The following is a 57,671-nucleotide window of genomic DNA, read 5'->3' as shown; positions in this document are numbered from 1 at the left end:
CAGCCGACCCGACGCCATGCGCATCCTGACCGCACTGACCGCACTCGGTGACGACCCGTACCGCCAGGACGCCGACGTCAGGAAACTCACCGGACCGTCCGGGCTCTACCGGCTCCGGGTCGGAAGCTACCGCATCGCCTACCAGATCAACGATGGTGAACTCGTCATTCTCGTCGTCAAGGTGGGCGACCGGCGGGACGTCTACCGCAACCTGTGACGCCCCACCAGACATCGAGACCGCTGGGCACCGCCCCTCAACGCACCTCGCTCGCCGTGAAGTGAGCGATCCCGTCGAGGATGTCGTGCTCGCTCACGACGACCTCCTCCGCACCCGTCCGCTCCATGATCGAGAGCAGGACGAGCGCTCCCGCTCCGATCACGTCGACGCGGCCCGGATGCATGGAGGGAACGGCCGCGCGCTCGGCGTGGGTGGAGCGCAGCAGCCAGTCGGTGATCTCCCGGACCCGGTCGCGCGAGACCCGGGAGTGGTGGATGGCGGCCGAGTCGTACTCCGGCAGCTCCTGCGCGATCGCCGACACCGTCGTCACCGAGCCGGCCAGCCCGACCAGCGTGCGCGCCTCGCGCAGCGGCACCGTCTCCTCGGCGAGGTCCAGCGCCGCCTCGATGTCGGCCCGCATCGCCGCGACCTGCTCGGCGGTGGGCGGGTCGGTCACCGCGCCGTCGTGCACCAGGTGCCGCTCGGTCAGCCGCACACAGCCGACGTCCACCGAGCGGGCCGCGCGCACGTGGTCGTCCCCGACGACGAACTCGGTCGAGCCGCCGCCGATGTCGACGACCAGGTAGGGCTTGTCGAGGTGGTCGCGGCCCGCAAGCTCCTTGGTGGCGCCGGTGAAGGAGAACTCCGCCTCCTGGTCGCCCGAGATGACCTCCGGCTCCACGCCGAGGATGTCCCGCACCCCGCGCACGAAGACGTCCCGGTTCTCCGCGTCCCGGGAGGCGGAGGTCGCCACGAAGCGCAGCCGCTCGGCGCCGTGCTCCTTGATCACCTCGGCGTACTCGCGGCAGGCGGCGAAGGTCCGCTCCAGCGCCTCGGGCGCCAGCCGCCCGGTGCGGTCGACGCCCTGGCCGAGCCGCACGATGGTCATGCGGCGGTCGAGGTCGGTCAGCTCACTGGTCGAGCCCGCGCCGGAGGCGCTGTCGGACACAGTGGCGTCGGCGACGAGCAGCCGGATGGAGTTGGTACCGCAGTCGACGGCGGCGACACGGGTCACTTGGCGTCCTCCCCACAGGTCCCGCCGAGCGTCACGCACGGCCCCTTGCGCCACCACTCGGGCAGCATCGCGATCGCCTCGTCGCCCAGCGGGTTGACGCCGGGGCCGGCCGCCAGCGAGTGGGCGACCAGGACGTGCAGGCACTTCACGCGGTCCGGCATGCCGCCCGCGCTCGGGAAGCCGGTCAGCTCCTCGATCTCGTCACGCCGCCGGACGTAGTCCTCGTGCGCGGCACGGTAGGCGTCGGCCAGCTCCGGATCGGTGGCCAGGCGCTCGGTCATCTCCTTCATGACGCCGTTCGCCTCCAGCGTGCCGATCGCGGAGGCCGCCTTCGGGCACGTCAGGTAGTACAGCGTGGGGAAGGGCGTGCCGTCGGGCAGCCGGGGGGCCGTCTCCACGACGTCCGGGTGTCCGCACGGACAGCGGTGCGCGATGGCGCGCAGGCCGCGCGGGGGGCGCCCGAGCTGCTGCTTGAAAGCCTCGACGTCCGCATCGGTGGGCTCGGTGCGCGGGGTGGTCGGCGGGGGAGTCTGCATGACTGTCTTCTGCTGGTCTTCCTGTTGAGTCACTGCCGGCACTGTCGGCTCAATGCCGGGGCGGCCGGTTCACGACCGGGGTGGCCGGTTCACGACCGGGGTGGCCGGTTCACGGCCGGGGGGCGGCGGCGTCGGCCTTGTCGACCCCGTCCCAGACGTTCCGGTACCAGGGGCGGTCGGCGGCGCCGCCCTCGGCGCGGGCCTGCCCGGCCGCGTCCGGGTCGACGACGACGAAGCCCGTCTCCCCCGGCATCACGTAGTGCAGCCGCAGCCGGATCTGCTGCTCGGCGTAGGCGTCGTCCTGCCAGCGTGCCTTCAGGTCGCGCAGGTCCTCGACCCGGTCGCGGGTCTCCTGCCGCTCCCGCTGGAGATCGGCGATCTCGGCGCGCTGGGCGACGTACTGCCGTATCGGGTAGGCGAGCGCCACGACGAGCGAGCAGAGCACCATCGCGAGCAGCGCGGCCCGGCCGGTCAGCCGGGAGCGACGGGCCTGGCGCTTGGTCTGCGAGCGGTAGACCCGGGCCGCGGTCTGTTCCCCGATGATCCGGATCCTGGTCGCGGTGGAGAAACGGTCCCGGTCCTTCACCGCCATGTCTGTCCCCGCCTTAAGTCCACACGTGCGTACGTCCCCGCACACGGTACGGGACCGAGTACGGGGACGTACGTACGACGCTGCCTACCGAAGGGTGGCGCTCAGCCCTTGAAGCGCGGGAACGCGCTGCGGCCGGCGTACACCGCGGCGTCGTCGAGGATCTCCTCGATGCGCAGCAGCTGGTTGTACTTGGCGACGCGCTCGGAGCGGGCCGGGGCGCCGGTCTTGATCTGGCCGCAGTTGGTGGCGACGGCCAGGTCGGCGATGGTGACGTCCTCGGTCTCGCCGGAGCGGTGGGACATCATGCACTTGAAGCCGTTGCGCTGGGCCAGCTCCACGGCGTCCAGGGTCTCGGTCAGCGAACCGATCTGGTTGACCTTGACCAGCAGGGCGTTGGCGGCGTTCTCGTCGATGCCGCGGGCCAGGCGCTCCGGGTTGGTGACGAACAGGTCGTCGCCGACGATCTGGACCTTGTCGCCGAGCTTGTCGGTGAGGACCTTCCAGCCGTCCCAGTCGTCCTCGAACAGCGGGTCCTCGATGGAGACCAGCGGGTACGCCTCGACCAGCTCGGCGTAGTACTCGGTCATCTCGGCGGCGGAGCGGGTCTTGCCCTCGAAGGTGTAGGAGCCGTCCTTGTAGAACTCGGACGCGGCCACGTCGAGCGCGAGGGCGATCTGCTCGCCGGGGGTGTAGCCGGCTTCCTTGACGGCCTCGAGGATGAGGTCGAGGGCCTCGCGGTTGGAGCCGAGGTTCGGGGCGAAGCCGCCCTCGTCGCCGAGGCCGGTGGCCAGGCCCTTGTTCTTCAGGACCTTCTTCAGCGTGTGGTAGACCTCGGCACCCCAGCGCAGGGCCTCGGAGAAGGACTCCGCACCGATCGGGGCGATCATGAACTCCTGGATGTCCACGTTCGAGTCGGCGTGCGACCCGCCGTTCAGGATGTTCATCATCGGCACCGGCAGCAGGTGCGCGTTCGGGCCGCCCAGGTAGCGGAAGAGCGGCAGGTCGCTGGCCTCGGAGGCGGCGTGCGCGACGGCCAGCGAGACACCGAGGATGGCGTTGGCGCCCAGCGAGCCCTTGTTGTCGGTGGCGTCCAGGTCGAACATGGCCTGGTCGATCAGGCGCTGCTCGGTGGCGTCGTAGCCGACCAGCTCCGGGCCGATCTGCTCGATGACGGCGAGGACGGCCTTCTCGACACCCTTGCCCAGGTAACGGCCGGCATCGCCGTCACGGAGTTCGATGGCCTCGAAGGCACCGGTGGAGGCGCCGGACGGGACGGCGGCACGACCCGTGCTGCCGTCGTCGAGGCCGACCTCGACCTCGACCGTGGGGTTGCCTCGGGAGTCCAGGATTTCCCGGGCTACGACGACGTCGATGGACGGCACGAGCATCTCCTTCTTCAATGTGACGCTTCGGTGTGACGCGCGGGTCCACAGGACCGCAGCGGCTCTGCGGGACCGAGCCTAACCGGCTCCGGGCGATCGGCCAGCCGATCGCCCACCCGCTGGACAGAACCGAGAGTAAATTGTTTCCGAACGGAACAAAGACGTTTCCGGAAACCGGGGCGGCATCGTGGCGTGAAAAACCCGTCCCGGTGCGTACGGGGGAACACGCACCGGGACGGGAGCAGGGGGCTGCTGCTTACTTCAGGTGCAGCTGCTGGCCCGGGTAGATCAGGTCGGCGTCGTCGACGATGTCGTCGTTCAGCTTGAACACCTTGGCCCAGCCGCCCTTGACGTCGTGCTCCTCGGCGATCGAGCTGAGGGTGTCGCCCTTGACGACCTTGTACTCGCCGTCGCCCTTCTCGACCTTCTTGCCGGTCGGGGTGGTGACGGTCTTCTTCTCGGCCGGCTTCTCGGCCTTCGGCTCGGCGGCCGGGCGCTCGTCGGAGCGGGAGGCCTTCTGCTCGGTGGAGCGGTCGGCGGTGGAGCCGCCGCTCTCGCTCTGCGAGGAGCCGCTGTCCTGGCTCTCGGAGCCGCCACCGGTGTACGCGGCGCCCGACAGGCCGGTGCCGCAGACCGGCCAGGCACCCTTGCCCTGGCCCGCGAGCACCTTCTCGGCGATCTCGATCTGCTGCGCCTTGCTGGCCTGGTCGGCGGTGGCGGCGTACTGCGTGCCGCCGTAGCCGGCCCAGGTGGAGGCGGAGAACTGCAGACCGCCGTAGTAACCGTTGCCGGTGTTGATGGACCAGTTGCCGCCGGACTCGCACTGGGCGACGGCGTCCCACTCGGACGCGGTGGCGGCGGAGGCGTTGCCGGCCGCCATCAGCGGGGCGGCGACGGCGGCACCGGTGACGCCGGCGACGGCGATGACACGGGTGGCCTTGGACGGACGGCGGTGCTTGCCCTTGCCGGAAAACAGCATGGTTGATCCCCTCACCGACGCCTGCGAGGTGAGCTGTCGGGTTCGGGCCGGTTGAGTTGCCCGGCCGGGTTCCTCGCGGAACTCGGCTTAACCCCTAGCCGCTCCGGCTCAACTGCCCGGTGCGGCACTTACCTTGGGTCCCCCGCTCCTGCCTTCGGCGCTTGACGCGACGACTGTTCCCGGACGGCCGCTGGCAGGATTCGGCGTTGCGGCAGCCGGGGCCCGCGATGGCGAGCGGTCATGACCGTAGACACGCGCTCCGCGGATTTTCAAAGACGATCACGGCTTCTGAGACCTATCTCTCACGTGATCCAAAACGGACATACGGTCTCGAACCGTGACGCGAACTGCCCCTACTTTTCGCCCGATTCGCCCGTGACCGTGAGTGTCTGACCGGGCAGGATGTGGTCCGGGTCGGTGCCGACGACCTGCTTGTTGCCGACATAGAGCGAGCGCCACCCGCCGTCGAGCTCAAGGGAGTCGGCGATGCCCCAGAGGCTGTCGCCGGAACGGACGGTGTACGAGCCGTCCGCGGCCTCTCGCGACTCGCCCTCACCCCGCGAGGCGTGCCGCCCCGACGACTCGCCCGCACGACCGTCCGCCGCACCCTCGTCCGCACTGTCGCCGCGGTGCTTGCCCGCGCCGGAGTCCCCGGTGTCGGTGAGCGCCGAATCCCCGGCACTCTGCCCCGCCTTGTCCGTTTCGCCGGTCTCCGGAGAGGCCGTGGGCGAAGCGTCGGAACCCTGGGAGCCGGCGCTGCCCGTGGGCTCGGCTTCAGGGGATGTGTCGGACTTGGTCGAATCGCCCCCACTGTCCGACGTGGCGTCAGAGGTGGGGGGCGAAGACGGCGAAGGGGACGAAGCGGACGTCTCGGAGGTGGGCTCCGGCGACTCGGTCGTGCCGGACGGCTCGGGAGTCTCCGGCGTCTCCGGCGCTGCCGGCTCCTCCGACGTGCCGTCACCCGTCGAACCGGTTCCGCCGTCCGTGGGAGCCGGGTCGTTGCCCATGCCCGCGAGCAGGGCGCAGGTCGGCCAGGCGGCGATGCCCTGGTCCGCGTGCAGCTTCTCGGCGACTCTTATCTGCTGGGAGCGACTGGCCTGGTCGGCGCTCGGCGCGTACTCGGTGCCGCCGTACCGCTCCCAGACGTCCTGGGAGAGCTGCAGGCCGCCGTAGTACCCGTTGCCGCTGTTCTGGCTCCAGGCGCCGCCGGTCTCGCACTCGGCGACGCGGTCCCAGCTCGCCCCGTCGGCCGCGTGGGCGCCGGTGGCGCCGAGAAGCGGGATCGCGATGGCGGAGCCGGTCACTCCGGCTGCGACGACCAGGGCGGGAGCCTGGCGGGGGCGGCGGTGACGACCGTTCCCGGAGAGCATGCGACGACCTTTCACGAGACAGCGGGGACCGCGCGGCGGGTGATGCTCGGCGCCACGCTGGTTCGTGAACGTATAGGCAGATGATCGCTTGTCACAAGTTCATGCCGCGCAGATCACGTGAAGATCACAGAGTTGAGCGCGTGTCACTTTTGCGTCGGCGACGATTCGTTGCCCGCCGCCGACGGTACGGGTGTGAACGACACGGGCAAGGTGCGCAGACCTCGCATGATGAGCCCGCCGCGCCAGCGCAGTTCGGCCGGGTCCGCGGCGAGGCGCAGGTCCGGGAAGCGCGTGAGCAGTGTGGCGAGGGCGGTCTGCCCCTCCAGGCGGGCGAGCGGGGCACCGAGGCAGTAGTGGATGCCGTGGCCGTACCCGAGGTGCTGGCTGTCGCGGCGGGAGAGATCCAGGGTGTCCGGGTCCGCGAACCGCTCCGGGTCCCGGTCGGCGGCGGCGAGTACGACGAGGACGGGGTCGCCGGCCGCGATGTCCTGCCCGCCGATGGTGAGCGGCCGGGTGGCGAAGCGCCAGGTGGCCATCTCCACCGGGCCGTCGTAGCGCAGGAGTTCCTCGACGCCGGTCTCCAGCAGGGCGCGCTCGCCGGCGGCGAGGGACGTCTGCAGGCGGTCCCGTTGCCCGGGGTGGGTGAGCAGGGCGTACGCGCCGTTGCCGATGAGGTTGACCGTGGTCTCGAAACCCGCGAAGAGCAGGATGAAGGCCATCGCCGCCGCCTCGTTCTCGGTGAGGTGCTCGCCGTGGTCGGAGGCGCGGATGAGCCCGGAGATGAGGTCCTCGCCGGGGCCCGGCTCGGGCGGCAGTGCCGCGCGCTTGCGGTGGATGAGGTCGGCGAGATAGCCCCGCATCTTCTTCACCGACCGCGCGACCCCGCCCCGGGGTCCGCCGCCGTGCCGGATCATCATGCCCGCCCAGTCCCGGAAGTCGTCCTGGTCCTCCCGGGGTACGCCCAGCAGGTCGCAGATGGCGTAGATGGGCAGCGGGAACGCGAACTCGTGGATCAGGTCGGCGCTGCCGGTGCCGGCGAACCGGCCGATGAGGTCGTCGGCGAGCTCCTGCACCCGGGGCGCGAACTCGGCGACCCGGCGGGGCGTGAACGCCTTGCTGACCAGCCGCCGCAGCCTCGTGTGGTCCGGCGGGTCGATGTTCAGCAGGTGGGTCATCAGCTCGGCCTTCCGCTCCCCCGGAATGCCGGTCTTGCCCTTGGCGTGTGCGGGCTCGTCGTGGTGCGCCGGGTTCTTGGACAGCCGCGGGTCGGCGAGGGCCTGCTTGGCGTCGGCGTACCGGGTGACCAGCCAGGCCTCCACACCGCTGGGCAGCCGCGTGCGATGCACCGGGGCGTGTTCGCGCAGCCAGGCGTAGGCGGGGTAGGGGTCGCTCGCGAACTCCCAGGTGAAGAGCTCGGGGGCGGGACGGTCGGGCGTGGAGTGGTCGGTCACCCCTTGACCGTATCCGGGGAGCCGGCGGTGACCGGGGCGGCGGGGGCCCACCCCCGACGGTGACCGGGGCGGCGGGGGCCCACCCCCGACGGTGACCAGGACGGCGGGGGCCCACCCCCGACAGTGACCAGGACGACGGTGGCCCACCCCCGACAGTGACCAAGACGGCGGGGGCCCACCCCCACGGCGCCGCACGGCACCGGCCTCAACCCCCGGCGGCCTCGACCTCCCTGATCGCGTCCCGGTACGCACGCGCCGCCGCTCTCAGTGCCGCCTCCGGGTCCGTGCCCTCGGCCTCGGCGCGGGCCGCCAGGGACAGCAGCTCGTAGCCGATGCCCTCGCCGGCGGGCAGCGGGACGGACAGGCCCGCAGTGCGCACCCGGGAGGCGAGCTTGGTGGCGAGGGCGAGTCCCGGCTGGCCGAGGGGGACGCCTTCGGTGACCGAGGTGCGCTGCTTCTCGTCCGCCTTGGTGCGCAGCCAGTGCTCCCTGACCTCTTCGGGGGTGGACGCGGTCGCGTCGCCGAAGACGTGCGGGTGGCGGTGGATCAGCTTGGCGACGATGGTGCCGGCCACGTCGTCGACGGAGAACGGCGCGTCGGGGTCCTCCTCCGCGATGCGGGCGTGGAAGACGACCTGGAGGAGTACGTCGCCCAGTTCCTCGCGGAGTTCGTCGCGGTCGCCGTCCTCGATCGCCTCGACGAGTTCGTACGCCTCCTCGATGGCGTACTTGGCCAGACCCTTGTGGGTGCGCTGCGAGGACCAGGGGCATTCGACGCGGATGCGGTCCATGACCTGGACGAGGTCGAGCAGGCGGGCGCCCGGCAGGTCGTAGGAGGCGGGGAGCAGCTCCAGGTCCGGCATCCGGACACGGCCGGATCCGGCGAGGCGGGCCAGTCCGTCGGTGAGGGCGGGGTCGCCCTCACCGGTCGCCACGACCACCACCGTGTGACCGCCGGTGCAGGCGGCGACCAGTTCCTCGGCGGTCGGGGCCGTCTCGTCGACCCGTATGCCCGCCTCGCGCAGGTACGGCAGCTGCGGGTGGGCGCCGTCGGCGCACAGCACGCGGTCGGCGGTGCGCAGGGCCTGCCAGGCGGGCCAGGACAGCAGGCCGGGGGCGACGCGGTGGCTGGTGGTGAGCAGGACGACGCGGCCGGGGTCGGGGGCGGTGCCGGGGGTGGTGTCGGCGGTGGTTGCGTTCACGATCAGAACGTAACGCACGCGGCCGACAGCCCCGTGAGTCGTCCACAGGGGCGGCGGAAGCGCCCCCGCAGGACCGTTACGCCGTCTGTTGCGTCCGCGCCTCCGTGATCTCCCGCACCCACGGCACCTTGGTGTCGACGCGGCTGCTCTTCTGTACGTCCCAGGCGCCGTAGCGCGGGTTGAGGTCGACGTCGAGCTTCTCGGAGGCCTTGGAGAGGGCCTGCCAGAACTCGGGGCGGCTGGTGTCGGTGCCGAGGCTCTCGGCGAGCTTCTGGGCCTCCAGCTGGAGGCGGAGGTTGTCGTCGAGGCGCTCGGGCGGGACGCCGTACTGCTGGAGCCAGACGGTCTCCAGCTCCTCGGCGCCGCCCGCCTGCTCCTCCAGGCCGCCGCGCATCTCCTGCACTTCCCGGCGGCTGACGGTCACGCCCGCGTCCTGTGCGGCGCGGTGCAGGACCCGGTCGAGGACCATGCCGTGCAGGGTGTCGCGGGTCAGGGTGCCGGTGCGGGCGACGACCTGCTCGTACTGGGCGTCGTCGGGGACGGCGGCCCGCTGGGCCTCGCGCACCTCGTCGACGCGGTTCTCCAGCTGGGAGACGGTGATCCGCTGGTCGCCGACGACGGCCGCCGCTCCCGGATGCGCGTCGTTGCCGCAGGCGGTGAGCAGGGGCGCCGCTGCGGCGATCGCGGCGGTGAACAGGAGCGCGGTGCGACGGCGGCGGTGCAAGGAAACCTCCCGAGGAGAGCTTGTGCGACGGCGCACAAAGTCTTGCGATGATCGATGGTAGGCAGTGGCCGGGCTCTGGCCAACCCATTCGACCAACGATTCACCAGGACTTCGGGCACCGCCGCGCCCCGGCGGGGGTGGCGGCCGTCAGCCGCGTACCTGGCCGAGCCACTGGAGGGTGCGCCGGATCTCGGCCGCGAGCGGGTGGCCGGGGCCGTGCAGGCGCTCCACGTCGTGCAGCAGCCGGGCCAGCGTCTCGTGGGCGGCGGCGCGGTCGCCGAGGGCGAGGAGCAGGTGGCCGATGCGGCGGCGGACGTCGTGGGCCAGGTCGGGGTCGCCTGCGACGTACTGGTTCTCGTAGTACGGCAGCAGCGCGCGGTACTCGATGAGGGCGGCCGCCGGTTCGCCGAGCTGTTCCAGGCACTGGGCGGCGTCGTAGCGGTGGCGCAGGCACTGCGGGTCGGCCTGGCCCGCCTCGGCGGCGCGTTCGTCGGCGAGGCGGCGCAGCTCGGGCAGGGCGCGCCGGTACTGGCCGTCGTCCATGAGGGTGGCGGCGTACTGCTTGCGCAGGGTGCGGACGACCGGGGAGCGTTCGCCGTGCTGTTCGGCGGCGGCGGGCAGGATCGCGCCGAGGATGTCGACGGCCTGGGTGATGCGGCCCTCGCCGAGGAGGCGCTTGACGTCGTCGACGGCGCGGGCGACGTCCGGCTTCTCGGCCTCGGCGGCGGGCGCCGCGGGGGACGGCTGGGGCGCGGGGGTGCGTGCGCGGTCGGGCCAGGGGGCGTGCGGGCGTACGAAGGGGCGGGTGGGGTCGAGGGGGCCGCCGGTGGGCATGCCGCGCGCGGGCAGCAGCAGCGCCAGGTGCTCGTAGACCTCCTGGGCGGAGGCCGGCCGGTGCTGCGGGTCCTTGGCGAGCAGGCGCAGGACCAGGGCTTCGAGCGCCTCGGGGACCTCGGGGCGGATGCGGCGCACGGGCAGCGGCGGTTCGTACAGGTGCCGGTGGAGCACACCGAGGGCGGTGGATCCGGCGAACGGGACGTCTCCGCTGAGCAGTTCGTGCAGGAGTACGCCGAGTGCGTACAGGTCGGTGTACGGGCCGACGGCGCCGCCCATCGCCTGCTCGGGTGCCATGTAGGCGGGCGAGCCTATGGGGGTGCCGGTGTGGGTGAGGCGGGTGGTGTCGGCGTCCATGACGGAGGCGACGCCGAGGTCGAGGACGGTGACGGTGCCGTCCTGCTTGACCATCACGTTGCGCGGCTTGAGGTCGCGGTGGACGATCGGCACGGCGTGCACGGCGCTCAGGACGGCGCACAGCTGGGCCGCGACGGCGACCGCCCACTGCCAGGGGTACGGGTCGTGTTCGGCGAGGTGGTCGGAGAGGTCGGCGCCGTCGACGTACTGCATGACGAGGAACAGCTCCTCGCCCTCGCTGCCCGCGTCGTGCACGGTGACGAGGCCGGGGTGGTCGACCTGTGCGGTCACGCGGCACTCGCGGACGAACCGGCGGCGCAGTTCGTCGGCCTCCTGGCCGGCCACCTTGTCGGGGCGCAGCAGCTTCACGGCGACGCGCCGGTCGAGCCGCCGGTCGTACGCCGTCCAGACCTGGCCCATGCCGCCCTGGCCGATGAGGGTGGACAGCTCGTACCGGTCGGCGACGACACGTCCTGTCGCCACGGTCACCGTCCGCCCTCGTGGTTGCCGTTGCCGGTGCCGTCGTGCTTGCGCAGGTAGTCGCTGAGTTCGTCGAGCTCGGCGCGGACCTGGTCGATGCGGGCGGGGGCGGGGTGCTGGGGCGGCGGGGTGGGCGCGGGGCCCTGGGGCACGGGCGTCCGGCTCACCGGTGCCTGGGAGGCCGGTGCTCGGGGTACCGGCGTCTGGGGCGCCTGGAGGCCCGGGTGCGGGGGCCGCGGGGCCGGGGTGTGCGGATGCTGCGGGGCCGGGGTGGGCGGGGGCTGCGGGGCCGGGGTGGGCGGGGGCTGCGGTACGAGCGTGGGCGCGTACGGTCCCGCGGGGTGCGTCTGGCCGTAGTGCGCGGCGGGGGCGTGCGGCGGCGCGTAGCCGGTGAACTGCCGCGGTGCGGCGTGCAGGCGTATGTCGACCACCAGGAAGTAGGCGCCGGCCGCCGCACCGATCAACAGGAGCGCGGCCATGGCGACGTCCGTCCGGCGGTCGCTCTCCGGCAGCGAACCGACCACGGCGAGGCAGCCGATGGACACCGGCAGGCTCAGCCAGGCCACGGTCCAGTCGAGCCCTCGGCCGCGCAGCACGGCGATCCGGAACAGCGGGACGCAGGCGAGCAGACCGCACGTCAGAAAACCCGCGGCGGCGAACAGTACGCGCAGGGTGATGACGGTGGCCGCCCCGCGGGAGGGCGGCGGCCCGGCGGCGCTGTTGCCGTACATGACTGCTCCTGGGCGATGATGCCGACGTGCCGGACGGGCGAACGGGCCGTTCGGCGTGAAAGTCCGAGCCTATAGGCCGGGGCCGACAGTGGTCCCCGGTTGTACCGAACCGTTGCCGTACCGATCACCACCAGGTCATCGACCGGGGGCCACCGTGCCGTCCGTGAGCCCGTCGTACATGCCGCGTACTAGCTGTTCGCCGAGGCGGCCCGCGAGCCCGAGCGCCGGTTCGAACTCGTCGAGGGCGCGGAAGCGGGCGCCGTAGACCGGCAGCAACGGCGAATTCTGGCCACCCGAGCCCTCAGCACAGGCGCCCGTGCCACCGGCACCCGTGCCACCGGCACCCGTGCCACCGGTGCCCGTGCCCGGGTGACTCACACCGGTGACTCACAGCGGGTGCCGCGTCCACACGTTCGGCTCGACGTACACCGCGTATCCGCGCTCCGGCTCGCAGCGCACCGGCACCAGGGCGCCGGGGACCTCGACGTCCCCGCAGGTGTCGAAGGGCAGTCCCGTCCAGTGCCGCCACTCGTCCAGCGAGCCGGAGACGGTCATGGAGGCCGGAGCCACGGAGTCGAGGGTGGCGCCGGCCCGCGTGTGGACGCGCAGCCAGGGGTCGTGGGGCAGACCGTCGGGACGCAGCCGCCGGGCGTACTCCTCGATGGGGGCGTGCGGTTCGAGGTGCTTGGCGCTGGGGCGGACGGGGGCGACGACCTCGCGGAAGCCGCGGGCGCGGGCGTCGTCGCGCATGGCGGCGAGCATCCGGCCGGACAGGCCGAGGCCCTGGGCCTGCGGGGCGACGGTGACGGAGATGGCGCTGACGGTGTCGGTGGCGACACCGCGGCGCAGGTCGCCGAAGGCCCGGACGAGCACCTCGCCCCAGCCCCGCGCGGGCAGCGTGCCGCGTCCCGCGGCGTGCAGGGCGAACGGCACGCTGTGAGCGTGGGCGACGACCTCGCCGTGCTCGTCCTCGGCGAACTGCACGTACTCGGGCAGTTCGACGGCGATGCGCGGGCAGTGGGCGTTGCCCGACAGGTCCTCGACGGCGAACGCGGGCCAGCTGTCCGCCATTTCGCGGACCCGGTCCAGCATCTCCGGGCGCTCGGCGAGGCTCGACACCGTCAGCTTCATGGGGCCACCGCAGACAGGAGGCCCGACGGGCCGAAAGCGGATCTCGCCGGCGCTTTCCGAGGCCCGCTTCAGGCGTCGCACTGCCGGAGCATCGCCTGCCGGTCCGGTGCGGTCACCGCCAGTTCGTACTTGACGGCGACCTGCGCGAAGCGGACGGCGTACGCGCACCGGATCGACTTGGCGGGCGGAAGCCAGGAGGCCGGCCCCGAATCGCGCTTGGCGGAGTTGGCGCGGCCCTGGACGGGGAGCAGGTTGAGCGGGTCGTTCGCCAGCTGTTCGCGTTTGCTCTCCGCCCACCGCGAGGAGCCCATCTGCCAGCTGTACGACAGCGGGACGACGTGATCGATCTGGACTTCGCCCGCCTCTTGCTTGCGCCACTCGATGGACGTGCCGGTGTACGGGTCGTCCAGCGTCATGGCGACGACCACGCAGTCGGAGCCGGAGCGGAAGCGCAGGTCCTGGCCGTCGCGTTGCAGCAGGTCGTTGCGCGTGTCGCAACCGTTCCGGGCGAGCGGCACGCCGTCGGCCGAGTCCATCCAGGCGTAGCCGAACTCGTCGCGGTCGTACCCCGTCCTGGGGCCGCGCCCCTTGGTCTTCAGGCCCTCGATGAGCCGCCGGGCCGTCGCCTCGTGGGTGTCGCCCGTGACCGGGGCGAGGCCGGGCTCGGTTCCGTCCGGGTTGCGCAGAGGGCTGACGGCCTGCCCCGCGGCCGGCGCCTCGGCGCCGCCGCCCGAGGACGAGGTGCCCTCACCCTCACCCCCGAGGCCCTCGCATCCGGTGACCAGGGCCAGAGCCAGGGCCGCGGCCCAACCGGTACGGATCCTGCTGTGCCGCCTCATGCGTGCCCTCCCCTTGCCGTTCACCGGTACCACCGTAGCGACGCAGAGGTCCAGACCACAGTGGGCTTTAGTGGGCATGTAGGGCATATCTGTCGTACGGTCGACAGTGAGTCACGCCTCGGAAGGAGCTCTGTATGGGCATCCTCGACAAGATGAAGAGCATGGCCGGCAAGGACAAGGACAGGTCAAGGAAGATGTCCGACGCCGCCGAGCAACAGGTCAACAAGAGGACCGGTGGCAAGCACGAGAAGCAGGTCGACGCCGCGCAGCAGCAGGTCGAGGGCAAACTCGGCTTCGGGCGCGAGCGGGGCGGCCCCGACCAGCAGTAGCGCGTTCCCGCACCTCGAATACGTCGAAGCCGTCCACGGGCCTGTCCCCGTGGACGGCTTCTTCAGCGGGCGAGCGGGGGCCTAGGCACCCGGGATCGAGGTCAGGAACTCCCCGACCCAGCCGAGCAGCTCGCGCCCGACCAGCGGCTTGCCGCCCACCTTCGCGGTCTTCGGCCGGGGTACGAGGACCTGGTGGGCGCCGGCCTTGATGACGCTTCCGGGGTAGAGCCGCTTGAGCCTCAGCTCCTGGGACTCACGCAACTCGACGGGCGCGAAGCGGATGTTGTTGCCCTGGAGCACGATGTCGCCGACGGCGCACGCCCGCGCGAGCATGCGCAGGCCCGCGACCAGCAGCAGGTTCTCCACCGGTTCCGGCAACTTGCCGTAGCGGTCGACGAGTTCCTCGCGTACGGCCTTGATGTCCTCTTCGCTGTTGGCGGAGGCGATGGACCGGTACGCCTGGAGCCGCAGCCGCTCGCCGGGGGCGTAGTCGTGCGGGACGTGCGCGTCGACGGGCAGTTCGATCTTGACCTCGAGCGGCGGCTCCTCCTCGACTCCGCCCTCCAGGGAGGCCCGGTAGTCGGCGACGGCCTCGCCGACCATCCGCACGTACAGGTCGAAGCCGACGCCGGCGATGTGGCCGGACTGCTCGCCGCCGAGCAGGTTCCCGGCGCCGCGGATCTCCAGGTCCTTCATCGCCACGTACATGCCCGCGCCCATCTCGGTGTGCTGGGCGATGGTGGCGAGTCGCTCGTGCGCGGTCTCGGTGAGCGGCTTCTCCGGCGGGTAGAGGAAGTACGCGTAGCCGCGTTCCCGGCCTCGGCCGACCCGGCCGCGCAGCTGGTGGAGCTGGCTGAGGCCGAAGTTGTCGCCGCGCTCGACGATGAGGGTGTTGGCGTTGGAGATGTCGATGCCGGACTCGACGATGGTCGTGGAGACCAGCACGTCGAACCTCTTCTCCCAGAAGTCGACGACGACCTGCTCCAGCGCCTGCTCCGACATCTGGCCGTGGGCGGTGGCGATGCGCGCCTCGGGGACGATCTCGCGGAGACGAGCGGCCGCGCGGTCGATGGACTCGACGCGGTTGTGGATGTAGAAGACCTGCCCCTCGCGCAGCAGTTCGCGGCGGATCGCGGCGCCGATCTGCTTCTGCTCGTAGGGGCCGACGAAGGTCAGCACCGGGTGGCGCTCCTCCGGCGGGGTGGTGATCGTCGACATCTCGCGGATGCCGGTGACCGCCATCTCCAGGGTGCGCGGGATGGGGGTGGCGGACATGGTCAGGACGTCGACGTTGGCGCGGAGCTTCTTCAGCTGCTCCTTGTGCTCGACGCCGAAACGCTGCTCCTCGTCGACGATGACCAGGCCCAGGTCCTTGAACTTGGTCTCGGAGGAGAACAGGCGGTGGGTGCCGATGACGATGTCCACCGAGCCCTCGCGCAGCCCCTCCAGGGTCGCCTTCGACTCGGTGTCGGTCTGGAAACGGGACAGCGCCCGCACGTTCACCGGGAACTGGGCGTACCGCTCGCCGAACGTCCCGAAGTGCTGCTGCACCAGCAGGGTCGTCGGCACGAGTACGGCCACCTGCTTGCCGTCCTGGACCGCCTTGAAGGCGGCGCGGACCGCGATCTCCGTCTTGCCGTAGCCGACGTCGCCGCAGATCAGGCGGTCCATGGGGACCGTCTTCTCCATGTCCTCCTTGACCTCGGCGATGGTGGTGAGCTGGTCCGGGGTCTCCACGTACGGGAAGGCGTCCTCCAGCTCGCGCTGCCAGGGGGTGTCCGCGCCGAACGCGTGCCCGGGCGCCGCCATCCGCGCGCTGTAGAGCTTGATCAGGTCGGCGGCGATCTCCTTGACCGCCTTCTTCGCGCGGGCCTTGGTCTTGGTCCAGTCGGCGCCGCCCAGGCGGTGCAGGGTGGGCGCCTCGCCGCCGACGTACTTGGTGATCTGCTCCAGCTGGTCGGTGGGGATGTAGAGGCGGTCGCCGGGCTGGCCGCGCTTGGCCGGGGCGTACTCCACGACCAGGTACTCGCGGGTGGCGCCCTGCACGGTGCGCTGGACCATCTCGATGTAGCGGCCGACGCCGTGCTGCTCGTGGACGATGTAGTCGCCCGTCTCCAGGGTGAGCGGGTCGATGGTCTTGCGGCGCCGGGCGGGCATCCGGGCGCCCTCGCGGCCGGCGGCCTTCTGCCCGGTCAGGTCCGTCTCGGTGAGCACGGCGAGCTTGAGGGCCTGGTCGACGAAGCCGTAGTCGATCGAGCCGCAGGAGACGTGCACGACGGAAGGGCTGAGGGTGCCGAGGTCGCCCGTTTTCCCATTGGACACGGTGAGACGGGCGGCGATGCCCTCGCCGCCGAGGACCTCGACGGTGCGGGTGGCGGGGCCGTGGCCCTCGGTGACGTAGACCACGCGCCAGCCGTCGGCGAGCCAGCCCTTGGTGTCGGCCAGCGCCTTGGCGGTGTCGCCGCGGTAGGTCTCGGTGGCGTGCATGCCGAGCTTGAGGGTGTCGGCGTCCTCCAGCGCGTCGTCGGCGGCGAAGGGCGACACCGACCACCACATCATGTCCAGCTCGCGGGCGCGCTCCCGGACGTCCGCGATGGACCACAGAGAGGCCGCGTCGACGTCGATCGGCGCCTCGCCGCCGCCCGCGGTGGCCGCCCAGGACGCCTGGAGGAACTCCTGGCTCGTCGCCACGAGGTCGGCGGCGCGGGTCCGCACCCGCTCCGGGTCGCAGACGAGCGCCATCGAGCCCTTGGGCAGTACGTCCAGCAGCAGTTCCATGTCGTCGACGAGGACGGGGGCCAGGGACTCCATGCCCTCGACGGCGATACCCTCGGCGATCTTGCCGAGCAGTTCGCCCAGCTCGGGGTGGTTCTCGGCGAGGACCCGGGCGCGCTCCCGTACGTCGTCCGTGAGCAGCAGCTCGCGGCAGGGCGGGGCCCACAGGCCGTGTTCGGCGACCTCCAGGGAGCGCTGGTCGGCGACCTTGAAGTAGCGGATCTCCTCGACGTCGTCGCCCCAGAACTCGACGCGGAGGGGGTGCTCCTCGGTCGGCGGGAAGACGTCCAGGATGCCGCCGCGCACGGCGAAGTCGCCGCGCTTCTCGACCAGCTCCACGCGCGCGTACGCGGCGGCCGCGAGGGCTTCGACGATTTCTTCCAGGTCGGCGCTCTGCCCGGTGCGCAGGGCGACCGGCTCCAGGTCGCCGAGGCCCTTGACCTGCGGCTGGAGCACGGAGCGTACGGGCGCGACGACGACGGAGACCGGGCCGGTCTCGGGGTCGTCGGGGCGGGGGTGGGCCAGGCGGCGCAGGACGGCCAGGCGACGGCCGACGGTGTCGCTGCGGGGGCTGAGGCGCTCGTGCGGGAGGGTCTCCCAGGAGGGGTACTCGACGACGCCCTCCTCGGGCAGCAGCGAGCGCAGGGCCGCGGCCAGGTCCTCCGCCTCGCGCCCCGTCGCGGTCACCGCCAGCACCGGGCGGCCCGTCTCGCGGGCCAGCGCGGCGACCGAGAAGGCGCGGGCCGCGGGGGGCCCGACCAGGTCGACGTGCATGCGGTTGCCGTCTGCGGCCGCGGAGATCGCTTCCGCGAGGGCGGTGTCCTTGACGACGGCGTCGAGCAGACCGTGCAGGCTCATGGAGGGGGCGCTTCCGTCCTGGGGTGCTGGGTGCGGGTGCTGGGGTGGACAACACGAGTAGCCCGGCGGTGTGAGGGCCGGGGGTGTCCAGCGTACGACGCCGCGCCCGCCTGCGCCGGGGGCTGTGGATGACGCCCGGTGTGTGGTGGCCGGCGCCACGGTGGCCGTAGCAGGGGGCTCCGCCCCCTGCTACGGCCGGCCGGCGCCCACCCACTACCCGACCACTACCCGACTCGGTCGGCCGAAAGGGGACCCCTCGTGGCGTCGGAGCCCCCGGACGGACGAGAAGGGGCCCGGCGCCGGAAGTCGTCCAGGACTTCCGGCGCCGGGCGTTCCCCCGCAACCCCCGTGTGCGGTGGCTCTGGGTGGCTACTCCGTCGCGATGGCGTTCAGGACGTTCATGCGGCCCGCCCGGAACGCCGGGACCAGGGCGGCGAACAGGCCCACGAAGGCCGAGCCGATGAAGACGCCGATGATCGTCGGCCAGGGGATGTCGAGGACGTTCAGTCCCTCCAGGGCGAGCAGCTTCTGCGCCGTGGCGCCCCAGCCCATGCCCAGCCCCAGGCCGAGCAGGGCACCGAAGAGGGCGATGACGACGGACTCCATGCGGATCATGCGGCGCAGCTGGCGGCGGGACAGACCGATCGCCCGCATCAGGCCGATCTCGCGGGTCCGCTCGACCACCGACAGCGCCAGGGTGTTCACCACACCGAGGATCGCGACGATGATCGCCAGGGCGAGCAGGCCGTAGACCATGTTCAGCAGCTGGCCGACCTGGTCCTTCAGTTCCTGCTTGTAGTCGGTCTGGTCGGCCACCTGGTACTGCGGGTAGGCGTCCAGCGACTTCTTCAGCGCGGCGTACGCCTGCTCCGCCTGACCGTCCTCCGCCTTGGCGAACATGATCGTGTTCGGGGGGATGCTGTCGGCCGGCAGGTACTTCCGCATCGTCTCGATGCTGATGTACCGCGCGCCCTGGTCGATGGCCACGTCGTCGTCCGTGATCGCGGCGACCTTGAGCTCGGCGGTCTCGCCGCCCTTGAAGGCGACGGAGACCGTGTCGCCGACGTGCACGCCGTGCTTCTTCGCGTAGTCCGCGCCGACCGACATGGCGTCGATGCCGTAGGCGGCGGAGAGCTTGCCCTCGGTCGTCGCGCGGTTCACGTCCTGGGCGTACGTCGGGTCGGCGGCGGTGACACCGTCGTCGTCCGTCTTGCCGTCGGGCGAGGTCAGCGTGGCGTCCAGCATCTTGTAGCGGGTGACGTGCGCCAGGCCGGGCGTGTCCTGCATCGCCTTCTCGGCCTGCGGCACGATCCGCTGGTTGCCCTGGACGATGAAGTCCGCGCCGACGGTCTTGTCCAGCTCGCTGGTGGCCGAGGCGACCATGGAGGAACCGACCACCGAGAGGCAGGCGACCAGCGCGAGGCCGATCATCAGGGCGGCGCCCGTGGCGCCGGTGCGGCGCGGGTTGCGCAGGGCGTTGCGCTCGGCCAGGCGGCCGACCGGGCCGAAGGCCCGCAGCAGCACCGCGCTGATCACCCGGACCACGAAGCCGGCCAGCAGCGGGCCGATGACGACGAAGCCGATGAGGGACAGCACGATGCCCGCGCCGAGCATCAGCGACCCCTCGCTCGCCTTGTCGGCGGCAGCGGCCGTGAGCAGGGCCGCGGCACCGGCGCCGGTGAGGACCAGGCCGATCAGGCCGCGTATCCGGCCGGCCTTGCCGTCGGCCGGCGTACCGGCGTCGCGCAGGGCGGCCATCGGGGAGATCCTGCCGGCGCGGCGGGCCGGCAGGTAGGCGGCCAGGACGGTGACCACGATGCCGAGGACCAGGCCGGCCACGGGTGTCGCCGTCTTGACGGTCAGGTCGTCGGTGGAGAGGTTCATCCCCGCCGCCGACATCAGCTTCATCAGGCCGATGGCGATTCCGACACCGGCCGCGACGCCGAGGACCGAGCCGACGATGCCGAGGATCAGCGCCTCGACCAGCACCGAGCGGTTGACCTGCCGGCGGGAGGAGCCGATGGCCCGCATGAGGCCGATCTCGCGGGTGCGCTGGGCGACCAGCATGGAGAAGGTGTTGATGATCAGGAAGATGCCGACCAGGAACGCGATCCCGGCGAAGCCGAGCATGGCGTACTTGATGACGTTCATGAACTCGCCGAGTTCCTTGCGGTTCTCGTCGGAGTTCTCCTTCGCCGTCTGCACCTTGTAGGTGCCGTCCATGACCTGGGTGACGCTCCGCTTGAGCTGCGCGTCGGAGACACCGGCCGCGGCGGCGACGTTGAGCTGCGTGAACTTGCCGGTGGCGCCGAGCAGTTCGCGCTGGGCCGTGGGCGTGTCGAAGTAGACGACGGCGGCACCGGGGTTGGTCACCGTGAAGGAGGCGATGCCGACGATCTCGGCCTTGAAGTCGCCGGTCTGCGAGATGGTGCGCAGCTCGTCACCGAGCTTCAGGTCGTGCTTGTCGGCGGTGTCGGCGTCGACCATGAGCTCGGTGGGCCCGCGCGGGGCGTGCCCGGAGGTGATCTCCATCGACCGGAGGTCGTTCTTCGTCCAGTTGCCGGCGATCGTCGGGGCGCCGCTGGTGGCGCCCACGTTGTCGTTGTCACTGTCGACGACGGTCACGTTCATCGAACTGACCATGCCCTCGGCCGACTCGACACCCTCGGCGGACCGGACCCGCTCCAGCGCGGACGCCGGCAGCGACTCGGGCACGCCGTTCTGCGGGGCGTCGTCGCTCTTGGCCTCCTTCGGCATGACCGTCACGTCCGAGGACGTGACTGCGAAGAGCTTGTCGAAGGTGGTGTTCATCGTGTCCGTGAACACCAGGGTCCCGCACACGAACGCCACCGACAGCAGCACCGCCACCGCCGAGAGCGCCATACGGCCCTTGTGCGCGAGGAAGTTGCGCATCGAGGTCTTGACGACGGTCATGACGTGCGCCCCCGGGTGTCGGAGTCGGGGGTCCGGGGGTGTCCCCCAGAAAAGCGCAGCATGCGGTCGAGGACGGCGTCCGCGGTCGGCTTGTGCATCTCGTCCACGATCCGGCCGTCGGCGAGGTACAGCACCCGGTCCGCGTAACTGGCGGCCACCGGGTCGTGGGTGACCATCACGATGGTCTGGCCCAGTTCGGTGACCGACCGGCGCAGGAAGCCCAGGACCTCGGCGCCGGCGCGCGAGTCGAGGTTTCCGGTCGGCTCGTCACCGAAGATGATCTCGGGCCGAGCGGCCAGTGCCCGCGCCACCGCGACCCGCTGCTGCTGACCGCCGGAGAGCTGGGTCGGCCGGTGCTTCAGCCGGCCGGCGAGCCCCACGGTCTCCACGACGCGGTCCAGCCACGCGCGGTCGTACTTGCGCCCGGCGATGTCCATGGGCAGCGTGATGTTCTCGAGCGCGTTCAGCGTCGGGAGCAGGTTGAAGGCCTGGAAGATGAAGCCGATCCGGTCCCGGCGCAGCTGGGTGAGCTTCTTGTCCTTCAGGCCGGTGATCTCGGTCTCGTCGAGGTATATCCGCCCGCCGGAGACGGTGTCCAGGCCGGCCAGGCAGTGCATCAGCGTGGACTTGCCGGACCCCGACGGCCCCATGATCGCGGTGAACTGGCCGCGGGCGATGTCCACGTCCACGTGGTCGAGGGCGACCACCCGGGTCTCGCCCGATCCGTACGCCTTCACGACCTGACGCGCTCGCGCCGCAACGGCCGTACGCCCTCCGGTGCTCCCATGCTCGGGAATACTTATGGCCGATGTCATGTCAAGTCTCCTATGTCGGTCATCAGGTGAGCCACCGGTGCCGCCGGCGGGCGCTGAGCGGTACCGGTGGACTGGGTGAACGTGGTGCTGCCGTGCTGCGACCCGTCGCGATGTGCGCGTCGCCGTGCGTATGCCGTCGTATGCCGTCGTGCGTGTGCCGTCGTATGTGTGCCGTCGTGCGTGTGCCGTCGTGCGTGTCGTCGTGTGTGTCGTCGTGTGTGCGTCGTCCTGCTACGTCGAAGAGTCTGTCCGGAACCGGGGATCGGGCGCGCTGGTGTTCAGCGCACTCTTGTGCTGGGGAAAACCCCACCCCCGCGGGTCCGGTTCGCCGCCCCCCAGCGGCGTAAAGCCAGACTAAGGACGCCACCGGGCCCGTCTCGTCCTCCGTCGGTACGAACCCTCCCCGGGCCGTAGTACGGAGGTACCCCTAAGGGCTGTCCACCCTTCGGTGGAGCGGACCTCGGGGTTGTCCTCCTCCCCGGGACGCATCGAGCCTCCACCCTCCCGCAGCGTCAGGGTCAAGTGCGAAGCTGACCCCGGCAGATGGATGCATGGGGAACGCAAGGACGGAGGCACCCGGGTGGACGGCGTGGACAGCACCCGACCCGCGGTGGAGGAGGCCGGAGCGGGCACGGGCCCGGACCGGCGAGGCGCCGTCGTGGCCGCCCTGATGCTCGCGATGGCGCTGTCGGCACTCGACGCCACGATCGTCTCCACCGCCGTCCCGCAGATCGTCGGCGACCTCGGTGGCTTCTCCCTCTTCTCCTGGCTCTTCTCCGGCTACCTGCTGGCCGTCACCGTCACGCTCCCCGTCTACGGCAAGCTCTCCGACACCTACGGCCGCAAACCGGTCCTGGTGGCGGGGGCGTCGCTGTTCCTCCTCGGCTCCCTGCTGTGCGCGCTGGCCTGGAACATGGGCGCCCTGATCGCCTTCCGCGTCCTGCAGGGCCTGGGCGGCGGCGCCCTCCAGGGCACCGTGCAGACGCTCGCCGCCGACCTGTACCCGCTCAAGGACCGGCCCAGGATCCAGGCCAGGCTGTCCACGGTGTGGGCGGTGTCCGCGATCGCGGGCCCCGGCCTGGGCGGTGTGCTGGCCGCCTACGCCGACTGGCGCTGGATCTTCCTCATCAACCTGCCGATCGGCGCCCTCGCCCTGTGGCTGATCGTCCGTCACCTGCACGAGCCCGCACGCGAGGCGTCCGGCACGCGCGCGCGTGTCGACTGGGCGGGCGCGCTGGCCGTGTTCGCCTGCGGCGGCGCCCTGCTCACCGCACTGGTGCAGGGCGGGGTGGCGTGGCCGTGGCTGTCGGCGCCCTCGCTCGCCCTGTTCGGGACGGGCCTCGCCCTGCTGGCGGCCGTGGTGGTGATCGAGCGCCGGGCGGCGGAGCCGATCATCCCCGGCTGGGTGTGGCGCCGCCGCACGATCGCGGCGGTGAACCTCGCCCTCGGCGCGCTGGGGCTGCTGATGGTGGCGCCGACCGTGTTCCTGCCCACCTACGCCCAGTCGGTGCTGGGCCTGGCGCCGGTGGCCGCCGGTTTCGTGCTGTCCGCCTGGACGCTGAGCTGGCCGGTGTCCGCGGCCCTGAGCCAGCATGTGTACCGCAGGATCGGTTTCCGGAACACGGCCATGCTCGGCATCGGCACCGCGTGCCTGATCCTGTTCGCCTTCCCGTTCCTGCCCTATCCCGGCGAGGCGTGGCAGCCGACGCTGCTGATGCTGCTGCTCGGCGCCGCGCTGGGCCTGTTCCAGCTCCCGCTCATCGTCGGCGTCCAGTCCACGGTCGGCTGGTCGGAGCGGGGCACGGCGACCGCGTCCGTCCTCTTCTGCCGCCAGACCGGGCAGACGATCGGCGCGGCGGTCTTCGGCGCGATCGCCAACGGGGTGCTGGCCGCGCGTCTCGGCGGGACGGACGGCCTCGGCGCCGGGGGCCTCGACTCCGTGACGCGTGCACTGGATTCGGGCACCGCGGACGAGTCCGTGCGGCGGGCGATCGCCGACGCCGTGCACGCCGTCCACCTGGGCGCGGCGGGTGCGGCGGCGCTGGCGTTCCTGGTGCTGCTGCTGGTGGCACCACGCCGGTTTCCGGTTCTCCCGGACTGAACACGCGGGCGGGCGCGCCCCCGAAGCGCCTGGGTCAACGCGGGTAACACCCATGGTCGGAGCCGTGCGAGCATACCGACCGATCAGTTCGGCCAAAACGCAGCGCATGGCCGAACCGGCGAGTAGCGTGCGTGGCCCCCCGCCCCCAACTCCCTGCGGTCCGCCACATCGGACCCGAGCCGCGCAAGGAGCACCGGGATGCCCTACGACCCGTCCCCGTCGTACCCGCACCGGCCGCCACCGCCCCCGTACCCGTCGTACCCGCACCAGCCGCCACCACCCCCGTACCCGTCGTACCCCCACCAGCCGCCACCACCCCCGTACCCCCGCCCACCGCACCACCCCGCACCGTCCCCCTACGACGCCCGCCCCCGCCCCTGGCAACCGGCGCAACCTCCCCACCCCCACGCCGGCCCGGCCCCCGAGCCCGCCGCCCACCGGGCACCGCGCCGGGACGCGCTCGGGCACCACGGCGACCTGCGGGTCCTGCGCAGCGCCTACCGCTGGCAGCGACGCACCGCCACGCTCACCGCGCGGTTCCCGTTCACCACGACGGGCCTGGTCTCCATCCCGCTGGGCTTCGCCTGCGGCTGGCTGGGCACGATGCTCTCCGGCCGGCTCAAGGCGGAGGAGCAACGCCGCCAGTAGGAGGCCGTGGAGGGCTCGATCCTGGCGGGGGCGGTGCGCAGGGGCGGCTGACGGCGACCGGAACCGCGGGGCTTGGGCGCGGAGCGCGGGCGCGGGCGCGGGGCGCGGGGCGCGGGCGCGGGGCGCGGGCGCGGGGCGCGGGCGCGGGCGCGGGGCGGTGCCCCGGTGTCACTCCACGGCCCGCCCCGTCAGGGAGCTGAGGTTGCTGCGTACGGACGCCATGTGGGCCTGGAGCTCGTCCCACCGCTCCCCGTGCTCGCGCAGCACGCGCTCCGTGTCCCGGGCGATCCGCTCCTGGCGCACCCGGGCCTCGGCGACCACCTCGGCCGCCCGGGCCCGGGCCTCCTCCTGCCACCGCCCGGCCGCCTCCTCGGCGTCGGCCAGCGCCTCCGCCGCCTCACCCGCCTCCTGCTCGGCGCGGGCCACCAGCTCCGCGTGGTGCGCGTCCAGGGCACGCGCCCGCTCGTCCTCCGCCCGCTCCTCCGCGGCGCGCCGTTCGACCAGCTCCCTGTCCTGCTCGGCGAGCATCCCGGTGGTCCGCTCGCGCATCTCGCGCAGCGCGGCCAGCGCCTCTCCGCGCCCGGCCTTCACCTCGCGCCGGGCCTCGATCCGCGTCTCGTCGGCCTCCGCTCGCGCCGCCAGCAGCCGGTGCCGGGCCCGTTCGTCGGCTTCGGCGCGTACGGCGTCGGCGTGCGCCTGCGCCGCCTCACGCACGCCGGCCGCGTGCGCCCGCGCGTCCTCCGTCAGACCCTCCGCCGCACTGCGCGCCTTCTCCCGTACGGCCTCGGCCTCCTCCTGGGCGAGCTGGAACAGGCGCCGGGCGCTCTCCCCGAGCGCCTCGTAGTCCTGCGAGGTGAGCTGTGCGACCACATCCCGCAGGTCCTCCAGCTCCTCCTCCATCTCCCGGGCCAGCACGGTGAGCCGGGCGGCCCGTTCCCAGGCCGCGTCACGCTCCCGAGAGACCGCCTCGGCACACGCCTCCACCTGCTCGGGACGGTAGCCGCGCTCGCGCCCGCGTACGGTCACGAAGCCGTGGGGAGGCGCCGATGCGCTGCTCATGCTCATCACCCCTGTGGTGAACCTGCCGCACTAAATGGACTTAACCGACTTTATGGATCGTTCGTAAGCCCTCATAATCCGACACACCGCACGCGAACGGGCGGGGCCCGGTCGCCTCACAGGTCGACCGGGCCCCGCCCGTCGGAACGCCGGGGTACGTCCGTCAGCGGCGCGGGCGCCTCAGAGCAGTCCGTCCCACATCTGCTCCAGCAGCACCGACCACCAGCTCTCCGGCGAGCCGAGCGCCGCCGGGTCCAGCGCGGCCAGCTGTGCCTGGAAGTCCACCGTCCAGCGGCCCGCCTGCTCCTGGTTCAGGCCGAACCTGAGCCGCCACATCCGGCCCAGCAGCGCCAGGCAGCGCGCGAACTCCGGCAGCCCCGAGTTCACGAACTGCGGCGGCACGGGCGCACCGCCCGGCCCCGCCTCCACCGGCACCGCCACGATGGCCGCCGTGCCGTACTGCACACAGATCGCCCGGCCGAAGTCACTGCCCACGACGAGGTACGAACCCGCGTCCGAGGCCGGCTGCACCCCGCGCTCGACCGCCAGCTCCGCCAGCGTCGGCACCGGGCGCCCCGGCTGGGCCTGCGCCCAGAAGAACGGGCCCATGTCCATCGGCAGACCCGCCGCCACCAGCGTGTGCGCCACGACCGGCGGCACGCCCTGCCGGGACACCGCGGCCTGCTCGAACCGGAAGACACCAGGGCCGAACGCGCCGCCCAGCTCCTGCCCGATGACCTCCGGCGGAACCGGCGGCACCGGCTGCACGTGCGGCAGCGGCGCGCGTACCGGCGCCGGACGGGCCGGCCCGTCGGCCACCTGGTGCAGCTCGCCCTGGTGCTCCAGCAGTTGCTGCATGCCCTGCTGCCGGCTCGCGTGGTCCGTGCCGTACGGCGCGATGGAGGTGATCCGCGCCTGCGGCCACTGCTCCCGGATCATCCGCGCGCAGTACGCGCCCGGCAGCACGCACGACTCCAGCTCCGTGTGCAGCTCCAGCACCTGGTCCGGCGGCACGTTCATGGCCCGCAGCTCGTGGAAGATCTGCCACTCCGGGTGCGGCGTACCCGGCGCCGAGCGCCGGATCAGCTGCTGCTCGGAGCCGTCCTGCGCGCGATAGCGCAGCACGGCCTGGTAGCCGGGACCGACGGTCGGCAGACCGGCGGGCTGCTGCGGATAGCCGTACGCCGGCGGCTGACCGGGGACGGGCCCGCCGGGCGGCGGCATCGCACCGGGCGCACCGGGCGGACCGGGCGGCATCGGCTGTGCGGCTCCCGGGCCACCGGGGACACCAAAACCACCAGGGCCGGGACCACCGGGGACGCCCGGGGCACCCGGAGGCGGCGGAGGCGTGCCGGGGCCGCCCACCGGGGGCGCGGCCAGCACGGTCTGCGCGTGGTGCACGGCACCGCCCGCACCACCCGCAACTCCCGAGGAGCCCTGCGGGCCGGGCGCACCGGCACCCGGAACACCCGGAACACCGGGAGCGGCAGGGGGCGGCGGCGTACCCGGACCACCGGGCGCACCCGGGACTCCGGGCGCACCGGGAGGGGCCGGAGGACCGGGCGGACCGGGCGGCTGGGGCGCACCGCCACCCGTCCGGCCCGGATCGGCCAGCATCGTGGCGGCATGGTGCATCCCGCCCGGGGGCGTCCCGCCGGGGGCGCTCGGCGGAGGCGGCGTACCCGGAGCAGCGGGAGCAGCGGGAACACCGGGAGCACCGGGAGCACCGGGAGCACCGGGAGCACCGGGAGCACCGGGAGCACCGGGAGCACCCTGCCCCGCCGGAGGCTGCGGCGCGCTCGGCGGAGGCGGCGTACCCGGACCACCCGAGCCACCCGGATCCCCCGGCCCCTCGGGACCGAGCGACGACACCAGCTGCGTCGGCACGTAACCGCCCGTCGGCGCACCCGGCGCGGACGGCGGAGGCGTACTCCCCGGCCGCGCGCCCGGCGCACCCGGGGCCCCCGGCGGAGGCGGCGTGGTCGAACCACCGCCACGGCGCGGCGGCGCCGCCTTGCTGGTCGCGGCGTCAGCGATCTCCCCGGCGTTCGGCGCGAGCGGCCGGGCCGGGGTGGCGTGCGCGCCGGGACCGGCGGACGGCTGCGGCGCGGGCGGGGTGGCGTGCGCGCCGGGACCGGCGGACGGCTGCGGCGCGGGCGGTGGTGTGCCCGCCCCCGCGGACGCGGCCCGCGCGTTCGGGTCGTCGATCGCCGGCGCGAGCGCGGTCGGCGGAAGCCCGCTGCCGCCCGACATCAGCGCCGTCTTGGCGTCCGACGTCGCCGCGGGCGGCGGCGTGTCGTCGTCGGCACCGCTCAGCGGCGGCGCGAACACGGTCTCGGGCAGCGACACGGAACGGTCGTCACCGGCGTCCGCGTTGGTGTCCGTCCCCGCCCAGGGCGTCGCCCCGGCAGGCGCACCCGGTGCACCGGACGCGTCCGCGCCGCCGGCACCGCTCGCCCCGGCGGCCGGCCACGCCGTACCGCTCCCCCGCGCCTCCGCGGAAGCCGCCGGTGCCGACGGCGCCCCGGCCTGCGTCTCGGGAAGCGCCCCGGCCGGAGCCCCGGCCCCGACACCACCGGTGTCACGGCCGCTGTCGTGGTCCCCCCGCCGGCGGTCCGGGATACCCAGCTTGTCCGCCGCCTCCTGCAACCACTCCGGTGGACTCAGCAGGAACGACGTCTGATTCAGATCCACCCGCGCCGCGGGCGCCGGCGCCGGCTCCGCGGCCTCGTCGGGACGGCCGTACTCCTCCTCGTACCGGCGGATCACCTCACCCACCGGCAGCGAGGGCCACAACGTCGCCTCACCACTGTCCCGGGCGATCACCAGCCGCTGCGCGCCCCCGTCCGAGCGCGGCCCGTCCGCACGGTCCTCGGCCCACACCACGAACCCGAGGTCGAACTCCCGCACCCGCACCTCACGGTGCTGGTACGCCGGCAGCTCGCCGTTGACCCATTCCTCCGCGCGCTCCTGCGCCTGCGCGAACGTCACCATCGTCAGCTCACTCCCCTACAGACGCCGACGCCACGGGCACCGCGCGCGCGAAACCGCCGTCCACCATCAGGTTCGCCACCGTCTCCAGCTCCTGCGGGGACCCCGCCAGCCGCGACAGGAACACGTCGAAGTCCTCACCGCACGGCAGCAGCAACCGCTCCACACGATCCGCCGGCGGCGTCGAGGGGTCCACGTCCCGCACATCGTCATAGGCGCAGAACCACACCGAACCGATCCGGTCGCCCTTCACCTTCACGGCGAGCAGACCGCCCTGGACGAACGCGACGCCCAGGTAGTCCTTGGTCAGGTGGTCCCGCAGACACTTGTTGACGTAGACGAGGTCGTTGACCGCCGCCTCCTCACGCACCGTGAAGAACGGCTGGTCGACCAGCAGCCCCAACTCCGCGTCGAGCGCCGTACCCACCGGCGCGCAGCCGCCCGCCGCCTTCAGGAACGATCGGTAGGCGCCCGGCAGCCGGTACCCGAGGTCCTCCTCGACGCCCAGCACCTGCTGCTCCGACACGGCGACATCCGACTTCGGCAGACCGAAGTGCGCCGGACGCGTCTCCTGCAACGGCCGCGTCCCGCGCCTGCCCTGGTCCACCGCCGCCGTGGCGATCCCGCCGTGGTGGCGCAGCAGCGCCTTCACCTCGACCGGGACAAGCTCCATCCGTCGCGACCCGGCCACGTGGTGCCACGTCCAGCCGTGCGGCGTCGCCACCGCCGGCACCGTGTCCCACAGCTCGTGCCCCGACGCCGACAGCGCGGCGTTCGCCGACACGTAGTCCGTCAACCGCAGCTCGTCGACCCCGAAGCCCTCCGGCGGGTCCGCGATCTCCGCGATCGCGCGGGCGTACGGCGAGAAGACGGGGTAACCGCCCTCGTCGACCCGTACCCCTCTCGGGTGACGTGCCGCCCGCACCGGATCCGGGAAATGTACGACCTGCCCGGCATAGGCCGCGTTCGGCGGCGCGGCGTGTCCCCCGTCCTGGCGGCCGGGAGGCGCCCCCAGCCCGAGCCGACCTGTCGTCATGGCGGTTGCCCCCTGCGGCGTCTGTCTGATCTGCGTCTGTCTGATCTGTCTGCACTGTCCGGTCACCGCACGCGATCGCGGTGCCGACAGCCTATGCGGTACGACAGGACCGGTCACCGGCACCGGACCCCGCACCCGACACCCACCCCTCCGCTTCTGTGACCTGCCGTCACCTCGTCGTGACGGAACGCCCATACCCGGGCGTGTCACCACGCCCCAGCTTCCGCAGCAGCCACGGGATTTGGCACTCTGTGACCTTCGGGGGGATGCTCAGGAGGGGAAGATGATCATGAGTGCGACACAGGCGGGACCTCACACCGGGCGGTCGGAGGACCCCCGCGGCGGCGACCCCCGCATCGGCTGGAGCGCCACCGAGGCCCTGCACGCCCCCGCCCTCCAGCACCGCCGCGACGGCATACTCCCCACCGTCGCCGCCGCACTCTCGGTACGCGGCACCACGCTCACGGGCACCGCCACCCGCGCCGACACGCCGCCCGCCCTGCACCACCTCGTACAGGACTTCCTCGACACCCTCACCAGTGGCCAACGCGACCGTTACACCGGCCGCTGCGCCGAAACCATCCTCATCTCACGGCACCTGGCCACCGCGGACGCCACCCGCAGCAAACGCGCGGCACGAAAACCCATGACCAACGGCGAAGCCCGCAAGGCACTCAAGCACGCCAAGCTCACCACCCGCCGCATCCGCGAGGACGGCGACCCCCTGCACGGCAGCTTCGCCGCCCCGTGCCGCGCCTGCACAGCCCTCAGCGCGCACTTCGGCGTCCGCATCGTCGACCCCACCGCGAGCGGCGCCTGACACACCGGCGACCGACGCGGGCACCCCGCCCGCGCGTCACCGACCGCCCCAGACGCAGCCCCAGACCCAGACCCAGACCTAGACCTAGACGAACCAAGGGCAGATGCAAGCCGACCGCACCTCCACCACCCGCTTCCCCGTCCCCGTCGACGCCGCCCTGCGCGACGCCGGCTGGCAGCCCGGACGCTGGGACATCAAGCAGGCCGAGATCTGGGCCGACGCCCTGCGGGAGCACACCTCACCCGCCGGGCACCGGCACACCGTCTTCCCCGCCGCGGTCGAGGCCTGGGCCGAATTCGGCGGCCTGCACATCGCCCCCGCCGGCCCCGGCCGCCAGATCGCCCCCGCCACCCTGCACCTGGACCCCCTGCACGGCCTCCACATGGCCCGCACTCTCGGTGACCTCGGCCGCGCCCTCGACACCCGGACCTGCCCCCTCGGCACCGAGACCGACAGCCAGGCCCTCATCGCCATCGACACCGAAGGCCGCGTCTACGCCCTCGACCACACCGGCGACTGGTACCTCGGCCCCGACATCGACCAGGCCCTCGCCACCCTCGTCTCCGGCGCGCAGCCGACCCGCCTCACCACGGGCTGACAGGCCACCGCGAGCTGAAGACCACCACGGGCCGACAGGCACAGACCGGCAGGCACGGGCCGACAGGCACAGACCGGCAGGCACGGGCCGACAGGCACAGACCAGCAGGCACGGACCACGGGCGCGGACCGACAGACGCCGCGGCCGGCCTCCCGGCTACGACGCCGGAATCACCGCCGACACCCGGAAACCCCCCGCGTCGGTCGGCCCCGACACGAACACGCCGCCCAGGGCGGTCACCCGTTCCTTCATCCCGACCAGCCCGTTGCCCCCGGACGGCAACCGCGCCGAGGACGACTCGTCCGGCGGCGGCTCGTTCTCCACCTGCATCGCGACCTCCGACGCCCGGTGCGCCAGCCGCACATACGTCTTCGCGCCCGCCGCGTGCTTGTGGACGTTGGTCAGGGCCTCCTGCACCACCCGGAACGCCGTCGACTCCACCTCCGCCGCGTACGAACGCCCCTCCCCCTCCACGGACAGGTTCACGACCATCCCGGCCGCCTCCGACTGCCCGATCAACTCGTCCAACTCGGACAGAGTCGGTCCGTCGACGGACCCCTCACCGCCGTCCGCGGCCCGCGAGGCCGCCGCCGCCGCGGCCACCCCCACCGCCGCCAACGGCACCGAAGCCCGCTCGGCACGCCCACCGTCCCCGCCGCTGCGCAGCACCCCGAGCATCTCCCGCAGCTCCGTCAACGCCTGCCGCCCCATGTCCCCCACCAGCGCGGCGTTCTTCACCGCCTTCTCGGGGTCCTTCCGAGCCACGGCCTGAAGCGCTGCGGCATGCACCACCATCAGACTCACCCGGTGCGCGACCACGTCGTGCATCTCCCGCGCGATCCGCGTGCGCTCCTCGTTGCGCGCCCACTGCGCGCGCTCCTCCGCACGCTCGGCGAGCAACTGAAGCTCCCGCTCCAGACTGTCCGCCCGCTCCCGCAAACTCTCCATCAACCGGCGCCGCGCCCCCACGTACATGCCCAGCAGCAGCGGCGGAGCGGTCATCCCCAGGGACGTACCGAGCGACGCGAACGGAAGGAACCAGTCCCCGAAATCCACGCCGTCCGCCGCCATGTCCTGCCGCAGGCGCACGAACGTCACGATCAGCATGCCCAGGAACGACATCCCGGCCAGCGACGCGATGATCCGCCGCGGCAACTCCGACGCCGCCAGCGTGTACAGGCCGACGACGCCCAGCAGAAAGCCCATCTCGGCCGGCGTGACGGCGATCCCCACCAGCACGACCGCGAGCGGCCACTTCCTCCGCACCACCAGCACCGAACCGGCCAGCAAGCCGAAGACGACCCCCGCCGCCATCGGAATCCCGGCGTCCCGCGCGAACGGGACCCCCTCCACCGCGCACTCCAACGCGGACACGGCACCGAGGCTCACATCGAGTACCGCACCGCGCCGCCTGTCCCACCACCAAGGCCCACCCCGGGCCGCTACGTGGTCTTCCCCCGTCGTGGTCATGCCCTCCAGCCTACGGGCGGCGGGCGCCCCATTTCCGGTGACTTTCGACAAACGATAGGACGCGATATCCCTCGAACTGGTGAACCCCAAACCGTTCGGCTCCGGAGGCGAGGATTCCGGCCGGACGGTATGCCCATGGCACATTCACCGAACAAGTACGCCGACTTCGAGGGGCTGCGGGAGCGGGCGGTGGCGCTGCGGCGGGCCGGCTACAGCCTCCGGCAGATCCGCGACGAGCTGAAGGTCTTCAACAACGACATCCTCAGCCGGCTGGTGAAGGGCGAGCCGCCGCCGGAGTGGACCAAGCGCCCAAACGCAAAGGACGACGTCAAGGCCAAGGCGCGCGAACTGCGCCTCCAGGGATGGACGTACGACCGGATCGAGGTCGAGTTGGGCTGCTCCAGGAGTTCGGTGTCGCTGTGGGTGCGGGACCTTCCGAAACCCGAACCTCGATACACCCCGGAAGAACAAAGGGCCCGCATGAACGCCGGCCTCACGCGCCTGCGCGAGGCGCAGGCCTCGGAGCGCGAGGGTGTGCGGGCCGCGGCCAAACAAGAAGCCAGCGACCTCGGCGACAGGGAGCTGTTCCTGGCCGGCGTGGCCCTCTACTGGGCCGAGGGCTCCAAGAGCAAACCGTATGACCGACGCGAGCGGGTCGTCTTCGTGAACAGTGACCCGGGAGTAATCGAGGTCTACCTGGCCTGGCTCGACCTGCTTGGCGTGAGCCGCGACCGTCTCACCTACCGGATCCTCATCCACGAATCGGCGGACGTCACGGCAGCCCACGAGCACTGGGCGGGTATTGCCGGAATCGCTGTCTCGGCGTTCGCCAAGCCCACCCTCAAGCGGCACAACCCCAAGACCGTCCGGAAGAACACCGGCGACAGCTATCGAGGATGTTTGGTCGTGGGAGTCGCCAAGGGCGCCGATCTGTACAACCGCATCGAAGGCTGGTGGAGCGGCATCGTGACTTCCGCGCAGATGCGACTCCGGTAAGGTCTGATGCGCTGTCCCCCGTGGTGTAACTGGCAGCACACTGGTTTTTGGTACCAGCAGGACAAGGTTCGAATCCTTGCGGGGGAGCTACAGCGCACAACGCCTGGGTTCGGGCCCTGACTGTCGGCGAAAGCCACCGTCAGGGCCCGCACTCATGTCCCCCACGAACCGCCCCGGTATCCTGCGGACGTCCACCCCCACCCCAAAGCCGAAGGGCATCCCGTGAGCGCCATTCGCCCGGCAGCCGTCGTCGTTCTCGCAGCGGGTGAGGGCACCCGTATGAAGTCGGCCACCCCCAAGGTCCTGCACGAGCTGTGCGGCCGGTCCCTCGTCGGACACGTGCTCGCCGCCGCCGGTGAGCTGGACCCCGAGAACCTGGTCGCCGTCGTCGGGCACGCCCGCGAGAAGGTCACCGCGCACCTCGCCGAGGTCGCCCCCGACGTACGCACCGCCGTGCAGGAGCAGCAGAACGGCACCGGGCACGCGGTGCGGATGGGCCTGGAGGCGCTGGGCGGTGCCGTCGACGGGACCGTGGTCGTGGTCTGCGGCGACACCCCCCTCCTCACCGGCGAGACGCTCCGGAACCTCGCCGCCACCCACACCGCCGACGGGAACGCCGTCACCGTGCTGACGGCCGAGGTGCCGGACGCGACGGGGTACGGCCGGATCGTGCGGGACGGGGCCTCCGGTGCCGTCACGGCGATCGTGGAGCACAAGGACGCCTCGGAGTCGCAGCGGGCGATCCGCGAGATCAACTCGGGCGTCTTCGCCTTCGACGGGCAGCTGCTCGCCGACGCGCTCGGGAAGGTGCGGACGGACAACAGCCAGGGCGAGGAGTACCTCACCGACGTCCTCGGCATCCTGCGCGAGGCCGGTCACCGGGTCGGCGCGTCCGTGGCCGGTGACCACCGGGAGATCGCGGGGATCAACAACCGCGTGCAGCTCGCCGAGGCCCGCCGGGCCCTGAACGACCGGTTGCTGACGCGGGCCATGCTGGCCGGTGCGACCGTCGTCGACCCGGCGACGACGTGGGTCGACGTGACGGTGACCTTCGAGCGGGACGTCGTCGTCCACCCGGGTACGCAGCTGGAGGGCTCCACGCACCTCGCCGAGGGCTGCGAGGTCGGGCCGAACTCCCGCCTCACGGACACCCGTGTCGGTGCGGGCGCCCGCGTGGACAACACGGTCGCCCTCGGCGCTGTGGTCGGTCCGGAGGCGACGGTGGGTCCGTTCGCGTATCTGCGGCCCGGCACCCGGCTCGGCCTGAAGGCCAAGATCGGTACGTACGTGGAGACGAAGAACTCCTCGATCGGCGAGGGCACCAAGGTCCCGCACCTCTCCTACGTGGGTGACGCGACGATCGGCGAGTACACGAACATCGGCGCGGCGAGCGTCTTCGTGAACTACGACGGGGAGAGCAAGCACCACACGACCGTCGGCTCGCACTGCAAGACGGGTTCGGACAACATGTTTGTGGCTCCTGTCACGGTCGGGGACGGTGCCTACACCGCCGCCGGCTCGGTGATCACGAAGGACGTGCCGCCCGGTTCGCTGGCCGTGGCCCGTGGCCAGCAGCGGAATATCGAGGGTTGGGTGGCTCGTAAGCGTCCGGGGAGCGCGGCGGCGAAGGCGGCCGAGGCGGTGTCCCGGGAGGCCGGCGGCGAAGGCTGACCGGAAAGCGGCGCGTCGAACACGGCGTACCGTGATAGGTGCACACCCGCACCCCACCAGCTGAGACGCCCCCGCGGCCAGTCGGGAGAGCGCCTGTGACGCTCAGCTGCGAAACCTCTGAGGAGACAGTGCTGTGACCGGGATCAAGACGACCGGCGAGAAGAAGCTGATGTTCTTCTCCGGCCGCGCCCACCCCGAGCTTGCCGAGGAGATCGCCCACCAGCTGGGTATCGGGGTCGTCCCGACGAAGGCCTTCGACTTCGCAAACGGCGAGATCTACGTGCGTTATCAGGAGTCGGCGCGTGGTGCGGACTGTTTCCTGATCCAGAGCCACACGGCCCCGATCAACAAGTGGGTCATGGAGCAGCTGATCATGATCGACGCGTTGAAGCGCGCGTCGGCCCGCTCCATCACCGTCATCGTGCCGTTCTACGGTTACGCGCGGCAGGACAAGAAGCACCGGGGGCGTGAACCGATTTCGGCGCGTCTGATCGCGGACCTGATGAAGACCGCGGGTGCGGACCGGATTCTGGCCGTGGATCTGCACACGGACCAGATCCAGGGCTTCTTCGACGGTCCGGTGGACCACCTGTTCGCGCTGCCGCTGCTGGCGGACTACGTGGGTGCGAAGGTGGACCGCTCGAAGCTGACGGTGGTCTCGCCGGACGCCGGCCGGGTGCGGGTGGCGGACCGCTGGTGCGACCGTCTGGGCGCGCCGCTGGCGATCGTGCACAAGCGGCGGGACAAGGACGTGGCGAACCAGGTCACGGTGCACGAGGTCGTCGGTGACGTGAAGGGCCGGATCTGTGTCCTGGTCGACGACATGATCGACACCGGTGGCACGATCTGCGCCGCGGCGGACGCGCTGTTCGCGCACGGTGCGGAGGACGTCATCGTGACGGCGACGCACGGTGTGCTGTCGGGTCCGGCGGCGGACCGGCTGAAGAACTCGAAGGTGAGTGAGTTCGTGTTCACGGACACGCTGCCGACGCCGCACGAGCTGGAGCTGGACAAGATCACGGTGCTGTCGATCGCGCCGACGATCGCGCGTGCCGTGCGTGAGGTGTTCGAGGACGGTTCGGTGACGAGTCTGTTCGACGAGCAGTAACCGTTCTGCAGGGCGTCCACCCTGATCGTTTTGGGTACGGCCTTCCTCTCCGAGTAGACTGCTGAAGTTGCTCGGCGAGGGAGGCCGTACTCGTCTCTTCGGAGGTGTGGGTACGGCGGTCCGTTATCGACGCGCTCTTCGTAGCAGGCCGTTCGTGGCCGGGTGACCACGTCCGTTCTGCTTTCTACGAGGAGTGATCATGTCTGAGGTCAAGCTCACCGCCACGACGCGCAGCGAGTTCGGCAAGGGTGCGGCGCGCCGCATCCGCCGTGACGACAAGGTTCCGGGTGTTCTGTACGGTCACGGTTCGGACCCGCTGCACCTGACGCTTCCGGGTCACGACCTGCTGATGGCGCTGCGCACGCCGAACGTCCTGATCGCGCTGGACATCGACGGCAAGACCAACGAGCTGGCGATCCCGAAGTCCGTGCAGCGTGACCCGATCAAGGGCTTCCTGGAGCACGTCGACCTGCAGCTGGTGCAGCGTGGCGAGACGGTCAGCGTCGAGATCTACGTGCAGACCGAGGGCGAGCTGGCCCCGGGCGGCAACCTGCTGGAGCACGTGCTGAACGCGCTGCCGGTCGAGGCCGAGGCGACGCACATTCCGGAGTCGGTCACCGTCTCCGTCGAGGGCCTGGAGGCCGGCGCCTCCATCCTGGCCAAGGACATCCCGCTCCCGGCCGGCACCAAGCTGGCCGTCGACGAGGACACGGTCGTCCTCCAGGTTCTGGCCGCGCAGGCCGAGGAAGCCCCCGCCGAGGGTGAGGGCGAAGAGGCCGCCGAGGCCTGATCCTCGCTACGGTCTTCTTTCGTCGGCCGCTGTTCCCGTGCGGGGCAGCGGCCGACGCGTATGTGTGGACGGGGCGGACTGGTATGAGGGATACGAAGGAGACAGGGACGTGACGACGGACGCGGATGCGCCCTGGCTGGTGGCCGGTCTCGGCAATCCGGGCCCCGAGTACGCCTCGAACCGGCACAACGTCGGTTTCATGGTGGCGGATCTGCTGGCGGAGCGGATCGGGGCACGGTTCAAGCGGCACGGCAAGGCGCAGGCGCAGGTGGTCGAGGGGCGGATCGGGCCGCCCGGGCCGGCCGGCCGGCGGGTGATCCTGGCGAAGCCGATGTCGTTCATGAACGTGTCGGGCGGGCCGGTGACGGCGCTGCGGGACTTCTACAAGGTGCCGGTCGGCAACATCGTGGCGGTCCACGACGAGTTGGACATCGACTACGGCGTACTGCGGCTGAAGCTGGGCGGCGGCGACAACGGCCACAACGGGCTGAAGTCGATCACCAAGGCGCTCGGGTCGGACTACCACCGGGTGCGGTTCGGAATCGGGCGGCCGCCGGGGCGGATGCCGGTGGCGGATTTCGTGCTGCGGGACTTCTCGTCGACGGAGCGCAAGGAGCTGGACTACTTCGTGGACCGGGCGACGGACGCGGTCGAGGCTCTGGTGATCGAGGGGCTGGAGCGGGCGCAGAGCGCGTACAACTCCTGAAGGGTCTGCCCTGCAGGCCCCTGCGTTCAGAGACGCAAGGTCAAGAGCCGGGCGGGCTCCCCGAGAACCGATGCGGCCCTGCCCGGATCCGCCAGGCGAGCGGCCAGCGTGGCCGTGGCAAGGCGTTCCGGCAGGGCAGCGCTGAACTTCAGTCCCCGCAACGCCCGCGGGTCGACGGAAGGCAGGCTGAGCTGCTCCGCTGCCCGGGCCCTGGCTTGCTGCCACTCGGTGACCGTCAGGTCCTCCCGGAGGCGGATGCAGGCGTCCGTGGGGTACTGAAGGGGGTCGGCGATCTCGCTAAGGGTGGCCGCAAGAGTGGCGTTCGCCCTCTGCCCGGCCCAGGTCCACCAGCGCACGCCGGTGTCGCGACCGCCACGGACGACGACGGTTCCGCCCGGATGCACGCGTTCGACAGCGTTCTCGCGGGCGGCGGCCAGGGCGTCGTGGGCGCGCCGTGTCAGCGTCACGGGCGGATCGGTACCGAGCAGGACTTCGCGTACGCCGCGTGTGATCTCGTACGAGGCGCCCCGGGCGAAGCCCGCTCCGGCCCACCGTGCCTTGCCACCACTCTCCACGGGTTCGACGAAGCACCGGCGCCTGGACCAGTCGATGTAGGCGACCTGCCAGCTGCGTCCCGCCAGCAGGAGGCGTCGAGGGCCTGCCACTTTCTCGGTCAGCAGGGCGGGATCGGTCGATCCGATCTCCTTGCGGCCGAAGAGCACGGTGAACTCCGGCGCGGCCGTGAACACCGCCGTGAGGTCCATGAAGTGTCGGTAGCCGAAACGCTGCTCCGCTTCGGGGCCGATGAACAGCATGCCGCCGTCGCGTTCGAGGTAGCCCTCGTCGATCAGGTGCTTCACGATCGGTTCGGCCGGGGGGCCGAAGGGCCCCAGCCCGCCCCACCATTCCTGCCAGAGGTGTTCCCCGACGGTGTTCTCCTGCAGGCAGAGGGCGAGTACCTGCTGGGCGGCGATGTGCCGGGGCTCGGGTGGGGCCACCACTGGTTCGACCCAGCCCCGTGACCACTGCAGGAGCAGGGCCGCGGCGGCGAGCAGGCCATCTGTGTCGAGGGTGAGGAAGAGACAGTTGCGGGTGGTTCCCGGCCGTCTGCCGGTTCGGCCCAGGCGCTGGAGGAAGGACGCCACGGTGGGCGGGGCGTCGATCTGGACGACGCGGTCGAGGTCACCCACGTCGATGCCGAGTTCGAGGGTGCTGGTGGAGACGATGACGCAGTCGCGTGCCTCGCTGAACGCTTCCTCGGCGCGTCGGCGCTCGTCGACCGCGAGGGAGGCGTGCGAGAGAAACGTGGTCACGCCTTTGGCACGCAGGCACTCGCCGAGCTTCTCGACGTCCCGCCGGGTCTCGCAGAAGACCAGGCGTTTCTCTCCTCGGTGGAGTGAGGCGATGACGGTGGCGGCGTTCTCCAGGGAACCCACGTAGTCGAGCTGGATGTCTCCGGACGGCGGGAGGCCGGCCATCGGTGCGAGGCTGCTGACGTCGACCACCTGTGAGGGTCGTTTCCCGGCACCGGAGCCCTGCAGCCAGGACAGGAGCTGCGGAGGATTGCCCACGGTCGCGGAGAGGCCGATCCGCTGCACCGGGCGGTCGGCAATCCTTTCCAGGCGTTCCAGCACGGCAAGGAGGTGCCAGCCCCGGTCGTCGCCTGCGAAAGCGTGGACCTCGTCCACGACGACCGCTCGCAGCCTCGAGAAGAAGGCGCGGTGATCGACATTTACGCTGACCAGCATTGCTTCCAGCGACTCCGGCGTGGTCAGCAGGATGTCGGGCCGCTCCCACAGAATGCGTTTGCGCCGGGACTGTGAGACGTCGCCGTGCCAGAGGGCCGTGGAACGTCCGAGCCATGAGGTGTAACTCTCCAAGCGCGGCAGCAGGTTATTGAGCAGTGCTTTGAGCGGACACACGTAGAGGATCGAGGTCCCCGTCCACCGTGCCTCGGCCATCTTCGACAGCAGCGGGAAGGCCGCAGCTTCGGTTTTGCCGCCGGCGGTGGGCGCGAGAAGCAGCGCGTCCGTGCCGTCCATGAGCGGATGGACGGCGGCCTTCTGCAGGGGGCGCAGATCGGGCCAGCCGAGAGTGTTGGCGATGTGGTGCAGGACGATGGGGTGGAGCCGGTCGACCGAGCCCGGGATGTCTCCGGAGTTCACGGGCGCCTCACAGAGGGAGTTCGATGTCGTCGGCCGAGCCTGCCGCGGCGTTCCTCTCGGTGCCGGTCAGCTCGGAGTCCGTGACCGTGAACGCGTAGTGCTTGCGTGGATCGAAGTCCTCGAACTGCTCCACACGGTCGAGTACGTCACCCACGAGCTTCTTGAGGAACAGTCTTGGTGCGACGCCGACTCTGCCGCCGAGATTTCCCGCCACGGCGCGCGCAAGGTCAGCCACGTAGGAGTCGTCGACGACGACGCGTACTCGCCCTGCGGCTTCGCGTTCGGTGCCCGAGGCATAGATGTCCCGGACCCTGCCGCCTAGTTCGGTCAGGGATTCCACGGTGAAACCGGGGAGCCTGAGCTGCACGGCGCGCGGGTTGTCGAACCGTGGGTCGGTGGTGAAGTCAGTGGCCAGACGCTGGGCGAGCGGTGCCAGCCGCTGGACGCCCTGCGGCCCTTCGAAGAAGGCGGGCGTGCCGGTGACGAGAAGGTAGAGGCCTGGGAACCGCCCGGAGTGCACCTCGTCGATGAGCTGGCGCAGCGCGTTGAGTGCCTTGTCCCGGGCGTCCGAACGGACTCGCTGCAGAGTTTCCACCTCGTCGAGGCCAAGCAGCAGTCCGGGGTGGCCGGAGTCCTTGAGTACGGTCAGCAGGCCTTGGAGGAAGCCGAGCGCTCCGAAGTGGTCCAGGTCACCGCGGACGCCCGCACTGCGGCGAGCCGCCGCGGCGACGTGGGGCTGCCCGCCGAGCCAGGCGAGGACGGATTCGGCGGTGGCGTCGTCGCCCGCGTCCTGGGCGCGCCGGTAACCGCGCAGAGCGGTGGCGAACGCCGGTGCGACACGGGAAACCTCGACGAGGCGTGCGGTGAGGAGGCCGTCCACGGCCTCCTGCAGTTCGTCGTCGGTGGCACCGGCGGCGAGTGCGTCCTCCTCCAGGGCATAGAACCAGGCGTCGACGACCGGTCGGAGGGCACTGGGCGGGAAGGTGCTGGTGGCGAGGCGTTCGGTGAGTCGCCGGTAGACCTTTTCCAGTTTGTGGAGGGGTGTCTCGTTCTCGGAGATCTGCACTTCGGCGACGGCGAAGTTGCGCTGCTTGGCGCGTTCGGCGAGCCAGCGGGTGAAGAAGGTTTTGCCCGAGCCGTATTCGCCCCGTACGGCTTTGAAGACGGCCGATCCGGTGGCGACCGCGTCGAGTTCCGCGTCGACGGCGGCCTCGAACCGGCTGAGTCCGACCGCGAGGATGCCGAGTCCGGTCTCGGGTACGACGCCTCGGCGCAGTGCGTCGATCAGTCGCATGCGGCGTTCGGGACTGATGCCCTGGGCTTTCACGTCCGTGCTCCGCCTGTCGTGTCGATGCGGAACTGGCGTCGTAGCAACGGTACGTCGAGCCGGAGGGAGCGTCCGTTGTCGGTGAGGGTGAGGACCTCCGCCTGGTCGTAGTTGAGCACGCGTTGCAGTGTGGCGGCGAAGCCTGCGGCGCGCGTGGCGCGTTTCCCGGCCTGTTCCGCGACCACGGTGACCGGCAGGATTCCGTGGGCGTCGACGAGTGCCCGGACGGCCTTTGCGACGGTGTCGAATTCCTCGGGGCGTGGCAGTGAGCCGAGCTGTGCGCTCATGATGTCGGACGCGCGCAGCTCCTCGACGAGCTGTTCGGCGGCCGAGGCGGGGGCGCGGACAGGCTGGGGAGGAGCGGCGGCCGTCTTGGGCGGCTCGGCTGTGCTGATGTCGTCGAAGGACAGCAGGGCTCCCTGGCCGCTCTCGTGCTCAGCGGCCTGCTGCTCTTCCGCCCTCTTCCTCTGATCGGCGGCAGAGGGGGTGCGCCTGGCCGGCGATGTGACGGCCGGTGGTGTGGTGGCCGGTGGTGTGGTGGCCGGTGCCGGTGCGCCGGGAACGGTGCCCTCATTCAGGGACCACCAGAAGGGCCGCTGGGGGCCGAGCTCTCGCCAGCCCTTCGGTACGGAAGCGCCGTGGGGGACAAAGGCCAGCACGGGGATGGCGGCTTCGGCCAGGGCGACGCCGCCGTGGTATCCGGCCTGCCGGTTTCCGTAGCGCAGCCCGGTGTCCCACAGTGCGGTGATGCGCTGTCCTTCGGCGACGACACGCCGCCCGGTGAGGACAGTCTCGCCGCGGGACGCCGGTGTGGTGCCTCGGCGGTGCCGTGCGGAGAGTGCGTCGGGGACGTTCTCCTTGTCGGTGCCGTGGTCGATGACGTGGCCGTGGTCGGCGGTGATGACCAGCGCACGACCGGTGGTGCGGGCCTGGGTCAGCAGTTGTTCCATGCCGAGGAGTTCGTTCAGCTGCCAGTGGGACATGGCCCGGTCCTCGCCCAGGCGGTCGTCGACGGTGTTGACGACGACGGCGACGTGGATGTCGGGATCGGCGAGTGCCTCGGCGAGTTCACCGCCGAGGGCGTGTCCCGCGTCTCCCCGCAGGTCGGCCTTGTGGAAGAGCTGGACTTTCGCTCCGCCCCAGAAGCGGTGTGCCGCGAAACGCCTGCGTTCCTCCTGCTGGTCGATCTCGGTGAGTTCCCCGGCGAAGAGCGAGCCGCGGGAGGCCCGGGTGATCGTGGGCAGCGCAGCGAGCATCCCGCGCCGCTGCCGGTCTCCCGCGGTGTCGGTCACCGGGTCGTATTCGGCCCAGGACCGTGTGCGCAGTTGCTCGGCGAGGGCCGATGCCACGGCGGCGCTCGCTCCGTCGAGTACGACGAGGAGGAGCGGCGGGCTTCCGGCGCTCGACGCGCGGGCGGGTTTGACGACCGGTGCCAGGACGCGGCGGGTGAAGTCCTCGACGACGAGGGCGTCGCGGGGCGCGGCACCGCTGCGGGTCTCCTCGGTGAGGCGGGTGGCGAATGCCTCGTCGAGAGCGTGCCGCCGGGCCCGTACGGCGGTGCTCAGTGTGGCGAGCGCGCCGGGCAGTTCCGGGTGTGCGTGGTCGCCGTCGCTGATCCAACCGTGGGCGAGGTCGACCCATCCGTAGGTGGCGATGTGCTGCTGCACCGCCTCGGCCGCGGTGGCGAATCCGGTAGCCGGGGGCTGGGCGAGCCAGTGCACGAGTCGCTGAGCCATACGGATCCGGGTCATCGTCCTGCGGTGGCTGGCGAGCCGGGACAGCTCGTGCCCGGCCAGCCGTTCGACGGCGCGTGCCAGGTCTCGGACGCGCCGCTCGGCCGGGGACTCGCCCGGGTCGGTGGGAACACAGGCGGCCAGTACGCGGGCAACAGCTCCGTAGCGTGCCTGTTGCCCGGTCTCGAGCAGGTCGCTGGCCGCGGCGGCGTCCTCCGCCCCCATGTCACGGATGAGGACGTCGGCCCGGGCCATGAGGGCACGGGGGTCGGGCCCCGGCAGCACCGGCTCGTCCTCGGTCACGTCCGCGGAGCGAGCGGTCAGCAGAACCCGGACGTAGTCCTCGGTCTCGGCGCCGAAGGCGGCGAAGGTGTCGTCGTCGAGCCGTCGACCGCCGAACTTGAGCTCCGCGCGCCCACGGGCTCGGTCCACTCCCGTGGGTGCTTTCCCGCCCCACAGGGCAGCGCACACCAGCCCCATGGGCACCGCATCCGCCCCGTTGCCCGCCTCGAACAGCGCGAACAGGGCGGTGAGCGCCTGGTGAGAGCGAAGGCCCACCCGGTCGGGGTCGGCGAGCCAGGCCGCCAGTCCGCGCCGTTCCTGCTTGCGCAGCGAGGCGACTCGTTCGACCGCGCCGGGAGCGAGGGACCAGGCCAGCAGAGCGTGCAGGTCGAGCCGGCCGGGGTCGAGGCGGTGGGCGGCGGTGGACAGCCGTCCGGCGGCGAGCCGGGACAGGGCGGTGTCGCGGGAGAGGACCGTGCCGGGCGTCTTGGGCCAGCTCTCCTGGCCCGCCGCGTCGATGAGGGCTTCGGCGGCCCAGCCCTCCGCGATCAGGCGGGGGTCGAGGTCGACGGCGCCGAAGAGGCGGCGGACGACGGCCCAGGGCTCTATGGGGTAGACGCGGTTGCGGTAGACCCGGGCGAGCAGGCCGGGGCCGAGGTCGGCGTCCTCCACGTCGGTGAGGACGGCGAGCACGTCCCGTTCCCCGGCGTCGATCCGGTCCCATGCGACAAGTGTGTCCAGCACGGCGAGCGGTGAGACGGCGGTGGTGATGTGCGCGCTCCGGCCGCCGCCGAGCGGCAGCCTGCGGGGCCCGTTCCAGTGCGGCTCCGCACGGATGAGGACGATGCGGGGCTCGCCCTCGGTGAAGGAACGGGCCTCCAGTACCTGGACGACGGCGGCGGGGTGGGCAGGCCTGGGACGGGACTGCCCGGTGCCGTGTCCGGGCGGTGGAGCGGTGGTGCTGTTCGTGCTCACGGCTGGTCGATCACCTGCCATGTGACCTGGACGCGGACGTGCGGGTGGATCTCGGTCACTTCGGCGAGTTCCGCCCGCAGCCGGTCGGTGGCGTCGGCGGCCTCCGCCTCGTACTGTCCGTGCGACTGCTCCGGTACGGCGACGGACGTGCCGTTGCCGTACCGGCCCGGAGCGCCGTTGCTGGGCAGGGGGAACCGGGTGGGCGCGGGACCGGGCTGCGGGGCGGCGGGGGCCGCGGGCGGCGACGTCTGTGCGGCGTTGGCACGGCGCAGAATCGCGGTGAGTTCCCTGGTCGCCCTCTCCAGCGCGGTACCGAGGACGGCGGTGTTCTCGTCCGCCCGTGCCGTGCCGTGCAGGGAGTCGAGGACGACGCGGGCCTCGGTGGCGTACGGCTCGCGCACGTCGCGGGCCATGTCGTAGACGCTGGACCAGGGCACGCCCGTCAGCGCGCCGAGGACGGCGGGCGCACTGATCAGGGACGTCCCGATCCGCTCCTGGCCGGCCCGGTCACCGGTGTCGGCACCGGCGAGCAGGGTGACGACGGCAAGCGGGTCATGCCGGTCTGCGTCGGCCAGGTCGTCCACGAGGACGGCTGCGCGGCGTGCGGTGCCGAGGCGCCCCTCGTCGTTCTCGGTGTCCAGACCGAGGTAGCCGGCGTGCTCCTCCAGCTCGTCGACGAGCTTCCTCGCCGCGGGGCGCAGCTGCGCGGCCCGTGCCCTGATCCGGTCGCTGAACTCGGCGATGATGCGGGCCCGGCGCATCGGCGACAGCGGGCCTTCGCCGAATATCCGCGCCGCGCGCTCGACGGCCTCGTCCCACGCCTCCTCGGTGGGGCGTTCCTGCGCCCGCAGGCTGTAGACGGTCTTGAGGGCGGTGGGGTCGGCGACCGCGGCGGGACCGTTGTGGTAGGTCCACACCCGGTCGGTGCGCTCGGCATAGGCGCACAGCACCAGGTTGGCGAGGACCGGGTCGAGGCCGTACGGCAGGGGCTCGTCGATCCAGCCGAGGAGGACGTGGACGGGAATGTCCTTGTCGTCGTAGGCGGTGCCGGCCTTCTGCCCGAAGTGCTCCTCCCAGTGCCGGCCGAGCTGGAAGCGGGCCTCGAACATGGTGCCCAGTTTCAGACCCTTCTGACCGGCGATGCGGGCCATCAGCGGGCGGTCCTTCGGACGGATCTCGACGACGTCGGTGCCTTCGTCGGAGGCCTCGCGCAGATACCCGAAGACGGTCTTGACGTCCGCTGTCCGCACCGACAGCTGCTCGTTCTGCGGGTCGAAGTCGGGGTGGGCCGGGTACTGGTGCGCGAGGGCGCCGGAGATGATGCGCCGCGCCGCGTCGTACAGCGACTGGTTGTACTCCAGCACGATCCCCTGCATGTCGGGGACGGGCAGGATGTGCTCGTCGTAGCCGCCCACGACCGCCGGGTCCTTCGGCAGGAGGCCGTAGGCCTGCTTGAGGGCGGTCCGTACGGTGCTGGACAGGCGGCGGTGCTGGTTGCGCAGGGCGTCCTTGGCACGTTCCCGGTCGTTGGGGCTGAGGTGTCCGGCGTAGGACTCGAAGCGCTGTCCGTTGAGAACGTAGTCGATGATGACCAGCCGCTGGAACTTCGTGTACATGGCGTGCGTGAAGTGCGCGGGGATCCAGCCGATGGTGCGGATCTCGTCGTGGTCGGGGAGGTTCTTGAGCCGCATGATGCGGTCACGGTCCTCGGCCTCGCCGTAGACGTCGTCGAAGGGCATGTCGACGATGAGCCGCCAGTTGCCCGGCTGGCGCGGCTTGACCTTCTCGTCGTCCAGGGTGTTGGCGTCGGCGAGGTTCCCGAAGAGGACCTCGGCGGACCGCCGGGAGCCGCGCCACGACAGGTTGAGCTGGTCGTCGAGCTGCCCCTCGGTGACCCCCAGTTCCTCCCACAGCATGCGCTTGAGGAGGCCGCGGCGGTTGGACGGGTTGTTGTTGGTCTGGGCGCGGGTGATGATCGACTCGTAGTCGACCCCGACGAGCTCCAGGGAGATCCCCGCGTCGGGTCCTTCGGTGTACTTGATCTCGCCGAACTCGTCGGCCCACTCCTTGGCCTTCTTCGCGACCTCCTTGGCCTCGAAGCCGCGCACCCGGGAGGTGACGATGCCGTGGTTGAGGGCGGTGAGCCGCTTGACGGTCAGGTTCTGGAAGGCGGGCACGGCTGGTACGAGGGCGGACAGCAGCAGCGTGCCGATGAGCCGGTTGTCGACGATGAACGACTCCACCCGGGCGCGTACGGCGGGGTCGAGTCCGTCCGGGTCTCGGCGATACGCCTCGGTGTCGTCGGAGGTGAGCTCGTACCGGCCGAGGAGGTAGGGCTGGAGCTTGTTCTTGTACAGCTCCTGCGCTGACCGGAACTGCTCCCGCAGGGTCTGGGTGAAGGGGTCGCTGCCGCCCCGGTACAGCACCTCGTACAGGTCGCCGAGGGGCACGAGCTGGCCAAGGCGGAGGGTGTCGCGCTGGTCGTACAGCATCTGGCCCATGAGCTTCAGACCGGTGCGGGAGCGGGACAGCGCCTCGGCGACCCGCACCAGGGTGTCCATGAAGGCCGGCGAGAACGGGAAGGCCCGGCGGAAGGCGTCCTCGTCCGCGGTCGTGATGTCCTTGCTGTCGCCGAGCAGCGCGTCCCACACGTCGGGCTTCACGCGCTTGATGTTGGTGAACGCCTGGTCGATGCGAGCCTTCGCGTCGGGCACGTCCTTGCGGGGCTCCAGCAGCCGGGCGTGCGCGATCGCCGGCAGGTCGCTGTCGGGCAGCGGGATCGTCCGGAACCGGTCGTCGGCCAGGGAGAGGGTGTCCTGGATGGACACCTCGGCCGAGCCGAGCACGGCCTCGTCGCCGACCAGTTCGCGCAGGTCGCGCTGGCGGGCGATGAAGGAGACCACCGGGATGGCCCGGCGGGCGTCGCTGCCCTCCACGAAGTTGGTGATCTTGGCGGCCTGCTCGGAGACGAACTTCTCGTCCCGGATGCGGTTGGCGAGCCACAGGATCAGCTCGTCGAGGAAGAGGACGAGCGCGTCGTAGTTGAGGGACTTCGCGTGCGCGGCGATGATGCCGAGGCCCCTGTCGAGGGAGACGAACGCCTGCCGGTCCTCGGCAGCGTCCCGGAAGAGCCCCTTGAACCAAGTGGTGAGCGCATCGGAGGCTAGCTTGGCGCGCAGCCCGCCGGGGGTGACGGGCTCACGGTGCCACTGCGGGTCCACCTCGTTGAGAGTGTCCTCGTCCGTCTGCTCGGCGGCGAGCGCAGTGTCCAGCTTCTCAGTGGTCCAGAAGACCGAGTCGCCCCACTTGTCCTCGGCATCCCCGCCCGGCAGTCCGTCGATGAACGCCTTGTCGCCCATCCGCTCCCGGTGGCTGCGGACGTTCTCGAACAGCGCGTCTGTGCGATAGACCTGCGGGATCGGGGCTTCGGGGTGGAGACGGCGGATGTGCTCCACGTAGCCGCCGAGCACCTTCTGTTCGAGGGACTTGCCGTCGAGCATGTGGAAGGGCAGCAGCAGGAACTTCGTGTGGTGCAGCCAGGGGTGCTCGCGCATGGCCCCGGCGAAGCTCTCGTGACCGCGCATCCTGAGCGACGCCCGCTCCTGAATGCCGAGCAGCGCGGCCAGCACCGCCATGAAGTGGGACTTACCGGAGCCGAAGGAGCCGTGGAGGTAGGCGGCCTTGGAGCTGCCGCTGGTCAGCGCGGCCTCGATGAGGGACAGGGCCTCCCCGAACTTCTCCACGAGGTTGTCGGTGAGGACATACGCGTCCAGCGCCTTCGAAAGCTCCTCGTCGCTACCCAGCGCCTCGGTGAGCTTCAGCACGAAACTCTCGTGGCTGATGGTGGTCGGGATGTCGATGACCTCACGCAGCAGTGGCTGGGTGGGGTGTGCCATCGCGTACTCCTCGTGTGTCCCGTCAATGCCCGCTCGGCCGCCCGGGCCGGCCTGAGTGGTTGCCACCGCTCGCCGGGCCGTCCGCCCCTGTATCCGGGTGCCGCACGCACCGGTCACCGGACCGGCGCCCCGCCCGCCGTACCACCCGCGCACGGCACACCCGATCGCCCGACCCGGACGGCCCGCGTCACCCGAATACCTCAGCCTAACGTGCGGGGCGCACGGAACTGCCGGGTTTGCGCGGGTGAGCGGAGCGCGGGCGGGGAGGGTGGGCAGGACCCTCGCAGTGGCCCCGCGAGGGGTGGCGACTACTCCTGTCGGTCCCCGGACTCCGCCGGGGCGGCGGGGGCCCCTTCGTCCTTCGCCTTCCGGCTCTTCCCGCCGGCGGGCTTGCCCGTGCCCTTCTTCGCCGCCTTGCGTGCGGGGCGCCAGGCGCGCAGCTCCTCGTCCGTGACCGCGAACTCCTCCTCCCGCTGCCAGTCCAGCAGCGCCTCCTCGAACATGCCCGCGTCCTCGGGATGCCACTGCTTCAGCCACGGCAGCAGCTCCAGCAGACCCGCGAGGTAGGGGATGAAGTCCTCCCGCTCCCAGTTTCCGGAGGTCGTACGGGCCTCGATGGTCTCGGTGAGGGCCGCGGCCTGCTCCAGGTGATCCCAGCCACCCCAGCCCAGGACCTCGATCGCCGGGTTGAGGGTGCGGCTGTAGGAGATGAACCTCTCCTTGGGGACGTCGAGGCCGCCGCGCTGCGTGGCGTAGGAAGCCTTGCGGAAATCGGCGGTTGTGTACTTCGGCGGGACGGGAGTGCCGTCCCTGATCTCCAGCGCCTTGCGGTGATCCCCAGCGGCGGTGGCAGCGTCCTCCTCCCGCTGCCGCTGCCAGACCTGCTCCCAGACCTCGCGCTTCTTCTTCTGTGCCGCCTCCGTGTAGCGCAGGGCCGCCAGGAACGGCACATGCTGGTCTTCGACCAGCTTGGGGACAATCACGGACAGCTCCTCGCCGGGTGCGTAGAGCTCCGCGACTGCTACGAAATCGTGATCACGGGTGAGGTCGTCGACCAGCTCAGGGAGAGAGCGGGTGCGGGGGCGTTCCGTCCCGTCGTAGTCCGTCTCGTACCAGAGCTCCCGGCACTCCATGCGCGCGAGCAGCCACTCCTTGAGCGCTGCCTGCTGCTGGACGTCCCACTCGTCGGTAAGCCAGCGCCGCTTGTACTCGGGGCGCTCGATGAGCCCGATCACGGAGGAGTTCTTCATGGCTTCGAGCCGGCGGCGGACGGTCTCCTTGTACGCATCGGGCCAATCGGTCGGGATCTCGCTGATCATCTTGGACTTGTGGCGCCGGAACCATTCCGTCTTGACGCCCTGATCCTTTACGCGCTTGCCGAGGTCGATTTCGAAGGCTCGCTGACCTAGGGCGAGGCCTTCCACGGGAAGCGCACCTTCGGGTGCGGTGAGATCATCGGACAGCCCGTAGATGCCGTAGACCTCCCAGTCCAGCTCTTCCTGAACGGCGATCATCCGGGCGCGGATGCGATTCCATTCTGACTTCGCCTGCGTCAGAAGCTCTACCGTGGGCGGTTTGCCCGGATCGGCTGCAATGGCGAAGGGATTCACCAAAGCGAGCTCTTGGGCGAGGGCATCCAATTCGGTTGCGTGGGCAGCGGGAAACCTGACAGGGAGTGGAAATTCTTGAACGTTAGTCCCATTGAACTGATAGAAATCATCGAACGGAACCCTCGACTGCCTCGCACCTTTCTTGTCGACAGCACTCCCCTTACTGTGACACATTTGCTTTAGCCAGAAACATGCGACAGACGAGTTCAGGACACCAAGATAGTTGAGATGCTCCTCGTCCGTGGCACCTTCATGCAGTTTGATAATGGGGGCGGTTCTATTGAAAAGCGCGCCTTCTCGATCAAAATTGAAATGATTATGGGTTGCTACTTCAGCAAAATTGATACACAGTGGAGTTCGAAGTTTGACTCGAGTAAGCCGACCGAACTCATACCACTTCATACCTGCCTCTAGTTTGGTTTTGTGCCCAAACATGATGCCCCGCGACAAGTTAGTCCTGGCAGGCCACATGTAACGGAGTATCGCCCCCTCCACTGCCTTCACAGGCGTCAGGTCTTGGCGGTAAGGGAATACCGCTACGTTCTCGGGCGATACGCTCCAATCTCGCACCTCGTCACCAAGTGCAACGGTGCGAATGAAGGAAGGGTCCAATCCCTTACGTTGCACGCTTACCCGCGGCAGCACATAAAGATCATCCTCCAGCGTGAAACTGGCGATTCCGACTGACTGGACAACATCCTCAAGGCGCCTGACCATCGACTTCTCGATTTCAGCGAGAATTTCTACCGCACCATCGGCAAGCATCCACGGATGCTTGCCGAAGTAACTAGCTCGATCGAGATTATCGACAGAAACCCAAGCGCCTGAACTTCTTCCAGGAGCATCGACCCTCTCTACGATATCTCTCCATACGAGACCAAACTGTGGATCCTTCGGAGGGGCAGGTTCTCCTTGCACTCCACGGACAGCCCGTACGGTCTTTGCACCGAGGGAGGAAGGACGGTTCCGCCCAATAATGATTACTGTTGGAGTGCCATGACCAGGAATATAGGCCCCAGAAGAGTCAATCACCTCGGTCAGATCTACGGAATTCTTGAGGTACCCCTGTACCATTTTTTCGCCGAATTCGCGTTTCATGAAAGAGTTGGAAGTGATTTGCCCGACATAACCAGGCTCGGCAGCCCCTTCCTCATCTCGGATTGCAAGTTCGAAAAAGCGCTGCATGAAAGGCACGGACAAAACATACTTCCCGTGGCAAACATTTCTATACAGGCGGCGGTAAGTGTCCCTGAGGGTGGAATCCTTCACAGCAATGTAAGGCGGGTTCCCAACCACCGCATGGTAACGACCCGGCTTAAGAATGTCGAGATGCTCAGTCAAATCTTCCGTATTGAACCAGAAATCGCGATCGCCCTCCGCGCGCGAAACACCATCTGCTTCGAAGAGCTTCCCTTGCTCACTCTTCAGCAAGGCATCCCCTGTCGCAATATGGAGCGGCCAATCATATCCGGCTGAATCTTGCAAACTCGCTACGCCGGCGGCCTTGAAGGCAGCAATAAGCAGACGGAAACGAGCGATCGCCACGGCAAATGGATTGACATCGACGCCATGCACTGCATTAAGAGCACCCGCAACGCGAACGTGGACGTCGTCACTGGGAGCCTTCCTCTCCCACTCTGCGAGGACACGATGGAACGCCCCCAGCAGAAAGTGCCCTGATCCACAGGTTGGATCGATCATCTGAACAACGTCATGTCCGAAGCGCTCAATTGCCTTATCTAGCGTACGCTCGAGAATAAATTCCTCGACGAACTCAGGCGTCTGAAGGAGCGCGTATTTATCTTTGGCTTCTTGCGAGAGATCTTGATAAAGGTCGCCGAGGAAGCGAGTGCCCAGTTCGGGGTCTTCGAAATCATGCACAATACGAGTGCCAAACTCGACAATTTCCTCATGGAGGCGCCAAAACTCGATCAGACTCTTCGCTCCTTCGTTGGAGAGAGGGATCTGGTAAAGCGGATTATGGGCTCTATCGAAAAGCATTTGCCCGGCTGGCGAAGCACCGATCTCATCAAACGCTGACATAAGCCAGTCACGGTGGGTATGAGCGGGATTAAGCGTCATGAACTGGTCATGTCGCTCCTGGGCGTGTGTCTGATCGCCAGGTGCTGAGCCTGCCAGGAACGGGTGTGGAAGAAGGTGGTTGTCCTCACAGAAGCGAACGAAAACCGTGCCGAGAATCCATGCAACGGCCGCCTGTGTCACGCGCTCACCGACCCACTCGGAGGATGCAGCCGACGTTCTACGTGCCCTGAAGGCCATGTCATGCTCATTGAGAAGTCGTCGCTCGACCTCGGGAAGCGCCCCAAGCTGGGAGTGAAGGTCCTGCTCGACCCCGGCCACCTGCTTCTGCAGGTCCTTGAGCAGACGCGCGCTGTCAATCACTGAGCCCACCAACAGTTGAGGTGTTTGGTCACGGAAGGCGCCCTGCGGCGCACAAGCATCCATTGGACCACGACACGGCCCCGTCTCTCAGGTGAGTGACGGGGCTGACACAGATCGTGAGGAGTCTTTCAGTGTGGGCCGACCACACCTTTTTTGACCGCTGCCACGAAGGAGGCCCATCCCTTAGTCGCGACGACGATGACTGGGCCCTGGGGACGCTTGCTGTCGCGGACAGGCATCACTGCGGGGAAGCCTTCTGCGATCTCGACGCAGTTCCCCCCTTCACCATTGGTGTATGACGACTTGCGCCATACCGCGTTACTCAAGTCGAGCGGGGTGATCATGATTGCGGCAAGTCCTCCGCCACCGATTCGATCAGGGTGAGGGACGCCTCCGGCGGCAGTGCGGCGGCCCTGGCCAGATCGTATGACGTTTGGTAACGCTCAACCAGTGCCGGATCGTCGATGAGCTGGCCACTGTGTGGACCTTCTACGTAGGCAACAGGCGGGGCGTCTCTGAACGTCATCAGGGACACCACCCCCATCATGAAGGTATGGGGCCCAGCACTGTATGGATGGACCTGGACCAAGGCTCCGCGGGTACGGGCGAGCTCCACGAGCCACACCAGTTGCTCGGCCATGACATCCGCTCCTCCAACTGGCACGTGCAGGGCTGCCTCGTGAACGATCTCCCACAACAGCGGCCCTGTAGGGTCGTTGAGGATCTTTGACGTTCCACTCGGGCTCGGACGTACCTCTCCACCTCGTCCGCCGAGGCGTAAGGCAACGTGGCCTTCGTCAGCGCCCGCGCATACCCCTCCGTCTGCAGCAACCCCGGCACCAGCATCGGCGCGTACTCGCTGATCGTCTTGGCGCGGGTCTCCAGCTCCGCCGCGTCCGCGAAGTAGTCGGCGTGCTTGGACTTGCGGGCCAGTTCGCACAGGCGCTGGAAGTGCTGGCCCGTGTCGAGGACGTCGTCGAGGAGCTTGGACAGGTCCGGCTGTGGTCGTCTCGTCGCCGACTCGAACTGGCCGATGTACGTGCCGGAGCAGAAGACCCGCTCGCCGAGCTGGTCCTGGGAGAGGCCGGCGGCCTCGCGGGCCCGGCGGAGTTCACTGCCGAAGAAGGTCCTCGGCGAGGTGAACGGGTCCAGGTCCTGGTTACGGTTCTGTCGGCCGGCCATCGGCTGTGCCCCCTTGCGGTGTCCATGTACGCACCCGCCGATTCCGCGGGGCCGAGTGCCGCATGCTGCCCGCAACTCCGTTGCTGGCACGCGACCTCTACTGAGCGTAGCTCCATGCAGGCACGCTGTGAGAATGAACAGCGACAATCACCCCACTCGTACCCGAACCGAACACGCCATCCCGGCCGCCCCGTTCACCTACCCCTTCCCGGACAACCCCCTCGCCTCCGCACTCGCCGTATCCGACGAGCTCAGCGCCGCCCTCGCACGGCACGGCATCACCCTGCCGTCCCTCGGGCCGGACCTGGCGTCCTGCACGACGACCGCCGTCCACCGTCCGCTCCTGGAGCTGGGGCGGGTGAACCTGTCCACGGCTCACCGTCTGACCGTCCTACTCACCGACGTGGCGGACGTCAGGGAAACAGCCGTCGGCGCAAACACCAGCGAGGGCAACGGACCCGGCAGCGGCGGGGACAGGTGACCGCACCACCACCCAGCGCCCCGCCTCCGAGTCCGCACGCGACCTCCCTGCACCCACCGGCCACCGGAACGGTCGTGGTCGACGAGCGCACGAACCGGACCGGGGTCGTCATGGACCGGGTCGGCCCGTACCTCCAGCTGCGGCCCGTCGGCGGGGGCCGGGAGTGGGACGCGGACCCGGCACACGTCCGCGCCGCTTCCTCCACCGAGCGGCTTCGCGCCTCCGTGGCCGCCGCGAACGCCCGGAGCCGGGCTCTTCCACCGGATCCGGCGGGGCGGAGCTGAGCAGGGACGAGCTGATCCGGGCGTTGCGAGGGGAGGAGCGGGAGCAGGCCCTACGCCGCCCACTCCTCCCCCGGGTCGTTGACCACCCAGGCGTGGTTGAGGCTGATCCACTCCTCACGGTCCTCGATCGGCACGGTGACGGCGTCCAGCCGGGGTCCTGCCGTCTGGTCCGTGAGCGGGCTGAGCAGCCAGAGGCCGCGCCCGTCCGGGCCGCCCCGGCGGGCCAGGTCGGCGAGCCGCTGGAGGACGCCCATGCCTCCGTAGCGGGCCATGACGGAGGCGTCGTGCAGGAGCACCGGGCGGCGGCCGATTCCTGCGTCGCCACCCTCCCCAGCCGCCGCGTCGGAGCCGGTGCCGGAGTCCGCCGGAGCCTCCAGGACGGCCAGGATGTCCTTCTCCACGTCGCGCCACGCAGCGGCCGTGTACTCGCCGAACTTCAGCGCGTCCCGCGATCCCGGTTCCGCGTTGTCGGCCTCCAGGATGGTCTCCCAGGTGGGCCGGGGTCGGGCCTCCACCAGGCGGCGCAGGGACGTCAGGAAGAGGGCGCTGACGTCGACGGGTTCGGCCCGCCACTCGCGTCCCTGCTCGGTGAGGGTCCGCAGGGCGAGGCGCTGGTCGTCGAAACGGACCGTGAGGAGCCGGAAGCCGGGACGGCCGCCGGACTCCTGCAGCTGGGCCCTGGCCTTCAGACGGGCCCGCTGTTCCGGGTCGCGCGCCGTCCAGTGGTCGGTGCGGGTGATCCGGCTGGGGCGGCGCTGCGTGACGACCGAGGTGACGTCGCCGCCGGCGGACTCCCGCTTCGGTACGAACCAGCCGCGCGGACGCCTCCGGCTCGTACGCCATTCCAGCTCGAAACCGGCCTGCCGCAACAGGCGGCCGAGCAGGACCCGGTCGTCCGGGAGGCTGGACAGGTCGGGGAAGCGGGCGTGGACCCGGTCGCGGATCTGCTCGACGGTCAGCCCCTCCTGCTCGTCGTCCGACTTGCCCGCCAGTGGCAGCAGCAGGCCGGCCTGGGCGAGACGGAGGGCACGTACGGGCTCCAGGGAACGGGCGTAGATCTCCAGCCGGGCGTTGGCGGCCGCGTCCTGGGAGGCCGCGGCCGCCAGAGTGACCATGCGGGCCTCGTCCATGGTGATCTGAGCCTCGGGCCAGCTGGCCCGGAATGCCGCGTCCGCGGCGACGATCTGTTCCAGTACGGTGCCGGGGCCGGCGAGGGTGTCGCGCGCGGCCAGGGTGTCGGCCGCCTTGCCGAGCCGGTCGGCGTAGTTGAGAAGAGCGGGCGCCGAGGGGGTGTCCGGGGCGTCCTTGTCCTCGTCGACCTCCAGGGCCAGCAGCAGCTGGTTGTCACCGGTCTCGCCGTGGCGGCGGCTGCGCAGGCGGCGCGGGGTCATCCCCCAGTCGACCTCGCACGCGGCCCGCACGGCGGCCATGCCGAGAGCTCGCCGCACCCTGGGGTCGGCCTGCGAGGTGCCGCGGCGACCGATCAGGGCTTCGGCGAGCTCGGCCGCCGAGGCGACCCGGCCCATGGTGGCCAGTATGTCGAGAAGCTCGTCGCGCAGGGCGACGAGGGCCGCGTCCCGGCCCCAGCGTTTGCGCTGGGCGCCGAGGATCTGGGCGATGCGGCCCTCGGTGACCTGGTCGGTGGTCAGCGGAGCGACGGACTTGTTCAGGGGCCAGCTGGGCAGTTCGTCGGGCAGGTTCCCCTCGTCGCTGGGGAGTCGCAGCAGCAGCCGTACCGCCTCGACCTCGGTGGCGTTGCGTCCCCGGGGGGCCGGCTTGGGCACCAGGAGGGTGACCAGGGCGTCGAGGGAGATGCGGCGCAGAGGCAGGTCGCTGCCCCCTTCGCGCTGCTCCGAGCGTGCCTCGGCGATCTCCTCCGCGGAGTCGCCGCGCTCGGCCGGGGAGAGCGGGGAGGGCTGGCGGACGTCGAGGGCGAGGCGCCACTGCTTGATACGCCGGTTGATCTCCTCGCGGGTGCGGGCACCTAGGCCAGGGCGGTTGACGAGCCGACGGGTCGAGTAGTCGAGGAGGTCACCGACGGTGTGGACGTCCAGGCCGTTGAGGAAGGAGACCGCTCTGAGGGACAGGCCCGCCACGAGGAGTGCGGTGTCCCGGCCGGCCTTGGCCGCGGCTTCCTCCCGGGCGTCCTCGTCCGCCGATAGGTCGAGGGGCGGGAGCTCGCCGACGGGCAGCGCGCCGACCGACGAGGCGGTGTCCTCGGGGTGGCCGCCGGTGCGGCCCTGGACGGGCAGATCGGCGAGGGCGAAGACGCGCTGCCAGGCGCGCTGCATCTCCTTCAGGTCGGGGAACCGTTTGCGGTGGTCCCGGTGCAGGGCGCGTGCGAAGAACTCGGTGAGGCCGTCGCGGAGGGCCGAGTCGAAGGCCTCGGAGGCGATCTTGGGGTGGGGCCACTTCTTGGGATCGGTCTGGCGTGCGAGGACGGATCCGTCGCCCCACTGGGGCAGCTCTCCGGAGGCCATCTCGTGGAGGGTGACAGCCAGGGCGTACCACTCGGCGTGCGCGTCGTAGCGGCCCCGGGTGATGTTCTCGACGAACGGGTCGAGATAGCCCTCGGTGCCGGCCCGGACGGTGTCCACGTCGAGGCCGGCGAGGGAGAAGTCGAAGAGAACCAGTTGCCGGGTGCCGTTGGGGCGTACCCGGATGGCGATGTTGTCGGGCTTGAGGTCGCGGTGCCACACACCTTCGCCGTCGAGGAAGTCGACGGCGGCGAAGAGGTAGGTGGAGTAGGTCTCCAGCTGGTCGGTGAGGAGCGGACCGCGCTCGCGGAGCTGGCGGGCGACGGTCCGGTCGCCTGCGTGGTCGAGTACGAGGACAGTGCGCGGGCCGATCCGGATCGGCTCGGGCAGGGCCGGGTGGATGACCTTGGAGTCGTTGCGCAGTCTGGACAGGACGTCGGCTTCGCGGCGCAGCGCCTCGGCGTACTTGTCCTTGCGGGCGATCTTGAGGACGACGGGTGCGTCGTCGCGTTCGAGGTCCTCGGCGAGCAAGGCGCGGGAAGTGGATCCCTGACCCAGGCTCCGTCTGATGCGGAAGCGGCCGCCGACGACGTCGTCAGGGGCGGCCTCCAACGGGTCACCCTCTTCGACAAGGGCTTCGGGAGCCGGCTGTGTTCCGGGCTTCGCGGGCTTGAGCCCTTGTTCGACGATGTCGAGCCACTCAAGGAATTCCGCGGCGGTGCGGATACGGGCGTACGGGTCGAAGGCCGTGGCGTCCTGGACGATCTGGTCGACGTCCTTGGTGAGGCCGTCTGCGACGGCGGAGGGCACGAGTCCGCGGCCCTGTTCGAGTCTGGCGCCCAGTTCGGCCTGGCTGCTCGCGGGGGGCCTGCCCGTGAAGATCAGGTAGCCGAGCACGCCGAGTCCGAAGACGTCGAGGGCGGTGGGGTCCGGAGACTTCGCGGTCACCTCGGGGGCGAGGTAGGGGTCGGCGGCCTCGGAGACGTATGCGGCGAGGTTGTTCGACGGGATTATCTCGTGGCCGCCGCTCAGCGTTCCGCCGGAGCTTGCCGGGGCGCCCTGGGGGCGGGGGTGGCGGACCGCCGTCTGCCACTCGGCGATCTGAACGACCGGGCTGAGCCAGCGGTCCTCCTCACTGCCGGTCCCGGTTCGCGGCCCGGGCAGTACGTGGATGGCCCGGGCGTGCAGAGCGCGGTGGAAGAGGAGGTGCCGGTGCGTGTAGTGGACCGTCTCGGCCAGGCGACGCAGAAGGGCGGCACGTGCCCGGGCGTCCAGCTTCGCTCCGTACTGGAGAAGGTAGTCGTCCAGACGG

General features: G+C 70.7%; 40 protein-coding genes, 1 tRNA gene, 1 pseudogene and 1 riboswitch (2 of these 43 only partly in view). Of the genes and pseudogenes, 13 read left to right on the top strand and 29 right to left on the bottom strand.

From position 1 onward, the window contains the following. Positions 1 to 217 carry the 3' portion of a type II toxin-antitoxin system RelE/ParE family toxin gene (locus ACIQ1J_RS12420; RefSeq protein WP_403556521.1) on the top strand. It extends 53 nt beyond the left edge of the window, so 217 of the gene's 270 nt are visible here — the last part of the coding sequence; its start codon lies beyond the left edge, outside the window; the stop codon is at positions 215 to 217. Between the two features lie 37 nt (positions 218 to 254). On the opposite strand, the gene ACIQ1J_RS12415 is transcribed toward ACIQ1J_RS12420, so the two are convergent. The 14 genes from ACIQ1J_RS12415 to ACIQ1J_RS12350 form a co-directional block, all read right to left on the bottom strand. After that, positions 255 to 1,232, bottom strand: a complete 978-nt coding sequence (locus ACIQ1J_RS12415) for an exopolyphosphatase (RefSeq protein ID WP_403556519.1) — start codon at positions 1,230 to 1,232, stop codon at positions 255 to 257. Then, positions 1,229 to 1,768, bottom strand: a complete 540-nt coding sequence (locus tag ACIQ1J_RS12410) for a DUF501 domain-containing protein (RefSeq protein WP_403556657.1) — start codon at positions 1,766 to 1,768, stop codon at positions 1,229 to 1,231. Before ACIQ1J_RS12410 ends, ACIQ1J_RS12415 begins: the two co-directional genes overlap by 4 nt. A gap of 109 nt (positions 1,769 to 1,877) precedes the next feature. Continuing rightward, positions 1,878 to 2,360 (bottom strand): septum formation initiator family protein, encoded by a 483-nt coding sequence (locus ACIQ1J_RS12405; RefSeq protein ID WP_403556518.1) that lies wholly within the window; start codon positions 2,358 to 2,360, stop codon positions 1,878 to 1,880. A 101-nt stretch (positions 2,361 to 2,461) separates the two neighbouring features. Next, positions 2,462 to 3,742, bottom strand: a complete 1,281-nt coding sequence (gene eno / locus ACIQ1J_RS12400) for a phosphopyruvate hydratase (protein WP_210962850.1) — start codon at positions 3,740 to 3,742, stop codon at positions 2,462 to 2,464. Between the two features lie 256 nt (positions 3,743 to 3,998). Continuing rightward, the gene (locus ACIQ1J_RS12395; RefSeq protein ID WP_403556515.1) at positions 3,999 to 4,721 is read right to left on the bottom strand and encodes a transglycosylase family protein; all 723 of its coding nucleotides are present in this window, start codon (positions 4,719 to 4,721) and stop codon (positions 3,999 to 4,001) included. 3 nt (positions 4,722 to 4,724) lie between these two features. Then, positions 4,725 to 4,891, bottom strand: a riboswitch (cyclic di-AMP (ydaO/yuaA leader). 183 nt (positions 4,892 to 5,074) lie between these two features. Next, a complete protein-coding gene (locus ACIQ1J_RS12390) occupies positions 5,075 to 6,091 on the bottom strand; it encodes a transglycosylase family protein (RefSeq protein WP_403556513.1) in 1,017 nt (338 codons plus the stop codon). Between the two features lie 143 nt (positions 6,092 to 6,234). After that, a complete protein-coding gene (locus ACIQ1J_RS12385; RefSeq protein ID WP_403556511.1) occupies positions 6,235 to 7,542 on the bottom strand; it encodes a cytochrome P450 in 1,308 nt (435 codons plus the stop codon). Positions 7,543 to 7,747: 205 nt separating this feature from the next. Continuing rightward, a complete protein-coding gene (locus tag ACIQ1J_RS12380) occupies positions 7,748 to 8,743 on the bottom strand; it encodes a nucleoside triphosphate pyrophosphohydrolase (protein WP_403556509.1) in 996 nt (331 codons plus the stop codon). A 76-nt stretch (positions 8,744 to 8,819) separates the two neighbouring features. After that, entirely contained in the window at positions 8,820 to 9,467 is a 648-nt protein-coding gene (locus tag ACIQ1J_RS12375) for a SurA N-terminal domain-containing protein (RefSeq protein WP_210962845.1), read from the bottom strand. Positions 9,468 to 9,614: 147 nt separating this feature from the next. After that, on the bottom strand, positions 9,615 to 11,105 hold the full coding sequence (gene pkaE, locus ACIQ1J_RS12370) for a serine/threonine protein kinase PkaE (RefSeq protein WP_403556655.1): 1,491 nt from the start codon (positions 11,103 to 11,105) through the stop codon (positions 9,615 to 9,617). Positions 11,106 to 11,143: 38 nt separating this feature from the next. Beyond that, positions 11,144 to 11,869, bottom strand: a complete 726-nt coding sequence (locus ACIQ1J_RS12365; protein WP_403556507.1) for a hypothetical protein — start codon at positions 11,867 to 11,869, stop codon at positions 11,144 to 11,146. A 135-nt stretch (positions 11,870 to 12,004) separates the two neighbouring features. Next, on the bottom strand, positions 12,005 to 12,145 hold the full coding sequence (locus ACIQ1J_RS12360) for a hypothetical protein (protein WP_403556667.1): 141 nt from the start codon (positions 12,143 to 12,145) through the stop codon (positions 12,005 to 12,007). Between the two features lie 111 nt (positions 12,146 to 12,256). Next, positions 12,257 to 13,000: an N-acetyltransferase gene (locus tag ACIQ1J_RS12355; RefSeq protein WP_403556505.1), complete on the bottom strand. Its 744-nt coding sequence runs from the start codon at positions 12,998 to 13,000 to the stop codon at positions 12,257 to 12,259. A 68-nt stretch (positions 13,001 to 13,068) separates the two neighbouring features. Beyond that, positions 13,069 to 13,839, bottom strand: a complete 771-nt coding sequence (locus ACIQ1J_RS12350; RefSeq protein ID WP_403556503.1) for an HNH endonuclease family protein — start codon at positions 13,837 to 13,839, stop codon at positions 13,069 to 13,071. 134 nt (positions 13,840 to 13,973) lie between these two features. Between ACIQ1J_RS12350 and ACIQ1J_RS12345 the strand changes: the two genes are divergently transcribed. Beyond that, on the top strand, positions 13,974 to 14,168 hold the full coding sequence (locus ACIQ1J_RS12345) for an antitoxin (protein ID WP_403556501.1): 195 nt from the start codon (positions 13,974 to 13,976) through the stop codon (positions 14,166 to 14,168). A gap of 81 nt (positions 14,169 to 14,249) precedes the next feature. Here the strand turns inward: ACIQ1J_RS12345 and mfd are convergent, their stop codons facing one another. The 3 genes from mfd to ACIQ1J_RS12330 form a co-directional block, all read right to left on the bottom strand. Further along, positions 14,250 to 17,801, bottom strand: coding sequence for a transcription-repair coupling factor (gene mfd, locus ACIQ1J_RS12340; protein WP_403556499.1), 3,552 nt, complete (start codon positions 17,799 to 17,801; stop codon positions 14,250 to 14,252). Positions 17,802 to 18,170: 369 nt separating this feature from the next. Continuing rightward, positions 18,171 to 20,735: an ABC transporter permease gene (locus ACIQ1J_RS12335; RefSeq protein WP_403556497.1), complete on the bottom strand. Its 2,565-nt coding sequence runs from the start codon at positions 20,733 to 20,735 to the stop codon at positions 18,171 to 18,173. Then, a complete protein-coding gene (locus ACIQ1J_RS12330; protein WP_403556495.1) occupies positions 20,732 to 21,550 on the bottom strand; it encodes an ABC transporter ATP-binding protein in 819 nt (272 codons plus the stop codon). Before ACIQ1J_RS12330 ends, ACIQ1J_RS12335 begins: the two co-directional genes overlap by 4 nt. 589 nt (positions 21,551 to 22,139) lie before the next feature. On the opposite strand from ACIQ1J_RS12330, the gene ACIQ1J_RS12325 reads away from it, so the two are divergent. Beyond that, complete coding sequence (locus ACIQ1J_RS12325; protein WP_403556493.1) at positions 22,140 to 23,651, top strand: MFS transporter; 1,512 nt, start codon at positions 22,140 to 22,142, stop codon at positions 23,649 to 23,651. Positions 23,652 to 23,849: 198 nt separating this feature from the next. Further along, entirely contained in the window at positions 23,850 to 24,299 is a 450-nt protein-coding gene (locus ACIQ1J_RS12320) for a hypothetical protein (protein WP_403556491.1), read from the top strand. A gap of 168 nt (positions 24,300 to 24,467) precedes the next feature. Here ACIQ1J_RS12320 and ACIQ1J_RS12315 read toward each other — a convergent pair whose 3' ends face one another. The 3 genes from ACIQ1J_RS12315 to ACIQ1J_RS12305 form a co-directional block, all read right to left on the bottom strand. Beyond that, the gene (locus ACIQ1J_RS12315) at positions 24,468 to 25,358 is read right to left on the bottom strand and encodes a cellulose-binding protein (protein ID WP_403556489.1); all 891 of its coding nucleotides are present in this window, start codon (positions 25,356 to 25,358) and stop codon (positions 24,468 to 24,470) included. A 180-nt stretch (positions 25,359 to 25,538) separates the two neighbouring features. Then, the gene (locus ACIQ1J_RS12310) at positions 25,539 to 28,352 is read right to left on the bottom strand and encodes an SUKH-4 family immunity protein (protein WP_403556487.1); all 2,814 of its coding nucleotides are present in this window, start codon (positions 28,350 to 28,352) and stop codon (positions 25,539 to 25,541) included. Between the two features lie 7 nt (positions 28,353 to 28,359). Continuing rightward, positions 28,360 to 29,385 carry an SMI1/KNR4 family protein gene (locus tag ACIQ1J_RS12305; RefSeq protein WP_403556485.1) on the bottom strand — a complete coding sequence of 342 codons (1,026 nt, stop codon included), beginning with the start codon at positions 29,383 to 29,385 and terminating at the stop codon, positions 28,360 to 28,362. Between the two features lie 289 nt (positions 29,386 to 29,674). Between ACIQ1J_RS12305 and ACIQ1J_RS12300 the strand changes: the two genes are divergently transcribed. After that, complete coding sequence (locus ACIQ1J_RS12300) at positions 29,675 to 30,205, top strand: YwqJ-related putative deaminase (RefSeq protein WP_403556483.1); 531 nt, start codon at positions 29,675 to 29,677, stop codon at positions 30,203 to 30,205. A 103-nt stretch (positions 30,206 to 30,308) separates the two neighbouring features. Then, entirely contained in the window at positions 30,309 to 30,803 is a 495-nt protein-coding gene (locus tag ACIQ1J_RS12295; RefSeq protein ID WP_210963422.1) for an SUKH-3 domain-containing protein, read from the top strand. A 156-nt stretch (positions 30,804 to 30,959) separates the two neighbouring features. Here the strand turns inward: ACIQ1J_RS12295 and ACIQ1J_RS12290 are convergent, their stop codons facing one another. Continuing rightward, positions 30,960 to 32,273, bottom strand: coding sequence for a sensor histidine kinase (locus ACIQ1J_RS12290; protein WP_403556481.1), 1,314 nt, complete (start codon positions 32,271 to 32,273; stop codon positions 30,960 to 30,962). A 135-nt stretch (positions 32,274 to 32,408) separates the two neighbouring features. Here ACIQ1J_RS12290 and ACIQ1J_RS12285 point away from each other — a divergent pair, with 135 nt between their 5' ends. The 6 genes from ACIQ1J_RS12285 (at position 32,409) to pth (ending at position 37,544) form a co-directional block, all read left to right on the top strand. Beyond that, positions 32,409 to 33,269 (top strand): hypothetical protein, encoded by an 861-nt coding sequence (locus tag ACIQ1J_RS12285; protein ID WP_403556479.1) that lies wholly within the window; start codon positions 32,409 to 32,411, stop codon positions 33,267 to 33,269. A gap of 14 nt (positions 33,270 to 33,283) precedes the next feature. Next, positions 33,284 to 33,356: transfer RNA gene (locus ACIQ1J_RS12280), tRNA-Gln, on the top strand. Positions 33,357 to 33,491: 135 nt separating this feature from the next. Then, entirely contained in the window at positions 33,492 to 34,940 is a 1,449-nt protein-coding gene (glmU, locus tag ACIQ1J_RS12275; RefSeq protein ID WP_210963420.1) for a bifunctional UDP-N-acetylglucosamine diphosphorylase/glucosamine-1-phosphate N-acetyltransferase GlmU, read from the top strand. Positions 34,941 to 35,073: 133 nt separating this feature from the next. Further along, positions 35,074 to 36,048, top strand: coding sequence for a ribose-phosphate diphosphokinase (locus tag ACIQ1J_RS12270; protein WP_121747477.1), 975 nt, complete (start codon positions 35,074 to 35,076; stop codon positions 36,046 to 36,048). A gap of 199 nt (positions 36,049 to 36,247) precedes the next feature. Then, a complete protein-coding gene (locus tag ACIQ1J_RS12265) occupies positions 36,248 to 36,838 on the top strand; it encodes a 50S ribosomal protein L25/general stress protein Ctc (protein WP_210963419.1) in 591 nt (196 codons plus the stop codon). Between the two features lie 109 nt (positions 36,839 to 36,947). Further along, positions 36,948 to 37,544, top strand: coding sequence for an aminoacyl-tRNA hydrolase (gene pth / locus ACIQ1J_RS12260; RefSeq protein WP_403556476.1), 597 nt, complete (start codon positions 36,948 to 36,950; stop codon positions 37,542 to 37,544). Between the two features lie 26 nt (positions 37,545 to 37,570). On the opposite strand, the gene ACIQ1J_RS12255 is transcribed toward pth, so the two are convergent. The 7 genes and pseudogenes from ACIQ1J_RS12255 to ACIQ1J_RS12225 all read right to left on the bottom strand — a co-directional run bounded on the left by ACIQ1J_RS12255 (position 37,571) and on the right by ACIQ1J_RS12225 (position 53,117). Next, a complete protein-coding gene (locus ACIQ1J_RS12255) occupies positions 37,571 to 39,709 on the bottom strand; it encodes a DEAD/DEAH box helicase (RefSeq protein WP_403556474.1) in 2,139 nt (712 codons plus the stop codon). A 7-nt stretch (positions 39,710 to 39,716) separates the two neighbouring features. Further along, a complete protein-coding gene (gene brxD / locus ACIQ1J_RS12250) occupies positions 39,717 to 41,036 on the bottom strand; it encodes a BREX system ATP-binding protein BrxD (RefSeq protein ID WP_403556472.1) in 1,320 nt (439 codons plus the stop codon). After that, positions 41,033 to 44,026 carry a BREX-2 system phosphatase PglZ gene (gene pglZ, locus ACIQ1J_RS12245; protein ID WP_403556470.1) on the bottom strand — a complete coding sequence of 998 codons (2,994 nt, stop codon included), beginning with the start codon at positions 44,024 to 44,026 and terminating at the stop codon, positions 41,033 to 41,035. Before pglZ ends, brxD begins: the two co-directional genes overlap by 4 nt. After that, entirely contained in the window at positions 44,023 to 47,922 is a 3,900-nt protein-coding gene (locus ACIQ1J_RS12240; protein ID WP_403556468.1) for a DUF6079 family protein, read from the bottom strand. The genes pglZ and ACIQ1J_RS12240 overlap by 4 nt, the downstream gene beginning before the upstream one ends. A 308-nt stretch (positions 47,923 to 48,230) precedes the next feature. Continuing rightward, positions 48,231 to 51,935 carry a BREX-2 system adenine-specific DNA-methyltransferase PglX gene (gene pglX / locus ACIQ1J_RS12235; protein WP_403556466.1) on the bottom strand — a complete coding sequence of 1,235 codons (3,705 nt, stop codon included), beginning with the start codon at positions 51,933 to 51,935 and terminating at the stop codon, positions 48,231 to 48,233. Positions 51,936 to 52,063: 128 nt separating this feature from the next. Further along, positions 52,064 to 52,279: a DUF397 domain-containing protein gene (locus ACIQ1J_RS12230; RefSeq protein ID WP_403556464.1), complete on the bottom strand. Its 216-nt coding sequence runs from the start codon at positions 52,277 to 52,279 to the stop codon at positions 52,064 to 52,066. After that, a pseudogene (locus ACIQ1J_RS12225) lies at positions 52,276 to 53,117 on the bottom strand (Scr1 family TA system antitoxin-like transcriptional regulator). The gene ACIQ1J_RS12230 and the pseudogene ACIQ1J_RS12225 overlap by 4 nt, the downstream one beginning before the upstream one ends. 133 nt (positions 53,118 to 53,250) lie before the next feature. On the opposite strand from ACIQ1J_RS12225, the gene ACIQ1J_RS12220 reads away from it, so the two are divergent. Further along, positions 53,251 to 53,598 (top strand): hypothetical protein, encoded by a 348-nt coding sequence (locus tag ACIQ1J_RS12220; protein WP_403556462.1) that lies wholly within the window; start codon positions 53,251 to 53,253, stop codon positions 53,596 to 53,598. Positions 53,599 to 53,932: 334 nt separating this feature from the next. Here the strand turns inward: ACIQ1J_RS12220 and pglW are convergent, their stop codons facing one another. Continuing rightward, positions 53,933 to 57,671, bottom strand: partial view of a BREX system serine/threonine kinase PglW gene (gene pglW, locus ACIQ1J_RS12215; protein ID WP_403556460.1) — the 3' portion only. 890 nt of this gene lie beyond the right edge of the window; only the last 3,739 of its 4,629 coding nucleotides appear in the window; its start codon lies off the right edge, out of view; the stop codon is at positions 53,933 to 53,935.

The sequence above is a fragment of the Streptomyces sp. NPDC097107 genome (assembly GCF_044762405.1).
GTDB lineage: Bacteria > Actinomycetota > Actinomycetes > Streptomycetales > Streptomycetaceae > Streptomyces > Streptomyces thinghirensis.
This window is presented reverse-complemented; position numbering and strand designations above follow the sequence as displayed.

Excerpts from the sequence above, each read along its gene's own strand:
- ACIQ1J_RS12365 (WP_403556507.1), bottom strand. The coding sequence starts at position 11,869 with ATGTACGGCAACAGCGCCGCCGGGCCGCCGCCCTCCCGCGGGGCGGCC.
- ACIQ1J_RS12350 (WP_403556503.1), bottom strand. The coding sequence starts at position 13,839 with ATGAGGCGGCACAGCAGGATCCGTACCGGTTGGGCCGCGGCCCTGGCT.
- ACIQ1J_RS12345 (WP_403556501.1), top strand. The coding sequence starts at position 13,974 with ATGGGCATCCTCGACAAGATGAAGAGCATGGCCGGCAAGGACAAGGAC.
- ACIQ1J_RS12305 (WP_403556485.1), bottom strand. The coding sequence starts at position 29,385 with ATGACGACAGGTCGGCTCGGGCTGGGGGCGCCTCCCGGCCGCCAGGAC.
- ACIQ1J_RS12320 (WP_403556491.1), top strand. The coding sequence starts at position 23,850 with ATGCCCTACGACCCGTCCCCGTCGTACCCGCACCGGCCGCCACCGCCC.
- ACIQ1J_RS12240 (WP_403556468.1), bottom strand. The coding sequence starts at position 47,922 with ATGGCACACCCCACCCAGCCACTGCTGCGTGAGGTCATCGACATCCCG.
- ACIQ1J_RS12295 (WP_210963422.1), top strand. The coding sequence starts at position 30,309 with ATGCAAGCCGACCGCACCTCCACCACCCGCTTCCCCGTCCCCGTCGAC.
- ACIQ1J_RS12230 (WP_403556464.1), bottom strand. The coding sequence starts at position 52,279 with ATGATCACCCCGCTCGACTTGAGTAACGCGGTATGGCGCAAGTCGTCA.
- ACIQ1J_RS12405 (WP_403556518.1), bottom strand. The coding sequence starts at position 2,360 with ATGGCGGTGAAGGACCGGGACCGTTTCTCCACCGCGACCAGGATCCGG.
- ACIQ1J_RS12310 (WP_403556487.1), bottom strand. The coding sequence starts at position 28,352 with ATGGTGACGTTCGCGCAGGCGCAGGAGCGCGCGGAGGAATGGGTCAAC.
- ACIQ1J_RS12285 (WP_403556479.1), top strand. The coding sequence starts at position 32,409 with ATGGCACATTCACCGAACAAGTACGCCGACTTCGAGGGGCTGCGGGAG.
- ACIQ1J_RS12290 (WP_403556481.1), bottom strand. The coding sequence starts at position 32,273 with ATGACCACGACGGGGGAAGACCACGTAGCGGCCCGGGGTGGGCCTTGG.
- ACIQ1J_RS12315 (WP_403556489.1), bottom strand. The coding sequence starts at position 25,358 with ATGAGCAGCGCATCGGCGCCTCCCCACGGCTTCGTGACCGTACGCGGG.
- ACIQ1J_RS12265 (WP_210963419.1), top strand. The coding sequence starts at position 36,248 with ATGTCTGAGGTCAAGCTCACCGCCACGACGCGCAGCGAGTTCGGCAAG.
- ACIQ1J_RS12395 (WP_403556515.1), bottom strand. The coding sequence starts at position 4,721 with ATGCTGTTTTCCGGCAAGGGCAAGCACCGCCGTCCGTCCAAGGCCACC.
- ACIQ1J_RS12335 (WP_403556497.1), bottom strand. The coding sequence starts at position 20,735 with ATGACCGTCGTCAAGACCTCGATGCGCAACTTCCTCGCGCACAAGGGC.
- ACIQ1J_RS12410 (WP_403556657.1), bottom strand. The coding sequence starts at position 1,768 with ATGCAGACTCCCCCGCCGACCACCCCGCGCACCGAGCCCACCGATGCG.
- ACIQ1J_RS12220 (WP_403556462.1), top strand. The coding sequence starts at position 53,251 with ATGAACAGCGACAATCACCCCACTCGTACCCGAACCGAACACGCCATC.
- ACIQ1J_RS12330 (WP_403556495.1), bottom strand. The coding sequence starts at position 21,550 with ATGACATCGGCCATAAGTATTCCCGAGCATGGGAGCACCGGAGGGCGT.
- ACIQ1J_RS12390 (WP_403556513.1), bottom strand. The coding sequence starts at position 6,091 with ATGCTCTCCGGGAACGGTCGTCACCGCCGCCCCCGCCAGGCTCCCGCC.
- ACIQ1J_RS12355 (WP_403556505.1), bottom strand. The coding sequence starts at position 13,000 with ATGAAGCTGACGGTGTCGAGCCTCGCCGAGCGCCCGGAGATGCTGGAC.
- mfd (WP_403556499.1), bottom strand. The coding sequence starts at position 17,801 with ATGAGCCTGCACGGTCTGCTCGACGCCGTCGTCAAGGACACCGCCCTC.
- ACIQ1J_RS12300 (WP_403556483.1), top strand. The coding sequence starts at position 29,675 with ATGAGTGCGACACAGGCGGGACCTCACACCGGGCGGTCGGAGGACCCC.